This window comes from Cupriavidus sp. GW823-FHT07A04 (genome assembly GCF_058794615.1).
In genome coordinates, this window is sequence record NZ_JBXAHA010000013.1 from 167,919 (window position 1) to 224,491 (window position 56,573).

The 56,573-nt window shown below is 66.7% G+C and carries 47 protein-coding genes and 1 pseudogene (2 of these 48 cut by a window edge); 26 read left to right on the forward strand and 22 right to left on the reverse strand.

The window, feature by feature from the left end; all coding sequences use genetic code 11:
* From AC1Q7Q_RS23175 to AC1Q7Q_RS23205, 7 genes are all read left to right on the forward strand, one after another.
* Positions 1-1,283 carry the 3' portion of a hypothetical protein gene (locus tag AC1Q7Q_RS23175; RefSeq protein WP_492371808.1) on the forward strand. Its footprint begins 229 nt before the window's first position, so the window shows 1,283 of its 1,512 coding nt (coding positions 230-1,512); its start codon lies beyond the left edge, outside the window; its stop codon occupies positions 1,281-1,283.
* Positions 1,280-2,488 (forward strand): glycosyltransferase, encoded by a 1,209-nt coding sequence (locus AC1Q7Q_RS23180; protein WP_416050806.1) that lies wholly within the window; start codon positions 1,280-1,282, stop codon positions 2,486-2,488. Before AC1Q7Q_RS23175 ends, AC1Q7Q_RS23180 begins: the two co-directional genes overlap by 4 nt.
* A gap of 141 nt (positions 2,489-2,629) precedes the next feature.
* A complete protein-coding gene (locus AC1Q7Q_RS23185) occupies positions 2,630-4,372 on the forward strand; it encodes an FAD-dependent oxidoreductase (RefSeq protein ID WP_492371807.1) in 1,743 nt (580 codons plus the stop codon).
* A gap of 176 nt (positions 4,373-4,548) precedes the next feature.
* Positions 4,549-5,706 carry a polysaccharide biosynthesis/export family protein gene (locus tag AC1Q7Q_RS23190; RefSeq protein ID WP_492371806.1) on the forward strand — a complete coding sequence of 386 codons (1,158 nt, stop codon included), beginning with the start codon at positions 4,549-4,551 and terminating at the stop codon, positions 5,704-5,706.
* A gap of 56 nt (positions 5,707-5,762) precedes the next feature.
* Positions 5,763-6,548: a Crp/Fnr family transcriptional regulator gene (locus tag AC1Q7Q_RS23195; protein ID WP_492371848.1), complete on the forward strand. Its 786-nt coding sequence runs from the start codon at positions 5,763-5,765 to the stop codon at positions 6,546-6,548.
* 65 nt (positions 6,549-6,613) lie between these two features.
* Entirely contained in the window at positions 6,614-9,097 is a 2,484-nt protein-coding gene (locus tag AC1Q7Q_RS23200; RefSeq protein WP_492371805.1) for a polysaccharide biosynthesis tyrosine autokinase, read from the forward strand.
* Between the two features lie 129 nt (positions 9,098-9,226).
* A complete protein-coding gene (locus AC1Q7Q_RS23205) occupies positions 9,227-10,168 on the forward strand; it encodes a LysR substrate-binding domain-containing protein (protein WP_492371804.1) in 942 nt (313 codons plus the stop codon).
* 15 nt (positions 10,169-10,183) lie between these two features.
* On the opposite strand, the gene AC1Q7Q_RS23210 is transcribed toward AC1Q7Q_RS23205, so the two are convergent.
* Positions 10,184-11,044 carry a transglutaminase-like domain-containing protein gene (locus AC1Q7Q_RS23210; protein WP_492371803.1) on the reverse strand — a complete coding sequence of 287 codons (861 nt, stop codon included), beginning with the start codon at positions 11,042-11,044 and terminating at the stop codon, positions 10,184-10,186.
* Between the two features lie 212 nt (positions 11,045-11,256).
* Positions 11,257-11,982, reverse strand: coding sequence for a response regulator (locus tag AC1Q7Q_RS23215; protein ID WP_492371802.1), 726 nt, complete (start codon positions 11,980-11,982; stop codon positions 11,257-11,259).
* Positions 11,983-12,662: 680 nt separating this feature from the next.
* Between AC1Q7Q_RS23215 and AC1Q7Q_RS23220 the strand changes: the two genes are divergently transcribed.
* Together AC1Q7Q_RS23220 and AC1Q7Q_RS23225 are read left to right on the forward strand one after the other, a co-directional pair.
* On the forward strand, positions 12,663-13,301 hold the full coding sequence (locus AC1Q7Q_RS23220; protein ID WP_492371801.1) for a response regulator: 639 nt from the start codon (positions 12,663-12,665) through the stop codon (positions 13,299-13,301).
* A gap of 104 nt (positions 13,302-13,405) precedes the next feature.
* The gene (locus AC1Q7Q_RS23225; protein WP_492371800.1) at positions 13,406-14,101 is read left to right on the forward strand and encodes an Hpt domain-containing protein; all 696 of its coding nucleotides are present in this window, start codon (positions 13,406-13,408) and stop codon (positions 14,099-14,101) included.
* A gap of 45 nt (positions 14,102-14,146) precedes the next feature.
* On the opposite strand, the gene AC1Q7Q_RS23230 is transcribed toward AC1Q7Q_RS23225, so the two are convergent.
* Positions 14,147-17,530, reverse strand: coding sequence for an ATP-binding protein (locus AC1Q7Q_RS23230; RefSeq protein WP_492371799.1), 3,384 nt, complete (start codon positions 17,528-17,530; stop codon positions 14,147-14,149).
* Positions 17,531-17,952: 422 nt separating this feature from the next.
* On the opposite strand from AC1Q7Q_RS23230, the gene AC1Q7Q_RS23235 reads away from it, so the two are divergent.
* The 4 genes and pseudogenes from AC1Q7Q_RS23235 (at position 17,953) to AC1Q7Q_RS23250 (ending at position 21,121) form a co-directional block, all read left to right on the forward strand.
* Positions 17,953-18,684, forward strand: a complete 732-nt coding sequence (locus tag AC1Q7Q_RS23235) for a glutathione peroxidase (RefSeq protein ID WP_043356588.1) — start codon at positions 17,953-17,955, stop codon at positions 18,682-18,684.
* A 225-nt stretch (positions 18,685-18,909) separates the two neighbouring features.
* Positions 18,910-20,301, forward strand: coding sequence for a dihydrolipoyl dehydrogenase (locus tag AC1Q7Q_RS23240; RefSeq protein ID WP_492371847.1), 1,392 nt, complete (start codon positions 18,910-18,912; stop codon positions 20,299-20,301).
* A gap of 11 nt (positions 20,302-20,312) precedes the next feature.
* Positions 20,313-20,396: pseudogene (locus tag AC1Q7Q_RS23245) on the forward strand (mechanosensitive ion channel family protein); the annotation flags it as partial.
* A 428-nt stretch (positions 20,397-20,824) separates the two neighbouring features.
* Complete coding sequence (locus AC1Q7Q_RS23250) at positions 20,825-21,121, forward strand: YciI family protein (RefSeq protein WP_416053306.1); 297 nt, start codon at positions 20,825-20,827, stop codon at positions 21,119-21,121.
* Positions 21,122-21,190: 69 nt separating this feature from the next.
* On the opposite strand, the gene AC1Q7Q_RS23255 is transcribed toward AC1Q7Q_RS23250, so the two are convergent.
* The 5 genes from AC1Q7Q_RS23255 to arsN2 form a co-directional block, all read right to left on the reverse strand.
* Positions 21,191-21,724 (reverse strand): hypothetical protein, encoded by a 534-nt coding sequence (locus tag AC1Q7Q_RS23255; RefSeq protein ID WP_492371798.1) that lies wholly within the window; start codon positions 21,722-21,724, stop codon positions 21,191-21,193.
* 161 nt (positions 21,725-21,885) lie between these two features.
* Positions 21,886-22,683: a fumarylacetoacetate hydrolase family protein gene (locus tag AC1Q7Q_RS23260; protein WP_492371797.1), complete on the reverse strand. Its 798-nt coding sequence runs from the start codon at positions 22,681-22,683 to the stop codon at positions 21,886-21,888.
* 77 nt (positions 22,684-22,760) lie between these two features.
* The gene (locus tag AC1Q7Q_RS23265) at positions 22,761-23,204 is read right to left on the reverse strand and encodes a BLUF domain-containing protein (RefSeq protein WP_492371796.1); all 444 of its coding nucleotides are present in this window, start codon (positions 23,202-23,204) and stop codon (positions 22,761-22,763) included.
* 45 nt (positions 23,205-23,249) lie between these two features.
* Positions 23,250-23,975 carry a GTP cyclohydrolase I gene (gene folE / locus AC1Q7Q_RS23270; RefSeq protein ID WP_492371795.1) on the reverse strand — a complete coding sequence of 242 codons (726 nt, stop codon included), beginning with the start codon at positions 23,973-23,975 and terminating at the stop codon, positions 23,250-23,252.
* A gap of 262 nt (positions 23,976-24,237) precedes the next feature.
* Positions 24,238-24,666, reverse strand: coding sequence for an arsenic resistance N-acetyltransferase ArsN2 (arsN2, locus tag AC1Q7Q_RS23275; RefSeq protein WP_492371794.1), 429 nt, complete (start codon positions 24,664-24,666; stop codon positions 24,238-24,240).
* Positions 24,667-24,985: 319 nt separating this feature from the next.
* On the opposite strand from arsN2, the gene AC1Q7Q_RS23280 reads away from it, so the two are divergent.
* Both AC1Q7Q_RS23280 and AC1Q7Q_RS23285 read left to right on the forward strand, forming a co-directional pair.
* A complete protein-coding gene (locus tag AC1Q7Q_RS23280) occupies positions 24,986-26,797 on the forward strand; it encodes a hybrid sensor histidine kinase/response regulator (RefSeq protein WP_492371793.1) in 1,812 nt (603 codons plus the stop codon).
* A gap of 347 nt (positions 26,798-27,144) precedes the next feature.
* Complete coding sequence (locus AC1Q7Q_RS23285; protein WP_150985017.1) at positions 27,145-27,453, forward strand: nicotinamide mononucleotide transporter; 309 nt, start codon at positions 27,145-27,147, stop codon at positions 27,451-27,453.
* Between the two features lie 79 nt (positions 27,454-27,532).
* On the opposite strand, the gene AC1Q7Q_RS23290 is transcribed toward AC1Q7Q_RS23285, so the two are convergent.
* The gene (locus AC1Q7Q_RS23290) at positions 27,533-28,327 is read right to left on the reverse strand and encodes an IclR family transcriptional regulator (RefSeq protein WP_492371792.1); all 795 of its coding nucleotides are present in this window, start codon (positions 28,325-28,327) and stop codon (positions 27,533-27,535) included.
* Positions 28,328-28,510: 183 nt separating this feature from the next.
* On the opposite strand from AC1Q7Q_RS23290, the gene AC1Q7Q_RS23295 reads away from it, so the two are divergent.
* From AC1Q7Q_RS23295 to AC1Q7Q_RS23310, 4 genes are read left to right on the forward strand one after another with little or no spacing between them, the layout of a single operon-like run.
* Positions 28,511-29,275 carry an ABC transporter substrate-binding protein gene (locus AC1Q7Q_RS23295; RefSeq protein WP_492371791.1) on the forward strand — a complete coding sequence of 255 codons (765 nt, stop codon included), beginning with the start codon at positions 28,511-28,513 and terminating at the stop codon, positions 29,273-29,275.
* A gap of 6 nt (positions 29,276-29,281) precedes the next feature.
* A complete protein-coding gene (ehuD, locus tag AC1Q7Q_RS23300) occupies positions 29,282-29,950 on the forward strand; it encodes an ectoine/hydroxyectoine ABC transporter permease subunit EhuD (RefSeq protein WP_253929039.1) in 669 nt (222 codons plus the stop codon).
* On the forward strand, positions 29,947-30,705 hold the full coding sequence (locus AC1Q7Q_RS23305) for an amino acid ABC transporter ATP-binding protein (protein ID WP_492371790.1): 759 nt from the start codon (positions 29,947-29,949) through the stop codon (positions 30,703-30,705). Before ehuD ends, AC1Q7Q_RS23305 begins: the two co-directional genes overlap by 4 nt.
* Positions 30,702-32,024 (forward strand): NAD(P)/FAD-dependent oxidoreductase, encoded by a 1,323-nt coding sequence (locus AC1Q7Q_RS23310; protein WP_492371789.1) that lies wholly within the window; start codon positions 30,702-30,704, stop codon positions 32,022-32,024. The genes AC1Q7Q_RS23305 and AC1Q7Q_RS23310 overlap by 4 nt, the downstream gene beginning before the upstream one ends.
* Here AC1Q7Q_RS23310 and AC1Q7Q_RS23315 read toward each other — a convergent pair.
* Genes AC1Q7Q_RS23315 through AC1Q7Q_RS23325 form a run of 3 tightly spaced genes read right to left on the reverse strand, consistent with a single transcriptional unit; the run spans position 32,021 to position 36,407 of the window.
* Entirely contained in the window at positions 32,021-33,280 is a 1,260-nt protein-coding gene (locus AC1Q7Q_RS23315; protein WP_492371788.1) for an arsenic transporter, read from the reverse strand. The two genes, AC1Q7Q_RS23310 and AC1Q7Q_RS23315, sit on opposite strands and share 4 nt — an antisense overlap.
* Positions 33,281-33,308: 28 nt before the next feature.
* Complete coding sequence (locus AC1Q7Q_RS23320; protein ID WP_492371787.1) at positions 33,309-35,441, reverse strand: penicillin-binding protein 1A; 2,133 nt, start codon at positions 35,439-35,441, stop codon at positions 33,309-33,311.
* A gap of 9 nt (positions 35,442-35,450) precedes the next feature.
* Positions 35,451-36,407 carry an alpha/beta hydrolase gene (locus AC1Q7Q_RS23325; RefSeq protein WP_492371786.1) on the reverse strand — a complete coding sequence of 319 codons (957 nt, stop codon included), beginning with the start codon at positions 36,405-36,407 and terminating at the stop codon, positions 35,451-35,453.
* Between the two features lie 220 nt (positions 36,408-36,627).
* Here AC1Q7Q_RS23325 and AC1Q7Q_RS23330 point away from each other — a divergent pair, with 220 nt between their 5' ends.
* Positions 36,628-36,891, forward strand: coding sequence for a hypothetical protein (locus tag AC1Q7Q_RS23330; RefSeq protein ID WP_492371785.1), 264 nt, complete (start codon positions 36,628-36,630; stop codon positions 36,889-36,891).
* Between the two features lie 29 nt (positions 36,892-36,920).
* Here the strand turns inward: AC1Q7Q_RS23330 and AC1Q7Q_RS23335 are convergent, their stop codons facing one another.
* On the reverse strand, positions 36,921-37,328 hold the full coding sequence (locus AC1Q7Q_RS23335; protein WP_150985022.1) for a VOC family protein: 408 nt from the start codon (positions 37,326-37,328) through the stop codon (positions 36,921-36,923).
* Between the two features lie 216 nt (positions 37,329-37,544).
* On the opposite strand from AC1Q7Q_RS23335, the gene AC1Q7Q_RS23340 reads away from it, so the two are divergent.
* Positions 37,545-39,479, forward strand: coding sequence for a sigma-54-dependent Fis family transcriptional regulator (locus tag AC1Q7Q_RS23340; protein ID WP_492371784.1), 1,935 nt, complete (start codon positions 37,545-37,547; stop codon positions 39,477-39,479).
* A 50-nt stretch (positions 39,480-39,529) separates the two neighbouring features.
* Here AC1Q7Q_RS23340 and AC1Q7Q_RS23345 read toward each other — a convergent pair whose 3' ends face one another.
* The 4 genes from AC1Q7Q_RS23345 to AC1Q7Q_RS23360 all read right to left on the reverse strand — a co-directional run bounded on the left by AC1Q7Q_RS23345 (position 39,530) and on the right by AC1Q7Q_RS23360 (position 43,796).
* Positions 39,530-39,922, reverse strand: coding sequence for a DUF779 domain-containing protein (locus AC1Q7Q_RS23345; RefSeq protein WP_150985023.1), 393 nt, complete (start codon positions 39,920-39,922; stop codon positions 39,530-39,532).
* Between the two features lie 44 nt (positions 39,923-39,966).
* Positions 39,967-40,995, reverse strand: a complete 1,029-nt coding sequence (gene adhP, locus AC1Q7Q_RS23350) for an alcohol dehydrogenase AdhP (protein ID WP_174424598.1) — start codon at positions 40,993-40,995, stop codon at positions 39,967-39,969.
* A gap of 114 nt (positions 40,996-41,109) precedes the next feature.
* Positions 41,110-42,630 carry an aldehyde dehydrogenase gene (gene adh, locus AC1Q7Q_RS23355; protein WP_492371783.1) on the reverse strand — a complete coding sequence of 507 codons (1,521 nt, stop codon included), beginning with the start codon at positions 42,628-42,630 and terminating at the stop codon, positions 41,110-41,112.
* Positions 42,631-42,848: 218 nt separating this feature from the next.
* On the reverse strand, positions 42,849-43,796 hold the full coding sequence (locus AC1Q7Q_RS23360) for a LysR family transcriptional regulator (RefSeq protein ID WP_492371782.1): 948 nt from the start codon (positions 43,794-43,796) through the stop codon (positions 42,849-42,851).
* Positions 43,797-43,912: 116 nt separating this feature from the next.
* Between AC1Q7Q_RS23360 and AC1Q7Q_RS23365 the strand changes: the two genes are divergently transcribed.
* A complete protein-coding gene (locus AC1Q7Q_RS23365; protein ID WP_492371781.1) occupies positions 43,913-47,473 on the forward strand; it encodes an indolepyruvate ferredoxin oxidoreductase family protein in 3,561 nt (1,186 codons plus the stop codon).
* Between the two features lie 88 nt (positions 47,474-47,561).
* On the opposite strand, the gene AC1Q7Q_RS23370 is transcribed toward AC1Q7Q_RS23365, so the two are convergent.
* Together AC1Q7Q_RS23370 and AC1Q7Q_RS23375 are read right to left on the reverse strand one after the other, a co-directional pair.
* Positions 47,562-47,879: a YnfA family protein gene (locus tag AC1Q7Q_RS23370; protein ID WP_492371780.1), complete on the reverse strand. Its 318-nt coding sequence runs from the start codon at positions 47,877-47,879 to the stop codon at positions 47,562-47,564.
* The gene (locus AC1Q7Q_RS23375) at positions 47,876-48,871 is read right to left on the reverse strand and encodes a 5'-nucleotidase (RefSeq protein ID WP_492371779.1); all 996 of its coding nucleotides are present in this window, start codon (positions 48,869-48,871) and stop codon (positions 47,876-47,878) included. The genes AC1Q7Q_RS23370 and AC1Q7Q_RS23375 overlap by 4 nt, the downstream gene beginning before the upstream one ends.
* Before the next feature lie 208 nt (positions 48,872-49,079).
* On the opposite strand from AC1Q7Q_RS23375, the gene AC1Q7Q_RS23380 reads away from it, so the two are divergent.
* Together AC1Q7Q_RS23380 and AC1Q7Q_RS23385 are read left to right on the forward strand one after the other, a co-directional pair.
* A complete protein-coding gene (locus tag AC1Q7Q_RS23380; protein ID WP_492371778.1) occupies positions 49,080-49,625 on the forward strand; it encodes a hypothetical protein in 546 nt (181 codons plus the stop codon).
* Complete coding sequence (locus tag AC1Q7Q_RS23385; RefSeq protein WP_183036963.1) at positions 49,622-50,119, forward strand: flagellin family protein; 498 nt, start codon at positions 49,622-49,624, stop codon at positions 50,117-50,119. Before AC1Q7Q_RS23380 ends, AC1Q7Q_RS23385 begins: the two co-directional genes overlap by 4 nt.
* A 9-nt stretch (positions 50,120-50,128) precedes the next feature.
* Here AC1Q7Q_RS23385 and AC1Q7Q_RS23390 read toward each other — a convergent pair whose 3' ends face one another.
* On the reverse strand, positions 50,129-51,064 hold the full coding sequence (locus AC1Q7Q_RS23390; protein WP_492371777.1) for a LysR family transcriptional regulator: 936 nt from the start codon (positions 51,062-51,064) through the stop codon (positions 50,129-50,131).
* 117 nt (positions 51,065-51,181) lie between these two features.
* On the opposite strand from AC1Q7Q_RS23390, the gene AC1Q7Q_RS23395 reads away from it, so the two are divergent.
* Entirely contained in the window at positions 51,182-52,702 is a 1,521-nt protein-coding gene (locus AC1Q7Q_RS23395; protein WP_492371776.1) for a CoA-acylating methylmalonate-semialdehyde dehydrogenase, read from the forward strand.
* Positions 52,703-53,068: 366 nt separating this feature from the next.
* Positions 53,069-55,744: an alpha-ketoglutarate dehydrogenase gene (gene mdeB / locus AC1Q7Q_RS23400; protein WP_492371775.1), complete on the forward strand. Its 2,676-nt coding sequence runs from the start codon at positions 53,069-53,071 to the stop codon at positions 55,742-55,744.
* Positions 55,745-55,842: 98 nt separating this feature from the next.
* On the opposite strand, the gene AC1Q7Q_RS23405 is transcribed toward mdeB, so the two are convergent.
* Both AC1Q7Q_RS23405 and AC1Q7Q_RS23410 read right to left on the reverse strand, forming a co-directional pair.
* Complete coding sequence (locus AC1Q7Q_RS23405) at positions 55,843-56,127, reverse strand: hypothetical protein (RefSeq protein WP_309404538.1); 285 nt, start codon at positions 56,125-56,127, stop codon at positions 55,843-55,845.
* A gap of 110 nt (positions 56,128-56,237) precedes the next feature.
* Positions 56,238-56,573: the 3' portion of a hypothetical protein gene (locus AC1Q7Q_RS23410; protein ID WP_492371852.1), read on the reverse strand. It continues 135 nt past the right edge of the window; only the last 336 of its 471 coding nucleotides appear in the window; the start codon falls outside the window, past its right edge — the gene reads right to left on this strand; it ends in the stop codon at positions 56,238-56,240.

Consider the following 56,573-nt stretch of genomic DNA (forward strand, 5'->3'; position numbering starts at 1 on the left):
TCCCGCAATTGATCCAGGGCAACGATGTTGGCAATTACCTGCGCGTGCTGTTGCCGTTCATGCTGTTCCTGATCGGCTACCTGGCCGCGCGCCATCCGTGGCCGCAAGAGCGCCTGACGCAGATCGAGTCGGCGATGTTCGCCGCCATGGTGACGTCGCTGCTGTTCAGCTTTGCCTATGGCATGGCGGTGGGGGGCGGGCTGGAGACGGTGCGCTTTCGCATTGTCTCGGTGGTCTTCCTGGCGACGCAGGGCGTGCTGCTGCACGAGTTCGTCATTGCCAGGCGCGTGACCAGGTTCACCGTGCTGCTGTTCATCGGCACCGTGACCATCGAGATGCTCAGCGTCACGCGCAGCTTGCTGGTCGGCACGGCGTTGCTGTTCTGCTTTGCCACGTGGCTGAGCGCGGCGTCGCTGCGCCATCTGCTCAAGGCGGTGCTGCGCGCGGTCGTCATCACGACGGTGCTGGTAGGCGGCACCGCGTTGATTGGCTCGGCGCTGTTTCCGAGCGTCGCCGCGCACTGGACCCAGCGGATTGCGGCGGGCAAGGCAACCGCTTCCGGCATCGACCCGACGACCGCCACCCGGCTCGCCGAGCTCAAGGACCAGTATGACCAGGTCATCTCGAACACGACGTCGCTCGTGGTCGGCAAAGGCTACGGGCATTTCTATCGTTATTCGCCCGCTTACCTGAAGGCACTCTCCGGGCAGATGAGCGAGAAAGAGTTCTATGCCATCAACGAGTGGACGGCGGGGCATAACTTCTGGGTCTACCAGTTGTTCGCTGGCGGCTTGCTGTTTGGCATCGCGTTTCCCGCCATCGTGCTGTTCTCGCTCTATCGCGGCAGCATGGCCTATCGCCACTGGCGGCGCGTGGCGCCGAACGCGCCCAACCTGGCCGTGATGGGCCGCGCCTTGCTGGTGCTGGCGGCGCTGCCGGCCACGTCGATCGGCGGCAATCCGCTGGGCCCGCGCTTTTCCGGCGTGGTGTACGGCGTGGCGCTGGGCCTGCTGGTGGCCACGCATGCGCAGCTGGCCCGCTCGACGGCCGCGAAGCTCGCCGCGCAGGGCGCGGCGGCCGAACGCGCGCGGCAGGCACGACAGGCAAAACAGGGAAGGCCCAGGCGAGCCCCGCTGGCGGGGGCGCCCGCGCTCAGGCCCGGGACCTATCCACCGATGCTGACAACGATAGCCCACGCGCCGGCTGCCAACGCGGCCGGCGACGACCAGCCCGAGCGTGCGCCCAAGCGTCTGCGATTTGCCCCGCAAGGAGTCGACCGATGAACATCCTTCACCTGCTTTCATCGATCGATCCCAGGCTGGGCGGACCTGTGGAATGCGTGCGCCAGGGCAGCGCCCAGCTTGTCGCGCAGGGCCATCGCGTGGAGGTGCTGTCGCTCGATCCGCCGGATGCGCCCTACCTGGCCGACTTCCCCTTGCCTTTGCACGTGCTGGGGCCCGCGCGCGGCTACTACCACTACTCGCCGCGGCTGGTGCCCTGGCTGCGCGAGCATGCGCAGGAGTTCGACGCGGTCATCATCAACGGCCTGTGGCAATACCATGGCTTTGGCGCATGGCGCGCGTTGCGCAAGCTGCAGGTGCCGTACTACGTCTACCCGCACGGCATGCTCGATCCCTGGTTCAAGCGCGCCTACCCGCGCAAGCACCTGAAGAAGTGGCTCTACTGGCCGTGGGCCGAGTACCGCGTATTGCGCGATGCGCGAGCCGTGTTGTTTACCGCCGAGGAAGAGCGGCGCCTGGCCAGCCAGTCCTTCTGGCTGTACCGCGCCAGGGAATCGGTCGTGAGCCTTGGCACGCAGTCGCCGCCCCCGGAGCACGACGCCGACGGCGTGGCGTTGCGCGAGCGCTTCCTGGCGGCATACCCCGAGCTGCGCGGCAAGCGCATCGTCTTGTTTCTTGGCCGCGTGCACGAGAAGAAAGGCTGCGACCTGCTGATCGATGCCTTTGCCCGCGTGGCGGCGCTGGACCCGCAGGCGCACCTCGTGATCGCGGGCCCCGATAGCGCGGGATGGGTGCCGCGGCTGCAGTCGCAGGCCGCAGCGCGTGGCATCGGCGCACGCGTGAGCTGGCCCGGCATGCTGCGCGCAGAGATGAAGTGGGGCGCGTTCTACGCCAGCGATGTGTTCGCACTGCCCTCGCACCAGGAGAATTTCGGCATCGCGGTGGCCGAGGCGCTGGGTTGCGCCGTGCCCGCGCTGATCTCCGACAAGGTCAACATCTGGCGCGAGATCGAGCGCGACGGCGCGGGCCTTGCCGCGCCCGACACCGTCGAGGGATGCGAGGCGCTGCTGCGGCGCTGGCTCTCCATGGACGACGCCCAGCGCGTGCAGATGCGCGCCTGCGCCAAGGCAACGTTCAACCGGCGCTTCACCGTGGAGAGCATGGCTCGCGACCTGCTGCGCGTGCTGCAGTCGGGTGAGCCGGCGCAGGCCGAGATGGAGCCCGAATGGCTGGGCCGCGATGCCTGATGCGGGATGCGTCCGGCAACGCACGCGCTTGGCCGCGGTTAGCGCAATGTTGGCGCACGCGAGCGAGGGCGTCGTACGAAGATGGAAGCGGGAAGGGTAGCGGCAATCCGTCTTGAAACCGGCCAACAGGGGGAGCAGTAGATGTTTATCGACACCAGAAAGCTCGAAGAGGACGCCGTGGTGCACACTACCGTCTGCATCATCGGCGCCGGGGTGGCCGGCATCACGCTGGCGCTGGAGATGCAGCGGCTTGGCATCGATGCCTGCTTGCTGGAGAGTGGCGGCTACAAGGCCGACGACGACACGCGCGACCTCTATCGCGGCGAGAACATCGGGCTGCCCTATACCTTCGCCGATGGCAGCCGTAGCCGCTTTCTCGGCGGCAGCAGCAATTGCTGGGGCGGCTGGTGCCGCCCGCTGGACCCGTGGGACCTGGAAAAGCGCAGCTGGGTGGCGCACAGCGGCTGGCCGTTCGGGCTCGATGAGCTCACCCCATATTACGAGCGCACCCATGCGCTGCTCAAGCTCGGGCCCAACAACTTCGATCCCGCTTACTGGGAGGCAGCCATCCGCCGTCCCGACGTGCGGCGCCTGCCGCTGATCGGCGAGCATATCCGCGACACGATCTCGCAGTTCAGCCCGCCGGCCCGCTTTGGCAAGCTGTACCGCGAGCCGCTGGAACAGTCGCATCGCGTCAAGGTGTATCTCTACGCCAACGTGGTCGACATCGGCACCAATGCCGATGCCACGTCGGTGACGCAGGTCTCGGTCGCCACGCTCAGCGGGCGGCGCATCAAGGTGGCGGCGCGCTTGTTCGTGCTGGCCACGGGCGGCATCGAAAACGCGCGCCTGTTGCTGGCATCGAACAAGGTGCAGCCTGCCGGCCTGGGCAATGGCGCGGACCTGGTGGGCCGCTATTTCATGGACCATCCGCGGCTGATGTCCGGCAGTGTCCGCTTCAACAAGGGATGGGCGCGCAACAAGCTCTACGACATCAAGTACCACTACCAGAACGCGGCGGTGAGTGCCAACGGCACCTATGTCTCCTCGCAATTCGCGCTCAAGCCCGCCGTGCTGGAGCGCGAAGGCCTGCTCAATGCGCGGGTGTGGTTTTTCTCGATGTTCTATGGCGAAGGCAGCAAAGGCGCGGAGGCGCTGTTCCGCACCAAGCAGGCACTGCTGAAGAAGGACCAGCCAGGCCACAGCCTCACCCGGGACCTGCTGACCATGGCCGCGCATCCGATCGACACCGTGGGCTTCGGGCTGACCCGGCTGATGCAGCCGCGCTCGCTGATCACCGACGTCAAGATGCAGGCTATCGTGGAGGCCGATCCCGATCCGGACAGCCGGGTGACGCTGTCCGAACACCGCGACCGGCTCGGCGTGCCGCGAGTGCGGGTGCACTGGCGCGTGGGCAGCCTGGTGCAGCGTACCTTTGACCGCACCTTTGCGCTGCTGGCGCAGGAGCTGCAAAGCAGCGGCGTGGCGCAAGTCACGCTGGATCCACCCGTGGAGGGCCAGCCCTGGCCGGCCGCGCTCGAAGGTACCTGGCACCACATGGGCACCACACGCATGCATGATTCGCCAGCAATGGGAGTAGTGGACCGTAATAGCCGCGTCCACGGCATCTCGAATCTCTACGTGGCCGGCAGTTCGGTGTTCCCGACCGTCGGCGCGAATTTTCCCACCATCACCATTGCTGCGCTGGCATTGCGCCTGGGCGGGCACATCGCACGGGAGCTTGGCATGCCGTGCGCGACCTACACGAGCGACGGCATGCCGCAGCGCAGGGCGCCTGCACGCGAGCCTGAGCAAGCGATGACGCTGGCGGGCGCGGGCATGGCGGCTGCGGCGCAGGGCCTGGAGCCTTTGCGGGAGGAGTGACTTCGGGGGCTAGGCTTGGGCGCGGGCGTGCCTGCGCGACTGTGGCCTAACGTACATAGAGACCAGGTATTGGCGCGAATCTTGCGGCTATCCGGGGGGCGGAACCCCAGATGGATCGTTGCAGGCGCAGCGCCCTCGAACGACTTGAATGCGGTTCACGACAAGGAGACGCTGCCATGGCAACCAGGATCTTTCCCGCTCTTGCATTCGTTGCCGTTCTTGGCGGATGCGCTTGGGCGCCGGGCCCGGCACTGGACTCGAGTCGCCTGCATGACGACATCGGCGCCAAGACTGGTACGGAAGCTTACCCGGTGCAACTGATCAACTCGGCGGTGATCTCCCGCCAGATTGACGCGGTTGCTACGACCAACAGCCAGGTGACACCCGCCACGGGCGCGAACCTTGCCCAGAGCATCGCGAAGTATGAATACCGCATCGGCCCGCAGGACCTGCTGGGCGTCACGGTGCTGTACAACCCGCAACTGAGCTCCAGCGCGGCGAACATGCAACCTATTCCGATCGCGCCCGGCGCCGACGGCGCGCAACAGCAGGCGCCGCTGGAGCAGAACGGGTTTCGCGTCGGCGCCAATGGCGAGGTCTACTATCCGCCCGTGGGCATGCTGCGGGTTGGTGGAAAGACCGTGGAGCAGGTGCGCAGCATGATCTCCACGGCGTTGTCCAAGGAGATCCGGGACCCGCGGGTCGACGTGCGCGTGGTGTCGTACCGCAACAGCCGGATCGACGTCACGGGGCTGGTGAAGAACCCGGGATCGTTGCAGGTCACCGATGTGCCGCTCTCGATGATCAACGCCATTGCGCGCACGGGCGGCACGTTGCCCGATGCCGACGTGCAGAAGGTCAGGCTGACGCGCGGCGACAAGGTCTACGAGCTGGACCTCGATACGCTGACCGAGCGGCGCAATGGTGTGGGTGATTTCCTCTTGCAGGGCGGCGACATCATCAATGTGCCCGACCGGCTCTCCAGCCGGATCTTCGTGATGGGCGAAGTGGTCAAGCCGACCTCGCTGCTGATGAACAAGGGCCGGCTCACGCTGGCCGACGCGCTCGCCGGCGTCAACAGCATCGACATCCGCGCTGCCGACCCGCGCCAGGTCTTCGTGATCCGCGGCGCGCGCGAGAACCCGACCCAGCCAGCCGTGTACCGGCTTGACATGACACAGGTGGATGCTTTGCTGCTGTCGACGCAGTTCCGCATGGAGCCGCTCGACGTGGTGTATGTGGGCACGTCGGATGCCGTGCGCTTTAACCGGGTGCTCGAGCAGATTACGCCGACCATCCAGACCCTGTTCTTCACCAAGCAACTGGGCAAATAAACCAGGGCTGGGGGGCAGGCAGTTGGGTAGTTGGGGTCTTGCAGGGGGAACACATGATGCACAGCCAGCGATTCGCTCCGGACGTCAATCACCTCCTGCGCGGCTTGCCGCGCGACGACTGGGAGGCCATCTCCAACCACCTCGAACTGGTGCGCCTGCGCCCCGGGCAACTGTTGACCGATTGCGGGCAGCATACCAACCATGTGTATTTCCCGACCACGGCGGTCGTCTCCATGCTGTCCTTCCTGGAGGACGCCACTACCGTCGAGATCGCCACGGTCGGCAACGAAGGCATGGTCGGCATCCCGGTGGTGACGGGGGGCAATGCCATGCCCTACCGGCTGGAGGTGCACACGCCCGGGTTCGGCTACCGGCTGGCGGCGAACAAGCTGCGGCAAGAACTGCTGCGCTCGCCGGCAATCCTGCGGCTGACCCTGCTGTACGTGCAGGCATTGCTCACGCAGATCGCGCAGACCGCGGTGTGCAACCGCTATCACTCGCTTAACCAGCAGGTTTGCCGCTGGCTGCTGCTCGCCGTCGACCGCCTTTGCTCGAACGAGATCGCCATCACCCAGCAGGTCATTGCCACCAAGCTGGGCGTGCGCCGGGAGGGCGTGACCGAGGCCGCCAGGAAACTGGCGGATCTCGGGCTGATCCACTACAGCCGCGGCCACATCACGGTGATCGACCGGGTCCGGCTGGAGCTGCACGTCTGCGAGTGCTACGGCCTCGTCAGGCGCGAATACGGGCGCTTGCTGTCCACCGGGGATGACGGGCCGGCCTTGACGGAACGGGTGGGACACGCCCGCGCGCTGGCTGTCTGTGCGCATCACGCGCACTGAGCGCAGCAAGGGCTGCGGGGCATGTAGGGCATGAAGGGCATGGAGTGCATGCGGGGGAGCTGAGCGTGATTACCTTTACCGAAGTGGGCTTGTCCGCGGCATCGCGGCAGCCGGGTTCCCGCGCGCGCTGGGGCGCGGCCCGGGCACTGCTTGACCATGCCGGCTGGATCCTTGCCGCCATGCTGCTTGGCGCGCTGTGCGGCGCGCTGTATGCGTGGTCGCTGCCTGCCATGTACGAGGCGGACGTACTGGTGCGCCCGGAGTCTGCCAGGCGCCTTGCGCTGAATGCGCAGGGCACGGCCAGCGCGGGGCAGCCCGCCGACGAACTGCGGCCGGATGCGATGACCAGCCGCGCGGTGCTGACGCCGGTGGTGCGGGAAACCCGGCTCGATATCACCGCGGCTGCGCGTACTGTGCCCGTGGCCGGCGCGCTATGGGCGCGGTTTGCCGGTGGCGCGCAGTTCGGGCAGCCTTCCAGGCCGCTGTCGACGCCGCTAGCCGCGCCGCTGGAGAGCCTGTCCGCCTACGCCTGGGGGGGTGAGCGGATCGACCTGATCGCCCTCAACGTGCCCGACGCGCTGCTCAACCAGCCATTGACGCTGGTGGCGCTGGGCGACCAGCGCTTTCGCCTGCTGAGCGAGGACGGCGCGTTGCTGCTGACGGGCAAGGTCGGCGACATCGCGCGGGGCAATGGTGTTTCGCTCAAGCTGGCGCAGCTCACCGCGCGCGCGGGAACCGAGTTCGTGGTGATGCGCCGCGACGCCATCACGGCTGTCGAGCTGCTGGCGCGCGGACTCAAGCTGGAGCCGCAGCGCGGCACGGCCACGGCAACCGGGCCGAATGGTGGAGCGGCGGGCGGCGCGGCTGGCGCGGCCGCTGGTGCAGCCGCCGACGCGGTGCGCATCGTCTGGCGCGACGCCGACCCGGAGCATGCCGCGGCCGTGGTCAATGCCGTGGCCCGCTCGATTGTCGATACGCAGGTTGGCCATCGGCGCGAGCAGGACAACCAGCAGCTGGATTTCGTCTCCAGCGAGCTGCCGCGCGTGAAGGCCGAGCTGGAGGCGGCCGAGGCGGCCTTGGCCCGGTACCGCGCGCGCGCCGGGTCATTGCAGCCTTCCCAGGAGTCGCAGTCCTACCTCAGCGGCAGCATCGAGTACCAGCGGCAGATCTCCGGGCTGCGGCTCGAGCGCGCGCGCCTGCTGCGCAATTACATGCCGCAGAGCCAGGAAGTGCGGGCGATCGACGAGCAGATCGAGCAGCTGCGCGGCGACAGGCGCAGCATGGATAGCCGGCGCCAAGGGCTGTCCGAGGCGGAGCGGGAGTCGGGGGCGCTCAGCCGCGACGTGAAGGTGGCCGAGGACATGTACATGTCCTTGCGCCGGCAGGCACAGTTGCTGTCTCTGGCGCAGTCCGACCAGAGCAGCGACGTGCGGCTCGTGGATCTTGCGGTGGCACCTGCGTTGCCGGCCGGCCCGAATCGGGCGCTGGTGACGGGCCTGGCGGCGCTGCTGGGCCTGTTGGCCGGCTCCGGGCTGGCGGCACGCAAGAGCCGTGCGTTCCGGGGCATGGAGAGCGCTGCCGCGATCGAGGGGAGCCTGGCGTTGCCGATGGTGGGCGAGGTCGTGTTCAGCCCCGAGCAGCTCGAGCTGGAGCGCAAGAGCCTGGCGCAGCCGCGCCCCTTGCGCGCACCGGTCTTGTCCGCGTGCGAGCCGGGCCAGACGGTGCGGCTCGCACGCGGCACGGACGACGCGGCGCGGGCGAGCCTGCGGCACTGCGTGTCCACCGCTTCGGTGCACCCCGGCGCGGCGCATGAAGACACGGTGCTGCACGACCGGTACCTGCTCGCGCGGCAGTATCCGCATGCCCCGGCCGTTGAGGGGCTGCGCACCTTGCGCGCGTCGCTGCACTTCGCCATGGACGGCGCTGCCAACCACATCGTGGCCATCACCAGTGCCTCCGTGGGCGCGGGCAAGACCTTTGGCGCGGTCAACCTGGCCGTGCTGGCGGCGGAGGCCGGCATGCGCGTGCTGGTGGTCGACGCCGACCTGCGCCGTGCCCGCGTGGCCGGGCAGTTCGGCCTGGAGGGCACGCTGGGGCTGGCCGACCTGCTGGGCGGGGCCCTCACGCTGCATGATGCGATCCAGCCCACCGCTGTCGGCGGGCTGTGGCTGCTCTCGGCCGGCACGCGGCCGGCGAATCCATCCGAGCTGCTGATGCTGCCCGCCCTGCGGGAGGTGCTGCTCACCTGCGCCGCGGGCTTTGACCTGGTCCTCGTGGATACGCCCCCCATCCTCGCGGTGGCCGACGCCGCGCTGGTCAGCCGCGTTGCCGGCGCCACGCTGCTGTTCGTGCGCGCCGACATCACGCCGCAGGAGAAGGTGGCAGAGGCGCTCAGGTACCTGGACCGGGCCCACGCCAACGTGATCGGCGGCGTGCTCAATGGCTTGCAGGTGCGCCGTAGCAACCGGGAGCGCTGCGCCGAGACCAGCGACTACCTGCGCGCGAGCGCGCCGGAGGATGGCACGGTGCCGGCCTGGCGCATCGGCTGACCCGCCGTCTTCGACGTTTGCCTGCGTAGGGGCCATGGGCGCCGGGGGCGCGGCCGCGTGCTTGTGTGTTTGTGGGGGCACGCGGCATGCCCGCCATCTTCTCCACCCTTTATCGACCAGAACGGCCTCATGAGAAGCACGAACGGCAGGCACCTGCCCGCGCTGTCCCACCTGGTGGCGCTAGAAGCTACCGTCAGGCTAGCCAGCGTGACCGGCGCGGCCGACGAGCTATGCCTGACGCAGAGCGCGGTCAGCAAGCAGTTGACCGAGCTCGAAGAATACCTCGGCGTGCCCATGCTGACCCGCCGCAAGGGCGCGGTCTCGCCCACCCAGGCAGGCGAGCAATATCTGCGCGCGGTCCGCAAGGTGATTGCCGAACTGGAGGAAGCCACGCTGGAGGTGCTGACAAGCAGGGGCAGCGGTGGCCGGCTCGATCTGCGCGTGCCGGTTTCGCTAGGCAATATCTGGTTGCTGCCGAGGCTGGCGGGGTTTGCCAAGGCCCATCCGCAGATCCAGGTCAACGTCACCGCCAAGGCAGGCACGGTGGATCTGCGTGCGTCCGGTCTGGACGGCGCGATCCAGGTTTGCACGGGCCTGCCCGAAGGGCATGTCGGCGTCAAGGTGATGCCACTGGCCTTGTTTCCGGTGTGCGTGCCCGAACTGCTGGCGCAGGCGGAGTCCGCCCAGGCTGCGCTGGAGCACCTGCCGCTGCTGCACCAGGCGGAGGCGCTGGAGGCGTGGGCGGGCTACTTCGACGTGATCGGCATGGCGGAGCGCAGGGCCCTGCGCGGGCCGCGCTATGCTTCACTGGCCATGGGGCTGCAAGCGGCGCTCAGCGGCATGGGGATCGCCCTGCTGCCCGATTACGTGGTGAGGGAGGACCTGAAGGCGGGGCGGTTGGTGCGGTTGCTGGACGCCACTTATGTCTCTCCCAAATCCTATTACTTTGTTTGCCTTGAGGACAAGTGGCATAGCCCGTTGGTCGGGGTCTTCGTGTCCTGGCTGCTGGCGGAGGTGGCGGCGGATACGCCACCCCGGATGCCCCCGCAGGTGCCAGCCGGGAATGAATAGGCCGGCCGCCACGCCTTACCAGGTGCAGATGCCCCAGTCGGTATACAGCGGCATTTCCAGGCCCAGCGCCGTATCTGTCACCGCATGGATCTGCACGAAGGGCCGCTCGGACTCCACTTTGCCGAAGATCGCCGCGAACGGGATCTCACCCGCGTCCCGTCCCGTGCCGATGCGCAGCAGGCCCGTGGGAATGGAGGTGCCGGAGGGGTCGACGAGATACCACCTGCCCGACAGGAAGACTTCCACGAAGGCATGGAAATCCGGCGGCCCGAGCGCGGGATCCGCGCCGTAGTCCAGGCTGCTGGAGATGCGTGCGGGAATGCTCAGCGCCCGGCAGATGGCAATCATCAGGTGCGCGAAATCCCGGCACACGCCGATGCGCTCGACGATCGTATCCACGGCCGACGTGCGCTCATTGGTGGACGTCGAGAGGAAACGCACATGGTTGCGCGCCCATTCCCGGATTGCCACGATGCGCGAGTAGCCCCATGGCACCTTGCCGAACTCCCGCAGGGCAAACTCCATCAGGCGGTCGGATTCGCAGTAGCGGCTAGGCGCCAGGTAGGGCAGCACCTCGAAGGGCAGTTGCGCGATCGGCACTTCGTGCAAGGTCGAAGGATCGTCGAGGCGATGGTCGATATCGACCACGGCTTCATAGTGGATCGCCAGATGCCCCTTGGGGGCGCGCAGCCGGATCAGCCGGTTGCATAGCATGGCATCGGTGTACTGGTCCATGCGCAGCACGGGCGGCACCGTCAGACGCTCGGAAACAATGCTCTGGCGGGCGGTACGGGCGGCTTCGATGTTGAACAGGAAGTCAGCCTCGGCATCCAGGACTTCATACGACAGGTCCACCGAGTATCGAAGACGGTTCATTTGATGCCCCCTTGCCCGCGCGGCATGACAGGCGCTTGCTGATGAATAGTTCGTGACAGGGCTCGACGGATCGCCACGGCAGCCGTCAAGCGGGGATACGTGCCCGTCCATGGTCGCCGCCCCCCATGGGAAAGTCCAGTGAATCCGTTGAAAGCGCTTTGCAGGTGTCCCTTGTTCCCCCCAGCGCCTGGGCGCCCGCGCTCCTCTATCCTCTATCGCGGGCCGCTGTTCTTTGGCTGTGGCACCAGCTTGCCTGCGGCCCGCTTGCGGGGCCGGCCGAGCAGGCCGACGGAGATGGCGTAGCTGAAGAGATCCAGGTCGCCGCGCAGCCCGAGCTTGCGCATGGCGGACACCTTCTGGGTGCTGATGGTCTTGACGCTGCGCCCGAGACTCACGCCGATCTCGCTGACGGACATGCCCGACAGGTAGAGCCGGATCACATCGGTCTCGCGCGGGCTGAGGGCGCTGAACCGGGAGCGCACGTCCACGTCCGGCCCGGTGCTGTCCAGCAGTTGCCGGATCGTCGGCGACAGGTAGCGCACGCCGTCGAGCACCTGCGACAGGCCAACCGCGATATGCGAGGCATCGTCGAGCTTGCTGACCACCGACAAGCGCTCGAACCGGACCAGCCTGCCGATCTGCACGGGGTTGTCCAGCATGGTGACCACCAGGATCGACAGGGCGGGATAGCGCCGCCGCACGAACTCGATCATGTGCAGGCCGTCGCCATGGGCGCCGCCTGGCATCGCGTAGTCCGTCAGCAGGATGTCACACGGTTTCCGGCTGAGCGCCGCGAGGATTTCGGTGGAGTTCCTCGCGATGCCGGCGATCTCTATGCCATCGAACTGCGCCAGCAAGCCTCTCAAGCCCAGCAGCATGACGGGATGGTCGTCGGCGATGACGATGTGGGATTTGGCGTACGAGCGGTTAGCCGGCATGGGCACGGATCCACGACGACAATCGGCGGCAGCGCACGCATCGCGGGGACCGCTCCGTTGGCCCCGGCAACTGGCGTGGGCAAAGAGGGGTGACGTCGCTCATGGCAGAGTTCCTTGCGCTCCTGATTTGTGACTGCTGACTGTATCGCTGGGAACGCGATGCCGGTTTGAGAAATTTCCTCATTTCGCCGCAAGCGCGGGGGCGAGCCGGGAACTGCGCGGAAATGGTGTCCAAAGCAGAAAATTCTGGGGTTTGATTCAGCGCTGTCGTTGCCTGGGGAGACATTTCCTGCGGCACCGCTGCGCCGAGGCCCCGTGCTGGCGGAGTTGCCAGGCAGTCTGCGGGGCTTCATTAGCGCCTTTCTCCCCAGGTTTTTCTCCCGATTGCCTAGGAAACTTCCCAACGGAAAGCGCAGGGACGTCGCCATCCCTTGTATGGCCTCTCGTAAAAAGTGACTTTTTAGCACTTTTCCTGGTATTCCCAAGTGCCGAAACGACGTGCCCGCGCACGATGCAGGGGTGAGTTTCCTCTGCTTTGCGAAATTTCCGACGGCTCATTCGGAAGTTTCACGCCAGTTTTGGGGCAACTTCACCACATAATCCGCGCTTCACCTTTTAGTTGCCGGCTGTCGCCCGACGCAGGTGAGTTCGTTTTTTTGGCAGTCTTGGGGAGAGCGCGAGTGGCAATTATCCTGATCGTCGACGATCATCCCGCACTGCGCCTGGTGATCAAGACCCAGTTGTCGCAAGTGCTCGGGGTCAGCCATATTCTGGAAGCCGACAACGGCCAGACTGCCATTGAAGTCGCACGGCAGTTCGAGCCCGATCTTGCCGTGCTGGACCTGGATATTCCCCGTATCAGCGGGCTGGACGTGATCCCGCGCCTGAAGCGGATTTATCCGCCGATCCGGATCCTGGTGATTTCGGGTCAGGACCAGGCCGTCTTCGCGCCGCGGGTGCGGCGGGCGGGCGCCCAGGGCTTCGTCAGCAAGATGCAGGACATGAAGGAAATCGTGCGCTGCTTCGAATGGGTGATGGCCGGCTACACGGTGTTTCCCGAAATGCGTTATGAGCGCGAGCTGCCGCAGCTCAACCAGCGGCCGGATGAAGAGCGGCTCGCCTTGCTCTCGGACAAAGAGATTGTCATCCTGCAGATGCTGGTCAGGGGCTTGTCCAACAAGGCGATCGGAGACCTCTTATTTATCAGCAACAAAACGGTGAGCAGCCATAAGACCCGCATCATGGGCAAGCTGCGGGCTACCTCGCTGGTGGACTTGGTCGACTTAGCACGGCGCTGCCGCCTGACGCCTTCGCAATGACGCCAGCCAGTGGCCGCTCATTGGCAGCGGGGTAACAATATGCAGTTGTTCACAGAGGCAAATACATGATCCGTGCGCTATTACTCAGTACTACCGAGAGTGGCGTGCAAGCGTTGCAAATCAGCGGGCTGGCGGCCGTGCTTGCGGGCCTGGGCTTTTCCGTCGAGCACGTGGGCCTGGCCAGCCCGGATCCGGGGCGCGTCCAAAGCGAGCCGCCCAGGCTGGCACTGGTCTGGCTGGCCGATGACCATGCCGGCGAGCTCGCCCGCAGCGACTTCGGCCTGTCCTCGGACAGTCTGTTGTTTTCGGTGGTTCAGGCCGGCGCGGACGCGAGCGTGGTTGATGCGGCCCGTGGCGCCGCCTTCGATGCCACGCTCAGCGCGCCGGTCAACGTCAGCTCGCTGGCGCACGCGCTGGCCGAGCACGGGTTTGTCGCGGTGTCGCCCGGCGAATGCGCGGCCGTCGGCACGCTGCTCGATACGCTCGCGGGTGGTGATGCGGATATCGTCAGGGACCTGGTGGACAGCCTGGTCGAGACCAATCGCATTGACCTCGAGATGATGCGCACGGCGCTGGCGGACGGCGCCTGGCAGCGGTTTGGCAGCGGGGCTCACCGCATCAAGGGCTCGGCCAGGATCCTGGAGTGCGGGGCCCTGGTCACGCTTTGCGGCCGGCTCGAATCCGCCGCCCAGTTCGGCGACCTCGCCACCGCGCAAGCCTTGCTGCCGATTCTTGCCCCAACGCTGGCGCACCTTGACGCGTCGCTGGCGGCGCTGCGCCCGCCCCCCCGCGCGGCCTGAGCGCTATCTCTACTCTAAGCGCGATCACAACCGCTGCCCCGGCAACTAGCCCGGTTGAGCGTTGCCCTTGGCTGTGCGCGCGCCGCTGCGCAGATGCCCGCGCAACGCGCGTTCCAGCGTGGCCAGTCCCACCGGCTTGACGATCACTTCGCTCATTCCCGAAGCCAGCGCAAGCTGGTGATCCTCGCTCTGCGCGCTCGCGGTGCAGCCGATGATGGGGATGCGGCCCAGCGCATCCTTGCGCGCGCGTATCGCCCGGGCCAGGCTGAAGCCATCCATCACCGGCATCATGCAGTCGCAGATGATCAGGTCCGCAGGGCACCGCTGCAGGTCCTGCAAGGCAATGGCGCCGTTCTCCGACGTCGCCACGCTAAGGCCAAGCCGCTCCAGCTGGCGCGCCATCAACAACCGGTTGGGCGCGTGGTCGTCCACGATGAGCACACGAGTGCCTGGTGCAAACAGCGCGATGCCCGCGTTGCCGGCAGGCGGCGCGTCTGCCGGGGGCGGCGAAGCCGAAACCTCCAGGTTGAGGCGCACCAGCACCTGCGTGCCGCGTCCCGGCTCGCTCTCCAGGGTAATCTCGCCCCCCATCTTGCGTACCAGGTTTTGTGCGATGGACAGGCCGAGGCCGGTGCCGCCGGTGTTCGCGCGCTCGGTTGACTCCACCTGGGAAAAGGGCCGGAACAGCTTGCCGATCGCCTGCGCGGGAATGCCGATGCCGGTGTCCGTGATGCTGAGGCACAGCGCTTGCGAGGCTCCCGGCGCGGCAGAGCCGTCGAGCCGGATATCCACGCTGCCGCGCTCGGTGAAGCGGATGGCATTGGAGAGAAAGTTGCTGATGACCTGCTTCATGCGAAGGATATCCACGCGATGCGCCGGCGCCACGGCATCGCTCACGCAGACGTTCAAGGCCACGCCCTTCTGGGCGGCGACGGGACCGAACATCTGCGTGACTTCATGCAGGCCCTGGCGCAGGCTGGCGGCACGGAGTTGCAGCGTGAATTGGCCGGCCTCCATCTTGGAGAGGTCCAGGATATCGTCCAGCAGCGACAGCAGCGATGTGGCCGCGCCATGCGCCGTGCCGAGTTGCTCGCGATCCTCGTGCTGGGCGTGCGGGCGCGTCAGCACCAGTTCCAGCATGCCGAGGATGGCGTTCATCGGCGTGCGTATCTCATGGCTGATCGATGCCAGGAATGTCGACTTGGCACGGTTGGCCGCCTCGGCGCGGTTCTTGGCGGCAGCCAGTTCGGCCAGCATCTGCTGGCGTTCCGTCACATCGATCCAGCCGCCGACGATGCCGGCCGTGCTGCCATTGGCGCGGCGCAGCGGCACCACCCAGCTGATCACGCTGCGCGGCGTGTTGCCGATGGTCAGTTGGCGATCGGCGCTGGACGGCAGGCCGGTGCACAGCACGCGTTGATATACGGCCATCAGTTCTTCGTGGCTGATATCGAGGTTGACGACGGAGCTCACGAAGGCCGGCCCGGTCCCGGCCAGCGCCCGCCGCGTCGTGCCCAGCGCCGTTTCGTAGGCGGTGTTGCAGGTGATCATGCGGAGCTGGTTGTCGCGAAGGTAGAGAGGCTGGGGAATGCCGTCGAGCACCGCCGTCTGGAACGCGACCTGGTCCTGCAAGGCACGCTCGGCCGCGGTGCGCTGGGTCACCTGCCGGCGCAGCGAGGTCACCCACGCCAGAAACAGCAGGCTGACCAGCAGCAGCGCGGTCGCGCCAGCCATCAGCCATGGCAAGAACTGGCGCCAGGCGAAGCCCGGCGCCCTGGGTTCTGTCCAGTGTGCGCGCATGGCGCCAAGCTCGTCGCGCGAGATGCTGAGGATGGCCTTGTTGATGATGCCCAGCAATTCCGGGTGCTGGCTGCTGACACCCACGCCGACTTCCAGCGGCACGCCGCCCGCGGCCGCGGCGATCTTGAGCCGGCCGGCATAGGTTTGCTTGATCATGTGGTCGGCCATGAAGGCGCTGGAGATGGTGGCATCCGCGCGTCCCGTGGCGACCATGCGGAACGCCTCATCGTATGAGTTGGTCTCGCGCTGGCTCACCGCGTAGCAGGCCCGCACGAGATCGTTGATCCCGTTGAGCGGCGGCCCCGCGATGACTTTGTTGGCAAGGTCGGACAGGCTCTTGATGCTGTCGTTGCCGGCGCGCGTGACAACGACCCAGTTGCCGGAAAAATAGGGCGCGCTGACCGAGAGCGGGGCGTTGCCGGTGGCGGCATGGTTTAGCGGCAGGACGGGCACCACGTCCAGCGTGCCGTTCTTGAGCGCGGCGGTCACGTCTGCGGCGCGGGCCGGCCAGTAAGGGACGAAACGCAGCCCGGTGCGCTGCGCGATCACTCGCAGCACTTGCTCGGTGAGCCCGTCCAGGCGTTGCCCGGCGTCGACGAACAGGAAGGGAACCTGGTCACGCGCCGCCAGGTAGCGCACCTCCGGATGCAGGGCTGTCCAGGCGCGCTCTGCCGTGGAGAGATTGAGCTTGTCGGTGATATCGAATTCGAGCGAGCTGGGCGTCCAGAAGGCGTCGATCTCGCGCTTGCGCGCCGCGGGCATCTGCGCCAGCGCCTGGTCGATGATCCGGCCCAGCGCGGGGTCGCTCACGGCGAACGTGATGCCCTCGTGCGCCAGCGGCGCGAAGTTGCGCGCCGTTAGTTCGTCGTAGCGGTATTGCTCGACGAGGTAGCCGGCCGCGGTGGCGTTGGTGACCATGACGAAGTCCGCATCCCGGGAGAGCTGGTCGAGCGCGCCGAGCAGGTTCTCGAACGGCAGCAGCCGCGCGCCAGGGTAGGCTCGCTGCAGCGAGGCCGGCGAGACTTCGCCCGCCAGGTAGCCGATGGCCCGGTTGGTCTGGCTGCGCGCACCGTCTCGCTGCGACACGACCTCGATCAGGCGCTGGTCGTGGTACGGCGCGGTTCGCGCGCCGGTGCCCGGGTTGTCCAGCGAGGTGGTGATCAGGTCGATGGCGCCGCTGGCCAGATGGCTGCGTGCCAGTTTGTGCGAGGGGTAGCGCTGGATCTGCGCCGGCACGCCAAGCCTGGCCACTACCACGGCAAGGTAGTCGGCGGAAATCCCGCGGTAGTCCCCACTCAGGTCGACCAGGTCGAACGGCGGCAGGTAGTTGCCAACCACGCCCACCCGCAAGGCCTTGTGCGCGCGGCGCCATGCATGCAACGCCGTATCGTCGCCCTGGGGCGCCGCGGCATGGTCGATGGCATCGCTTGGGCCGCCGGGGTCCAAGCGCACCTGTGCGTTCAGGCGCAACGTGCGCAGGGGCTCGGCAGGCAAGGTAGCCAGCGCTGGCGCGCCCTGGCAAAGCGCCAGCAGCAGCACAAACAGTTGTCGGCGCCACCAGTTGGCCGGCACGCACCGGCTCGCGGTGGGCGAGCCGTCCGCCGGATGCGGGGAACTGCAGATGCACATAAGGGATTCTCGAGGAGGGAGGCGTGCCGGATCTGCGCACGCATGGGGTTGCAGCCTCCAGGCGACGCCGAGCGCCAGCTAGGAAGTGCATGCCTTGGCCCAAATGTACGGGCCGCGCTTGCGCGCAGATTTGAGAAATGTCTGAAAAGACCTGCAGAACTTTCCGAGGCTGGCGCGCTGAAAATCCGATGCGGGCAGGTCACATCCCGTGACACTGTCACATGAAAGTGATGTTTAAGGCGTGACAAGCCAGCTTAGGAGGCTTCTTATATCGAGATAGGGCCCGGCTATGCACCATCCATAGTGAAAAGCAATCGTTGTCTTTGTAACGATGAATTGTACAAATCACATGGGCGCGGACAAAATCGGGTCTTCGCTGCAACACGCGGCCATCCACCCCCAAGTCACCCAGGAGCTAACCCATGCTGCAATCCCGTGAAGGTCAACGCGTTCCCAATGTCACGTTCCGTGTTCGCGAGAACAACGAATGGAAGACCGTGACCACGGCTGACTTGTTCGAAGGCAAGACCATCGCGCTGTTCTCGCTGCCGGGCGCATTCACCCCGACCTGTTCGTCCACCCACCTGCCGCGCTACAACGAGCTGGCGCCGGTGTTCGCCAAGCACGGCGTGGACGCGATCCTGTGCGTCTCGGTCAACGACACGTTCGTGATGAACGAGTGGGCGAAAGACCAGGAGTCGGAAAACATCGTGATGATTCCCGATGGCAACGGCGAATTCACCGAAGGCATGGGCATGCTGGTCGACAAGGCTGACCTGGGCTTTGGCAAGCGCAGCTGGCGCTATTCGATGCTGGTCAAGGACGGCGTGGTCGACAAGATGTTCATCGAGCCGGAAGAGCCGGGCGACCCGTTCAAGGTGTCGGACGCTGACACCATGCTCAACTACATCGCCCCCAACGCCAAGAGGCCCGACCAGGTCGTGGTGTTCTCCAAGGTGGGTTGCTCGTTCTGCGCCAAGGCCAAGCAGATGCTGTCGGACCACGGCTTCGAGTACATCGACGTGCCGCTGGAACACAAGATCCGCGGCAAGGTGCTGGGCGCCTTGTCGGGCGACATGACCGCGCCGCAGATCTTCATCAACGGCAAGCTGATCGGCGGCGCCGACGCGCTTGAGACCTACCTGGTTCGCTAAGCCTTAGCCAGCCACGCAACACGCAACACGCAATACGCAAAACACTTGAACGCCGCAGGGCACGGCCGCCGGCAAGGCCGGCAGCCGTGCCCCAGTCGGCGGACCCGATGGCAACGCCACCCGGTGCCATCCGGTCCGTTGATTGACACAGCCTTTACCAGGAACGCCGACATGACCACCCCGCAGAACGTGCAAAACGCGCAGAACTTGCAGAACGTGAAGACCGTGCAAACCATCCAGACCGATGTCGCCGTGATCGGCGCCGGCACGGCGGGCCTGGCCGCATACCGCGCGGCCCGCGCCGCCGGCAAGCGCGCCGTCATCATCGAAGGCGGCCCCTATGGCACCACCTGCGCCCGGGTGGGCTGCATGCCCTCCAAGCTGCTGATCGCCGCGGCCGAGGCGGCGCATGAGCTGCGCCACACGGCCCCCTTCGGCGTGCATGTGGATGGCGAGATCCGCATCGACGGGCGCGAAGTCATGGCGCGCGTCAAGCGCGAGCGCGACCGCTTTGTCGGCTTCGTGGTGCGCGGCGTGGACGGCATTCCCGCCGAGGACAAGGTGAGCGGCTATGCCCGCTTCATCGACAACACCGTGCTGCAGGTTGGCGAGCACACCACCGTGCGTGCCAGCCGTGTGGTGATCGCCACCGGCTCCAGCCCGGTGATCCCGCCGCCGTTCAAGGTGTTCGGCGATCGCCTGGTGGTCAACGACGACGTCTTCGCCTGGGACGACCTGCCGCGCCGCGTCGCCGTGTTCGGCCCTGGCGTGATCGGGCTGGAACTTGGCCAGGCGCTGTCCCGCCTGGGCGTGCAGGTGCGCGTGTTCGGCTTGCGCGGCGGCGTGGGCCCGCTGACCGATCCGGCCATCAAGGCCAATGCGGTGGCTAGCTACCGCGAGGAGTTCTTCCTCGACCCGGACGCCAGGCTGGGCGAGATGCACCGCGATGGCGACGAGGCGGTGATCAGCTTTACCGATCTCTCGGGCAACACCGTGACGGAGCGCTTTGACTACGTGCTCGCCGCCACCGGCCGCCAGCCCAATGTGCACGGCCTCGGGCTTGAGCACACCGGCCTGGCACTGGATTGGCGCGGCGTGCCGGTATTCGACCCGGCCACCCTGCAATGCGGCACGGCGCCGATTTTCATCGCCGGCGACGCCAACGATGTCCTGCCGCTGCTGCACGAAGCTGCCGACGAAGGCAAGGCAGCCGGCGAGAACGCCGCGGCCTATCCCGAGGTGCGCCCGTTGTCGCGCCGCGCCCCGATCGGCGTGGTCTTCACCGACCCGCAGATCGCCATGGTGGGCCAGCGCCATGCCGACCTCGAGCCGGACAGTTTTGTCACCGGCGAGGTGAGTTTCGAGGACCAGGGCCGCAGCCGCGTCATGCTCAAGAACCGTGGACTGATGCACGTCTATGCCGACAAGGATAGCGGGCGCTTTCTCGGTGCGGAATGGACCGGCCCGCGCGCCGAGAATATCGCGCACTTGCTGGCCTGGGCTTACCAGCAAGCACTCACCATCGAGCAGATGCTGGCCATGCCGTACTACCACCCGGTGGTGGAAGAGGGCCTGCGCACCGCGCTGCGCGATGCGGCCGCGAAGCTGGCCGGCTGAGCCCGGTCATCACGATCATCACGGTCACGCTGAACGTGGCGCTGGTGATCGGCATCCTTGACTACTTTGGCATCCAGACCACCGGCTTCGTTGCGCCGGCGCCCCATTGACGACGCTGTGATTCCGTTGTAGGCAGCGCGGATGACGGACTTGCCTGCCTGGCCGGCTTGCAGTTGCCCGTTTTGTGGGCAGTCCGATGGGGTCCGCGTGCTAGAGCCATTTGCGGAGCTTGTTGACAGTGTTATCCACATAAAGTGTGGATAACACTGTCGGGCGGCAGCAGGGGAAATGTGAGGCCCGGCGGGTTTGTCAAGCCCCGGGGCCAGGTTTTTGCTGGCGGCGGTGGGCGCGACGGCGTCCGGTGCGCAGGTCCTGCCGGCTTGTGCTGCCAGCGCGGAATCGGCGAAACTCGTCGCCGGGAGTGATGGGCATGGCACTGGCTGCCGCCATGCCCATGCCGCGATACCCCATCCCGCGATACCCCATGCCCTATTCCAACCCACCATCACCCGAGGACAACACCATGCCATTCCTGATCGAAACCTGGGACAAGCCACAGCACCAGCAAGTGCGGCAAGCGGCCCGAGCGGGGCACCTGGCGTTCCTGGACGCCCAGAAGGCCCTGCTGCTGGCTTGCGGGGCCAAGCTCAACGATGACGGCAGCGATGCTGGCGGCGGCTTCTACATCGTCGACCTCGACACCCGCGACGCGGCGCAGCAATTCATCGATGCCGACCCGTTCACACAGGCCGGCCTGTTTGCCGAGGTGCGCATCACGCGCTGGCGCAAGGCCTATCTGGGTGGTGAGTGCTACCTGTAGCCAGCGGGCGCGATGCGTCGATGTCTTGATGCCCCGATGCCCCGATGCCTTGACGGACGGGGTGCGCGCTCAGCCGCCCCGTGCCACGTCGGGCGCATCCGGCTCACGCCGTTCCAGGTTGGCGTAGGCATCCGCCGCGATCACGCCGAACATGATGTGGGCGAACAGGCTTTCCCACCCGCGCGCCTCGTCGAACCAGTTGAAGTACCGGCCCATCACGTAGAAGTTCACCAGATAGACCAGCACCCCGAACACCGCGCCCGCCAGCGTGGCCATGCCGATGCTGGAATCAAAGCGGAACGAGGCAATGAGCATGGCCAGGATCGTCGCCAGCACGATCGACAGGCCAAAGTGCACGATGCCCGCGGCCAGCACGATGGTCCAGCTGAACGCGTCGGCGGAGGCCAGCGCCTGCCGGCCGAGCATGAGGGCAGCCACCATCTTTACCGTGCCCCACGCCCCCTGGTACAGCACAAAGCGTGCCGTCAGCAGCTCCAGTACGACGTACAGCGTGCCCGCGATCAGCCCTGCAATCGCAGCGGCGCGCCAGTCCGGCGCGCGGCGGGCGAAATGGTGCGGCTGCATATGCAAATGGAGTTCCATGAACGGCTCCTTCTCACCAGCGGCCTGAAGGCCAGGCCCTTGTGATAGTTTTAGCCTATCCGCTGGAAATGCCAAGGCCGCGAGTGCGCGCGAAGCGCCTCGGGCGGCAGCCTGGGTGACGAGAAAGAAACGCGAGGAATTGGGCCGCAAGGGCCCCGGTTTCAGCCCGCGGCTTGCGGCGCGAGCGTTACCACCAGTTCGCCGCCGCCATAGGTAGCCTGGATCGTATGCGCGCCGGCCGGCACGTCGAACGGGCGCGTCAGCGTGCCGGTGGTTACCACGGTGCCTTTGCGCAAGGTGACGCCGCGCTCGGCGGCATGCGCGAGCAGCGATTGCAGGGCTTCCAGCGGGTAGACCGCATCGTCGCCGGCAAGCGGTTGCGCGCAAGCCACGCCATCAAGCGCCACGCTGGCGCTTGCGCGCACGTCTTCCATGCTGTCGGTGTCGATCTTCGCGCCCAGCACCAGCGCGTGCAAGCCCACGTTATCGCCGGCAAAAGCCGGCATGCCCACCGCAATGCGGTCTTCATAGCGCGACAGCACCACCTCGACGGCAACCTGCGCGCTTTCGATCAGATCGGCCAGCGCTGCCGGCGCGAGTTCGGCCTGCAGCGGCGCGACGTCGCGCGCCAGCCGCACGGCAATCTCGAATTCGATGGTCACCACCGCACCCGCGGGGACCGGCACGGTGTCGCCCGAGGCATAACAGCGCGATGCCCCCACCTGGCCCACTAGCGGGCGCGCCAGCTTTGCGCGCCGCATGGCGTTGGCACTGCCGACACCCAGCTTCCAGCCCACCACCGGGTCCCCCAGGGCTGCGATAAAGCGGTCCTGCACGTCATAACCGCCGCCGAGCGTCGCCGGCTTGGCGTCGGCGGGCAGGTCAGCAAATTGCACGCCGCGCCGGCAGGCATCGGTCAGCAGCATCGCCGCGGGGCCGGGGTTGAAGGGTTCGCTCACGAATTCTCCTGGGTGATCGGTGATGGATGATGGGTTGTTGAATAGCGAGGGCTGGCCGGGCCGCGGCACGAAAGCGCTCAGAAGCGATGCCGCTCCGAGCTGCGCCCCACGATCGACGCACCCGCGATCAGTTCCTTGAGCAGCGCTTGCGAGGCGTGGCCGCTGGTGCGGTAGGGATCGAGCTCACCGTGGGCGGAATACTTCAGGATGGTGGCCATATTGACCTTGCCGGTATTGACCAGGCCCATTGCCCAGCCGGCAAACTCGCGCTCGAGGATTTCCTCGTAGTGCAGCAGCACCACGTCCTCGTGGCGCGTGTCCCGGCCGATTTGCTGGTACAGGCGCGAGACTTCCGTGCGGCCGCCTTCGAGCGCCTGCATGAAGATGCCATTGCCGTAGCACAGCACGCCGGTGATGCCGTGCTTTGGGTTATTCGCCACGCTGGTAGCGACGATGGCGTCTACCAGCGCGGGATCGGCCGGCTGGCATGCGCGGCTGGCGTAGAGCAGGCGTACGAGCATGTTGTCTCCACTGGGTTTGCGTGCGAGGCATTGAATCGCGCTGGCTCAGTCGCGCGTCCGGTTCAGCAGGGTCAGGAACTCGCGGCGCAGGCTGTCGTCCTTGAGGAACGAGCCGCGCATCACGCTGTTGGTCATCTTTGCATCGGTGTCGCGCACGCCGCGCCAGTGCATGCAGAAATGCTCGGCTTCCATGACGATGGCCAGCCCGTCCGGGCTCATCTTTTCCTGCAGCAGGTCGGCCACCTGGGTCACGGCTTCCTCCTGGATCTGCGGACGGCACATGATCCATTCGGCCAGGCGCGCGTACTTGGACAAGCCGATCAGGTTGGAATGCTGGTTGGGCATCACACCCACCCACAGCTTGCCAATGATTGGGCACAGATGATGCGAGCAGGCGCTGCGCACGCGCAGCGGGCCCACGATCATCAGCTCGTTGATGCGCTCCGCGTTGGGAAATTCGGTCACATTGGGCTGCTTGACGTAGCGGCCCGCGAAGATCTCCTTCAGGTACATCTTGGCCACGCGGCGCGCGGTCTCGCGGGTGTTGTGATCGTGATCGATATCGATCACCAGGCTACGCAGCACCTCTTCCATGCGCGACTGCACTTCATCGAGCAACTCGTCCAGTTCGCCGGGCTCGACATACGCGGAGATATTGTCGTTGGCGTGGAAGCGCTCGCGCGCCGCCTGCAAACGCGACCGTATGCGGGTCGACACACTACCCAAGGCCTCGTCGAGGCCGGGGTCGGGTGCTTGGTGGTCGGATTCCATATCGTGCGGTTCGTGGCTGTCGTTGAAGGATCGTTGAAAGGCTGGCGAGCAGGCGGGCATGGCGTGCCGATCCACCGCTGGCCCGGAAGGCCTCTGGTCGCCTGTGGTCTGCGCTTTGCGCTTACTTTACAACAATATCCTGCGCCGGCACCGGCTAGCCATGGGTGCATGGCGCGCAACAGCGCGGGGGATGGGAAGAGGGGGCGGCCAGATTACGACGTGGCTGGGCCGCATCGCGGGCGCAGGCCCTTGGCAGGGATGGCTACAGCGCGGCCTGCATCAAGGTGGCGGACGGCGGGCAGGCTTCGCGGGACAGCGCGGTATTGAGCAATTCCGGGGGCATGCAGGCGCGCTCCACGCGCTCAAAGCCCAGCCGGGCAAAATAGTCGACGGCGGTGGTGGTTTGCAGTACTACGGACTGCACGCCGCGCGTGCGGGCCTCGGCCAGCATCGCAGCCACCAGCAATTCGCCCAGGCCCGCCGAGCGCGCGCGCCCGGCCACGGCGACCGAGCGCAGCACGGCCACTTGCCCATAGTTCTCCACGCCGGCGCAACCGAGCAGGCCAGCGTTGTCGCGTACCACCAGGAAATTGCCGATTTGCTCGGCTACGCCGTCAACCGGCAAGCCGCAAGCCTGGAGCAGATCCTGTACTTCCTTACTGTCTTTTTCGTTTGCATAGTGCGGGCGCATGTTGCCCTCCTGCCCTTCGGGCTGTTATTAGTATCTTAAGTTCAGACTGGCTTTACGGTGCCTAGGGATAGTTCTTAAGTAGATTCGCGTACTGGACAGCCGGCATCGTCGATTCCGTCCTGAAAAGCCACACCCGGGGCCTGCGGATGCGGGTTTTCACCAGCGCGCTATCACCTTGGACGTGCGATAGCGACCGTCGCGCGCCCGCCGTGCTTGCGGCCGCGCGATTGCCCCCTGTACGGTCGGATGCGGAAATCCGCTACCATGCCTTGCAGGCAACTGGTCCTGCATTCCAAAGGCAAAGCAAAAGCGACACTCCATGGCTGCGGCACCTGCTTCCCCTTCCGCTTCGCTGCTGCGGGCACGCAGCGCGGGCATCCTGAAGACCGATGAGCTTGGCCAGCGCGCCGGCCGTTCTCCAGACTATGGGGCGGAATGCGTGGCCTTGCGGCGCCTGGCAAGGGCGCTGGTGTCGTCTGACCTGGCTCTATTGCAATCCCTGGCCAATTCGGCGCTGAAGCTCTGCGGCGCCGGCAGCGCCGGCATCAGCCTGCCTGAGGCCGCCGGCGATGGTGCGCAGACGTTGCACTGGACCGCCACGGCCGGCCTGTGCAATGACCTGGTCGGGCATGCCGTGCCTTATGACGATAGCCCGTCGGGCATTGCGCTGGAACTTGGCAGCCCGCAACTGCTGGCCTACCCGCAACGGCATTTCAACTGCCTGCCGCCGCTGTCACCCGAGGTGGTCGAGGAACTCGTCGTCCCGATCCCCGGCGATGGCGAGCCCTGGGGCACCATCTGGGTCATGACGCATGAGCACGAGCGCGTGTTTGACGAAGAAGATGCCCGTCTGCTGGAGAGCCTGGCCAGCTTTGCCGGCGCGGTGCTCAGCATGTCGCGCAGCAAGGATGCCGCGATCGCCGAAGCCGCGCAGGCCCGGGCCGCGCGGGAAGCGCTGCAATTGTCGGATACGCGCAAGGACGAATTCCTCGCCATGCTTGGGCATGAACTGCGCAACCCGATTGCTGCCATCGACAGCGCGATCAAGGTCAGCAAGCGGCTCGCGCAGGTGCAGCAGGCTGGCTCCGACATGCTGGATATCGCCGAGCGGCAGATGCGCCAGCTCAAGCGCCTCACCGACGACCTGCTCGATGCCTCGCGCATCAAGCAAGGCAAGGTGCCGATCGTGCGCACCCACGGCAATATGCAGGACATCGTGGCCGATGCCCTTTCCTCGGTGGCATCGGATATCGAATGGCACGGCAACGTGCTGACCACGGACCTGCCCGAGACGCCCGTCATGGTGAACGCGGATACGGCACGGCTGACGCAGGTGGTCACCAACCTGTTGTCCAACGCGATCAAGTACACGCCGCGCGGCGGCGCCATGAACCTGTCGGTCCGGGTAGAGCCATCGCCCCATGGCGAGGCGCCGGCAGAACACGACGCCGGCAACGCTGGCGGCGCGTCGGCGCCGGAGATCGATCCCGATCGCATGGATACCCTGGTGATCACCGTCAAGGACGATGGCATCGGCATCGATCCGGCGTTCCTGCCCAATGTGCTGGATATGTTCAGCCAGTACGCAAGCGAATCGCAAGGCGGCGGCCTTGGCGTGGGCCTGGCCATCGTCAAGCGCATGGTGGAACTGCACAATGGCACGGTGACGGTGCACAGCGATGGCAAAGGCCTGGGCACGACGGTGCAGGCGCGCCTGCCCGTGGTCTGCGCCCATGCGGGAGCGCCCAACGCCGGGCAGGCAGGCACGCTTGCGGCGATGCGCATCTTGCTGGTGGACGACAACACCGAAGCCCTGCGGGCGCTAGGCATGTTGCTGGAGATGGACGGGCACGAAGTCAAGCTTGCCGCCAGTGGCGAAGACGCGCTGGAGATCGCGCAAGGGTTCACGCCCGACGTGGCGCTGATCGATATCGGCCTGCCCGGCATCGACGGCTTCCAGCTGGCGCAACACCTGCGCGAGCTGCCCGCCTTCGCGTGCACCCGCCTGGTGGCATTGAGCGGCTATGCCTCGGAAACCGACAAGGCTCGGGGCGCGGCGGCAGGCTTTGATTCCCACCTGACCAAGCCACTGGCGCTGGAAGCCCTGGCGGAGATCCTGTCGCGGCAGTAGCCATGCCGCGGGATGCAAGGCCCCGTGCATCCCGCGGCTCTCCCTGTAGGACATCACCCCACCCGAATCAGAATCCCCCCTACGGCAGTGTCGTGCCAGCCACTCCATACTGGAGATACGCCAACGCTATTTGCCGTCGAATGCTTGCCTTCCTGCTGCTCACCCTCGCCGGCCTCGGGGTCATGGTGATCGTCATCTGCCTGACCAAGTAAGCCAAGCGCGTCATCAGCGCCAACTATCCCCGCAAACCCCTTGCTCCGCCCGAACTGTCACGCTAAGCTTCGCCCTGCATTGTATGCAAAAAATGAACGCAAAATAAATCTGAACCCAATCAGGAGACAAGCGCAATGGATCTGGCGCAACAGTACATTCCCAATCTGCTCAATGGCCTGGAGTGGTCCGGCTGCGCGCTGGCGATGAGCGGCTCTTTGCTGGTGGCCTTGCACAACAAGGCGTCGCGCTGGGGCTGGATCGCCTACCTGTGCTCCAACATCGTGTGGAGCGTGTTCGCCCTGGTGACCGGCACCTACGGCCTGTTCGTGCAGCAACTGGGCTTTACCGCGACCAGCATCTACGGCCTGTACCGCCACACGCAATTTCACCGGCAGCAAGAGAGCGGGCAAGGTGCCGGACAGCCCACGCCTGATCCGGCCTGAGGCACTGACCTCGGCTACCCCGTTGGTAACCCCGTTGGCAACCCCGCCAGCGGCATCGTCCGCGCGGCAATAGCCGCGCCTAGCCTATCGCCCGCGCCGAACTGCTCACTGCCCGTGCACACTGCAACAGCGGCGGCCCGAGCTTGCGCTCCGCTTCCTCGCGGGTCCAGCGCCCGGTGGGCGCCACCAGATGGATCGCGCCAAGCGGCCGTCCATTGCCCCCGATCACCGGCGCGGCGAGGGTCATGTCGCCAAGGAACAGTTCCTCGCTGTTGACCGCGTACCCGCGCTGCCGGGTCTCACGCAGCTTCTCCATGATGTCCTGCACTGCAGTGCAGGTGTGGACCGTATGCGCGGTCCGCGCCGAGCGCTCGATCATGGCGCGCGCTTCGTCTTCCGGCAGCGCGCTCAGGTAGGCGCGCCCCGAGCCGGTGCAGTACATCGGGATACGGCTGCCAATCGGCATATGCACCGGCACGAAGTGGGCGCTGACAAAGCGCGCGATATAGACCATGTCGAGCAGGTCCGGCTCTGTCAGGCACGAAGTCTCGGTGGTGACCTTGGTCAGCTCGGAAAGGAAAGGGTTGGCCACTTCGATCAGCGGGTTGGCGGCCAGGTAGTTGAAGCCGATTTCCATCACGCGGGGCGTCAGCTGGTAGCGCCGCGTCTGCGGATGCTTACGCAGATAGCCGAGCTGCTCCAGCGTAAAGACCATGCGCTGGGCCGAGCTCTTGTTGATGCTGGCCGCATCCGCCACGTCCGCGATCGTCATGGTGCGGCGCTGCGCGCTGAACGCGCGCAGCACGGCAAGCCCTTTCTCCAAAGACTGGTTGAACAGGAGGCTGGCGGAATCGTTGGCTTCAGGCTGCGACATGGTTGTGCTTCAAAAGGCATTTATTCAGTCTGTAGAATCGCATATCGATTCTAATAAAGCAATTACTGGTTAACGACAATTAATTTTCGAGCATCTGTAATTGAAAATTGGCATGCTCATTGCATAAGTCGGTGGGTCGCCCCATCCGGGCGCCTTTTGTTCCCTTCCGCTAGGAGTGTCCGCATGTCTCGATTCACCATGTCCCGCCGCGCCGCACTCATCCTGTGCGCCGCCAGCACCGTTTCGCTCACCTGGGCCCAGGGGGCAGCGCCGACCTACAACGTGGGCGCGACGGCCACCGGCGTGCCGTTTACCTTCCTGGACGTGAAGACCAACACCATCCAGGGCATGATGGTCGATACGGTCACGGCCGTTGGCAAGGCGGGGGGCTTCAACGTCAATGTGCAGCAGACCGTTTTCTCCGCGCTGATCCCGTCGCTCACCTCCAGCAAGATCGACATCATCTCGGCTGCCATGCTCAAGACGCCGGCGCGCCAGCAGGTGGTGGACTTCAGCGATCCGGTCTATGCCTACGGCGAAGGCCTGATCGTCAAGGGCGACGACAACAAGCCCTATGCCTCGCTGGACGAACTCAAGGGCGAGGTCGTGGGGGCCCAGGTGGGCACGGTCTTTCTCGACATGCTCAACAAGAAGGGCATCTTCAAGGAAGTGCGCAGCTACGACTCGGTGGCGGACATGACGCGCGACCTGACGCTGGGCCGCATCAAGGCTGGCCTGGGCGACCAGCCCATCATCGCCTACCAGATCCGCCAGAATGCCTTCCCGGGCGTGAAGCTGGCCGCCAGCTACAAGCCGGTCAACGTCGGCGACGTTTGCCTGGTCGTGCGCAAGGGCGACACCGAGACGCTGGCCCGCATCAACAAGGCCATCGCCAAGATCAAGGCCGATGGCACGCTGGCCGGCATCATCCAGAAATGGAACATGTGAGTTCCCATGGATGCCAACTTTTTCCAGCACGCGCGGGAGTTCCTGCCGATCCTGCTGCAGGGCGCGGTGGTCACCGTCGAGGTGACCGTCCTCGCCTTTGTGCTCAGCAGCTTGCTCGGGCTGGCGCTGGCGCTGATGAAGCTGTCGCCTGCGCGTACGCTGTCGTGGGGCGCGTCCGGCGTGATCAACGTGATCCGCGGGCTGCCCATCATCGTGCAGCTGTTCTACATCTACTTTGTGCTGCCGGATGCGGGCATTCACCTGACGGCCTTCCAGGCCGGCGTGATCGGCCTGGGCATCGCTTACTCTGCCTACCAGGCTGAGAATTTCCGCGCCGGCATCGAGGCCGTCGACCCGGGCCAGCGCGAGGCCGCGCAGGCCATGGGCATGCGCCCGGCGCTGGTGATGCGCCGGGTGATTTTGCCGCAGGCGTTGCGCATCTCGCTGCCGCCGTACGGCAACACGCTGGTGATGATGCTTAAGGACTCGTCGCTGGTGTCCACCATCACGGTGGCGGAGATGACGCGCGCGGGCCAGCTGATCGCCTCGTCCACATTCCAGAACATGACGGTGTACACGCTGGTGGCGCTGCTCTACCTGCTGATGAGCTTGCCGCTGGTGTTCGGGCTGCGCCGGCTTGAGCGTCGCCTTGGCGTGGGGAGGAAAAAGCCATGATCCGGATCGACAACCTGCAAAAGTACTTCGACGACCACCACGTGCTGCGCGGCGTGAGCCTGCATGTCGACGCGGGCGAGGTAGTCTGCCTGATCGGCCCGTCCGGCTCCGGCAAGTCCACCGTCCTGCGTTGCATCAATGGGCTGGAGTCCTACGAGGGCGGCGAGATCCGTGCCTTTGGCGAGCGAGTGGACCGCGGCGGCAAGGACATCCACCGGCTGCGCAGCCGCATGGGGATGGTGTTCCAGCGCTTCAACCTGTTCCCGCACCGCAGCGTGCTGGAAAACGTGATGGAAGGCCCGGTGTACGTGAAGGGCGAGAGCCGGGACAAGGCGCGCGGCGAAGCCATGGAACTGCTGGAAAAGGTCGGCCTGGCCGCCAAGGCGCAGGCCTATCCGCCTCAGCTCTCCGGTGGACAGCAGCAGCGCGTGGCGATTGCCCGCGCGCTGGCGATGCGGCCCGAAGCCATGCTGTTCGACGAGCCCACCTCGGCGCTCGACCCGGAGCTGGTGGGCGACGTGCTGGAAGTCATGCGCAACCTGGCGCGCGAGGGCATGACGATGATCGTGGTGACGCACGAGATGGGGTTCGCGCGGGAAGTGGCGGACCGTGTGTGCTTCCTGCACAGCGGGACCATCGTTGAGGAAGGCGCCGCCGCGCAGGTGCTGGGCGCGCCCAGCCACGCCCGCACGCAGGATTTCCTGCGGCGCGTGTTGCACAAGCCAGTGGAAGCCGCGGGGGACCTGGCGCTATGACCTCCAGCCAGTTCACGGCAAACCGGCCGGCCCCGGCCACCGCGATGCCTTTGCCGTCCTCCCTGTGGGCGGCTACGGCCCCGCCTGCGCCGCCCACGCCCGCGCTGCGCGAATCGCTCGCCACCGACGTGCTGGTCATCGGCGGCGGCTTCACCGGCCTGTCGACCGCGCTGCACCTGGCCGAGGGCGGCGCGCGCGCGTGCGTGCTGGAGGCCAACGAGCCGGGCTGGGGCGCGTCCGGGCGCAACGGCGGCCAGGTCAATCCCACGCTCAAGCATGATCCCGACGAACTGGTGCGCCTGTTCGGCGCCGCCCGGGCCGAGCCGTTGCTCGATGCGGTGTCGCGTTCGGCCGACCTGGTGTTCGACCTGATCGCGCGTCACGGCATCGATTGCCAGCCCGTGCGCAGCGGCTGGCTGCAGCTTTCCTATTCACCAGGCGCCGTACCCGCCATGCACGCGCGCGCCGAGCAATGGGCGCGCCGCGGGGCGCCGGTGGAAGTGCTGGACCGCGCGGCGGTAGCACGGCGCGTGGGCACGCAGGCCTTCGCCGGCGGCTGGCTGGATGGGCGCGCTGGCGCCATTCAGCCGCTGGCCTATACGCGCGGGCTGGTCAGCGCCGCGCAGCAGGCGGGCGCCACGGTGCATGGCGGCACCCCGGTGACGGCGCTGGTGCGCCAGGGCACGCACTGGGTGGCGACGACTTCCTTGGGCGCCACGGTGACGGCCACGCAAGTCGTGATCGCCACCAACGGCTACACCGGCCCGCTGTGGCCCGGCCTGGCGCAAACGGTACTGTCGGCCAACAGCTTCATCGTGGCCACGCAACCGCTCCGGGATGCCGAGGCGCACGGCATCCTCACGCAAGGCGAGACGGCATCCACCTCGCAGCGGCTGTTGCTGTATTTCCGCAAGGATGCGCTGGGGCGCCTGCTGATGGGGGGCCGAGGATTCTTCGCCGATCCGCGCGGGCCGCAGGACTTCGCACACCTGGAGCGCTCGCTGGAGCTGCTGTTTCCGCAACTCGGTCCGCTCTCCTACGAGTACCGCTGGGCTGGGCGTATCGCAATCACGCGCGATTTCATGCCCCACGTGCATGAGCCCGCGCCGGGCGTCGTCATGGCGCTGGGCTGCAATGGGCGGGGCATCGCGCTGTGCACCAGCCTGGGCCAGCATATCGCGGCACGGCTGGCGGGCAAGGGCGGGGATTTCCCATATCCCATCACGCCCGTGGCCGGGATACCGCTGCATGGCCTGCAGCGCTTCTACATTGCAGCGGGGGTGGCCTGGTACAGCCTGCTCGACAAGCTGGGCGCCTAAAGCAGCAGCGTGGCCAGGGCCGGCACCAACGCCAGTGGCATCACCAGCGCGCCGATGCGCAGGAACTGCAGCGCGCCGACGTGATGGCCCTCGCGCCGCAGCGCTGTCAGCCATAGCAGGGTCGCCAGCGAGCCCGTCACCGACAGGTTGGGCCCGAGGTCGATGCCGATCAGCACCGCGTCGGTGACCTGCGTGGAGGCATGGCTGGCCGCCAGCGCCGAGGATGCGAACAGCCCGGCCGGCAGGTTGTTGACCACGTTGGACACCAGCGCCACCGTGCCGCCGGTTACCCAGACACCGGCCGTGGGCGACTGTTGCGACAGCGCCTGCACGACGTGGGCGAGCTTGCCGATCAGGCCGGTCTGCTCCAGGCCCGCCACCAGCACGAACAGCCCTGCCACCAGCGGCAGCACGCCCCAGGAAATCTCGCGCAGCGCCGGCAGGCACAAGCCGGGCCGGCAGGCGCAGACCAGCAGCAGCGTCGCCACGCCGGCCAGGCAGGTCGGCCAGCCCAGGTCGGCGCCCAGCAGCGAGGCCGTCAGCAGCACCAGGCCCATGACCACGATGCCGGCGGCGGTCAGCTTGGCCTCCAGCGACAGCGGCGGCACCGGCACGTCGGTCGCGATGCGCTCGCGCAGCGCGTCGCGCTGGGTCCAGTAGAGCGCGGCGAAGGTGGCCACGATGGCCACCAGCGATGGCAGCGTGAAGCGCGCCAGCCAGCCCATCAGCGACGGCATGTGCTCGCCGAAGATGACCAGGTTGGCGGGGTTCGAGATCGGCAGCACGAAGCTGGCGGCGTTGGCGATGAACGCGCAGCTGTACAGGTAGGGCAGCGGATGCTTGACCTTGGCGGCGCGGGTGGCAGCCAGCACCGCCGGCGTGAGCACCACGGCGGTGGCATCGTTGGACATGAACACGGTGACCAGGGTGCCGAAGCCATAGACCAGCAGGAACAGCCGCCGTGCCGATCCGCCGGCCTGGCGCACCGCCACGCCCGCTACATGGTCGAACAGCCCGGTCTTGCGCGCCAGTTCCGACACCAGCATCATGCCGCCGAGAAAGAGGTAGACGTCATACCCGCGCGCCACGGCGGCCATGGCATCGGGCACGGCAAGCAGGCCGGTGACGCACAGCAGCAGGGCGCCAGCTACCGCCCAGAAGGCCTCCGGGAGCCGGAACGGCCGCGTGATGACGCCAATGGTGGTGGCGGCTGCCACCGCCCAGATCAAGGGGCCGCTGTATGGGGAGAATGGCATCGGAGCCTTGCTTGTGGCGGGTGGTGGTTCAGGTTGTGGGCTGCGACGCGCGGGGCGGCACCCCGGCCGGGGCTGGGCTCAGCGCTCTGACGGACTCGGCGCCGCCGGTGGTGCCCGCGGTGCTTGTCACGCCGGTCGCACTGGTTGCACTGGTCGCGGCGGTAGTGCCGCTAGTGCCGCTAGTGCCACCACCGCCGCTAGTGTCGGTCAGTGCCGTCGCCGCCCCCGGATCGGCGCCCGCCGGCGCGGACGGGAAGCCAAGCGCGGCAATGCCGTGGCTGCCGTCGGCGTATTCCGGGTAGACCCAGTCGTCGCCGTTGCGCACGAGGTTCTTGGGCGCAACGAATTCCGCCTCGGGCTGGCCCGCCAGGCGGCCTTCCATATAGCTGGCCCAGATCGGCAGGGCCGTGGTGGCGCCGAACTCGTGCCGGCCCAGGCTGCGGTTGTCGTCGAACCCCATCCACGCCACCGTGACGATGCCAGACGCGTAGCCGGCAAACCAGCCATCGACCGAATCGTTGGTGGTGCCGGTCTTGCCTGCCACGTCCGCGCGCCGCAGGTAGCGTTGCAGGCCTGCGCCGGTGCCGCTGGTCACCACGCTGCGCAGCAGGCTGTTCATCACATAGGCATTGCGCTCGGGAATCACGCGGTGTGGCTGGGGTTCGCTGTCGGCGGTAAACAGCACGTTGCCCGCGCCGTCGCTGATGCGCTCGATCAGGTAGGGCTCGGTGCGATAGCCTTCGCTGGCGAAGACGCCATAGGCGGCGGCCAGCCGCAGCGGCGTGGTGGTGCCGGTGCCCAGGGCCATCGGCAGGTAGCGCGGCAGGCGCTGCTCGGAGAAGCCGAACTTGCCCGCATAGTCAACCGCATAGGGAATGCCGATCGTCTGCAAGGTCCGGATGGCAGGCAGGTTGCGCGACTCCGCCAGCGCCTGGCGCACGCTCACGGCACCCAGGAAGCGGCCATCGTCGTTGCCCGGCTGCCAGCGCGACGAGGCATCCAGCGGCGCATCGTTGATCAGCGTGGTGGCCGACACGCCGCGCTCGAGCGCGGCGGAATAGATGAACGGCTTGAACGTCGAGCCCGGTTGGCGCAGCGCCTGCGTGGCATGGTTGAAGCGGCTGGTGGCAAAGTCCGCGCCGCCGATCATGGCTTCGATGGCGCCCGATTTGCTGTCCAGCGAGACCAGCGCGGCCTGCGGCGCTGCTTGCTGGCCATGGCGCTTGCCATACTGGTCCAGGCCCGCGTGCACGGCCTCGTAGGCCAGGCTTTGCCGCACCGACGATACCGTGGTGTAGACATTGAGGCCGCGGGTATAGGCGGCCTCGCCAAAGCGGTCGTAGGCGAGCTGGCGGGCCAGCTCCGCCACGTACTCGGCGTGCCCGTCAAAGCGGCCGTTATGCGAGCCGGCCACCTTCAGCGTTTCCGCGCGGGCCGCCTGGTATTGCTGGTGCGAGATCATGCCGAGCGCCTGCATGCGCCCCAGCACATATTGCTGGCGCAGCTTGGCGCGCGGGAAATTGACCACGGGATTCATGGTCGACGGCGCCTTGGGCAGGCCGGCCAGCATCGCGGTTTCCGCCAGCGACAGCGCATCCAGCGGCTTGCCGAAGTACGCCTGCGCCGCGCTGCCAAAGCCATAGGCATGCTCGCCCAGGTAGACCTGGTTCATGTACAGCTCGAGGATGCGGTCTTTCGGCAGGGAGCGATCGATCTTCCAGGCCAGCAGGATTTCATACCATTTGCGCGAGAGCGTTTTCTCGCGCGACAGATAGAAGTTGCGCGCCACCTGCATGGTGATGGTGGAGGCGCCCTGGGCGTAGCCCTCGCCGATATTGGCGAGCGCGGCGCGGAAGATCCCGGGGACGTCCACGCCGGCGTGCTGGTAGAACTGATCGTCTTCCGCCGCCAGCAGCGCGTTGGACATCTGCTTGGGCATGCGCTCCAGCGGGACGAATTCGCGGTGCTCGTTGCCGAACTCGCCAATCAGCACGTTGTCGCTGGTAAAGATCCGCAGCGGCAGGTCGGGGCGGTAGTCCCGCAGCGCATCGACGGCGGGGAGTTGACGAAGGCTCACCACGGCGGCGAACCCAACTAACAGGGTGGAGGCTGCAGCCAGCGCCAGAGTGACGCTTGCTGCCTTTACAACGACTCTTTTCATGCGCGCATTCTACCTTGGGGCGAAGATGGGGAAGCCGGGCATGCCATCCGGGGCTTGCGCCGCTGCCGGCTCCACGCCATCGGCCCGGGGCACTTCCGGCGCAACCGGCCGGGCGCCGGGCCGGCCCACCTGCTGTGCGAACTCCGCCAGCGCGCGCCAGGTCTCGGGCTGCTCGATGATGGTGAAATGGTTGGTGCCCGCCATCATCTGCTGCGCTACGTGGCCGGGCCAGGCCGCGATCAGGCGCTCCGAGCATTCGTGGGGCACCACCTCGTCGACCTCGGCCAGCAGCACCTTGGTGCTCTGCACCACCTTCTTGCAGTGGGAGATCGAGTCGAAGTGATGGCGCATCAGTTGCCGCAGCGGCACCAGCGGGAAGCGCTTGCGCACGATCTCCAGCAAGGAGTCGTAAGGCGTGATCAGCTGCAGGCTCTCGAAATCCTGCAGGTCCGCCAGCTGGATGGCTACGCCGGTGCCGAGGCTGCGGCCGACCACATGCACGCGCGTGCCGGGGAACATGCGGCGCAGGTGCAGCAGGAACTGGCTGGCGTCCGCCACGGCGGCTGCTTCGGAGGGCTGGCCGTCCGAGTGGCCCAGTCCGCGGTAGTCCATGGTGGCAAAGCCCACGCCCGGCGGCAGCCAGGCCAGGTATTGCATGGTGTCCAGTACATCCTCGCCGCGCCCTGGCAGGTAGAACAGCAGGTCGCGCGCGGTTTGTGCGTTCCGCACGGTTTCCCCGGTTTCCGCGTCCTGGACGCCTTGGGCGCCGTAGACATAGCCGCGCAGGAAACCGCCCGGCACTTCGTGCGAGTAAGCGGAAATGCCCTCGGGCAGGTCCCGCGGCGGGCGGCGGCGAGCGTCGAACAGCAGCCTGTCCTGGTTCAGCGTGAGGTAGGTCCAGTAGCAGGTGAAGCCGCCTGCGGTCAGCAGGACGGCGGCGAGGGCCTTGCGTGAATGGGGTGGCATGGGTTCGGAGGGTTTGTTCTGCCTGGCTTTACAGCACAATGCGTGGGGGCGTTTCCTGGCGTTTCCTGGCGCTTCCTGGTGTTTCCCGGCGTCTCCCGGATCATTTTACGGGGGGGCACGGCATTCGACCGGGCAACCCGTGCGCAAGTTCTTGTCCGATTCTTGTACGATACGCTTCACATCAATGGCGGCCGGTGCGGCCGCGCACGGAGCCAAGGGCATGACCGAACAAAACGACCAGAAAGACCAGCAAAACGACCTAGATAACCGCGCGGAAGAAGCCCAGGCGATGGAGCGTGTCGTCAACGCCACCCGCCAGGTGCAGGTGGCCTTTACCGCGCTGCAGGGGCAGTTTGCGCCGCAGGGCAGCGGCAAGCCGTCAAAGATGGCGCTGCAGACCTTCGATGCGTCGCTGCAGGCGCTGGAAGATGCGCAAGCAGCATTTGACGACGTGCTGAACGACCTGCTCGACGGCAAGCGTTGATTCCGGTGGGCGCCGCTTGCGGCGCTCACTCAGTGTGCTGGATAGGCCGCCACTTCGATCAGGTTCCCGTCCGGGTCCCGGCAATAGACCGAGGTCATCGGGCCGAGCGCGCCGGTGCGCGCCGCCGGTCCTGCCTCGATCGGCACATGGTGCGCAATCCAGTGCGCGATCACGCTCTCCAGCGTGTTGTGGGTGATAAAGCAGAGATCGTCGCTGCCGGTGGTCGGGTGAACGCCGGTGAACCACGCCACGGTGTCCGTATCGATCGGGCGCAGGTTGATCTTCTGCTGGCCAAAGCGCACCGAGACCCGCTTGCCGGTGCGCGATTCGAAGTCCTCGCGCTGCATGCCCAGCACGCTCTCGTACCACGCCGCGCTGGTCTCGACGTCCTTCACATTCAGGACGATATGGTCGAAGCGATCTATCACAATGCTCATCGTGCGCCTTCCGAGGGAGTGAAACGGCAGAGGCCGGGCGCGCAGCGCGCGTGCGGCAAACATGTACTTTACACCCGACTTCCGGGTGGGGCGTGCGCGTTGCGCGGCCGGCATGTGATAAGGTTTGGCGGCAAGGTCGCCATGCCGCCAGACGGGCCGGCACGAAAGACGGCCTGACCCGGCCACGCCGGGATCCAGAACAGGAGACCTGCCGCCATGAGCAGCACGCTTGCCAGCCGCGCCGCAACGCCGGACGCCGATCCGGAGCGCCGCATCCTGATTGCCCGCGCGCACGCGCGCTCCACCAGTTTCGGCCTCGAAGCCACCCATGCGGCGGACTATCAAACGCTGGGCACGCGCGCGCTGCACGAACTGGTCGACGCCAACCAGATGCTGTACAAGCACGCGCTGCCGGTCATGGAAACCCTGCACGCGCAGATCGCCAATACCGAGAGCATGGTGCTGCTGACCGACAGCGGCGGCGTGATCCTGCACAGCCTGGGTGACGGCGATTTTGCCGACCGGGCCAGGCGCGTGGCCTTGGCGCCGGGTGTCTCGTGGGCGGAGTCGAGCAAGGGCACCAACGCCATCGGCACGGCGCTGGCCGAGGCCCAGCCCGCGGTGGTCCACGCCGACGAGCATTTCCTGCGTGCCAACCGCACGCTGACTTGTTCTTGCGTGCCGATCTCCGGGCCGTTTGGCCAGGTGCTGGGGGCGCTCGACGTCAGCGGCGATCATCGCGGCTTCCACAAGCACACCATGGCGCTGGTGCGCATGTCGGCGCAGATGATCGAGAACCATCTGTTCGCCACGCATTTCACCGATGCCGCGCTGGTGCGCTTTCACGCGCGGCCGGAGTTCGTCGGCACGCTGTTCGAAGGCATGGCGGCGTTCTCGGCCGATGGGACCTTCCTGGCGGCCAATCGCAGCGGGCTATTCCAGCTCGGCATGTCGCCCGATACGCTGAACCACCAGAGTTTTGCCGCCTTGTTCGGCATGCCGCTGGGCACCGCGCTCAAGCAGGGCGTCGATGCGTCGGGCCAGTTGCTGACGCTGACCCTGCCAAGCCGTGTGCTGGTGTTCGCGCGGATGTCGCTGCTCGCGCCGCCGCGCCGCGCGCAGGCCGCGCGTGCACCCAAATCGGCAACCACCTCGGCGCTGGCCGCTCTCGATACCGGGGACGCCCGCATGGCCGCCGTGCTGCAGCGGGTCGACAAGGTGCGCGGACGCGATATTCCCATCCTGGTGCTGGGCCGCACCGGTACCGGCAAGGAGTGGCTGGCGCGCGCCATCCATCGCGATTCGCCACGCGGCGCCGCGCCATTCGTGGCCGTGAATTGCGCGTCGATCCCGGAGTCCCTGATCGAGGCAGAGCTGTTCGGTTACGAGGACGGGGCCTTCACCGGCGCGCGGCGGCGCGGCAGCCCGGGCAAGCTGGTGCAGGCGCACGGCGGCACCTTGTTCCTTGACGAGATTGGCGACATGCCGCTGGCGCAGCAGGTGCGGCTGATGCGGGTGCTGCAGGAGCGCGCGGTGACCCCGCTGGGCGGCGCCCACGCGATTCCCGTGGATTTGCGCATCATCTGCGCCACCCACCGCGACCTGCGCGCCATGATCGCGGCAGGCACCTTCCGCGAGGATCTGTACTACCGCATCAATGCGCTATCGGTGACGCTGCCGGCGCTGCGCGAGCGCACGGACTTGCCGGTGCTGGTGCAGCGCATCCTGACGCAGCAACTCGCGCAGGCGGAGCATGGCGAGCACGGTGACGCGCATCCAACCCGCGTTGCCGCGGACGTGCTGGCGCATTTTCAGCGCCATCCCTGGCCGGGCAACCTGCGCCAGATGGTCAACGTGCTGCGCACGGCGGCCATCATGGCCGAAGGCGAAGAAGAGATTCGCGTGGAGCATCTGCCGGAGGATTTTGAGCGCGAGCCAATGTTCGCGCAGGACAGGGACGCCGCGCCAGCCTTCATGCCCCCAACGCCGGTGATGCCAGTGACGTCCGCCGGTACCCCCGAGCGCTTGCGCGATCGGGAAGCCGCCATGATCCACCAGGCGCTGGCGCGCCACGGCGGCAATGTCAGCCTGGCCGCGCGCGAGCTTGGCCTGTCGCGCAATACGATTTACCGGCGATTAAAGCGTGGCTAAAGCGTGGCCAATGCGCGGCTAATGCGCAGGTTTCACGTCATGCCGGCGCTTCACGGCGCCGGCTCCCGCTCCAGCCGCGCCGCCTCTTCGTCGCTGAACAATTCGGAGCGCGTCAGGAACCGCAACCCGGTCGGCCCTTCCAGCGAAAACATCCCGCCCGATCCGGGCACCACGTCGATCACCAGCCGCGTGTGCTGCCAGTACTCGAACTGCGCACGCGTCATGTAGAACTTCGCGCCACCGATCTCGCCGAGGCAGACATCGGCCTCGCCAATGATCAGGTCGCCGTCCGGGTAGCACATCGGCGCGCTGCCGTCGCAGCAGCCGCCCGACTGGTGGAACATCAACGCACCGTGCTGCGCGCGCAGACGCTCGATCAGTGCCAGCGCGGCAGGCGTGGCGACGACGCGCTGCACGGCGTCAGGTGACTGGGGGGCGGGCATCGGGCGGCTCCTTGCCTTCAGATGGCAACTTCAGATAGCAAACCTCAAGCAGCAAAGTCCATCACGACCCGGCCTTCGATATCGCCGGCGCGCATGCGCGTGAAGATCTCGTTGATCTTCTCCAGCGGCGCGGTGGACACGGTCGCCTTGACAGCCCCATGCGCGGCGAAGTCGAGCGACTCCTGCAGGTCGCTGCGGGTGCCGACGATGGAGCCGCGGATGGTAATGCCCTTGAGCACCACGTCGAAGATCGGGGTGGGGAAGTCTCCCGGCGGCAAGCCGTTGAGCGCCACTGTGCCGCCCCGCCGGACCATGCCGATCGCCTGGCCGAATGCCTTGGGCGATACCGCCGTCACCAGCGCGCCGTGCGCGCCGCCGATTTCCTTCTGCAGGAACGCCACGGGATCGGTGGTGCGCGCATTGACCGTGACCTCGGCGCCGAGCTTGCGGGCGAGTTCGAGCTTCTTGTCGTCGATATCCACCGCCGCGACGCGCAGCCCCATGGCGCGTGCATATTGCACCGCCACATGGCCAAGCCCGCCGATGCCGGAGATCACGACCCACTGGCCGGGCCGCGTGTCGGTCACTTTCAAGCCCTTGTAGACGGTCACGCCGGCGCAAAGGATCGGCGCGATCTCCACGAAGCCCACGCTGTCCGGCAGCAGGCCCACGTAGTTAGGATCGGCTACCACGTATTCGCCATAGCCGCCGTTGACCGAGTAACCGGTGTTTTGCTGCTTCTCGCACAGGGTTTCCCAGCCTTGCAGGCAGTGCTCGCAGTAGCCGCAGGCGCTATACAGCCAGGGCACGCCGACGCGATCGCCTTCCTTCACGCGGCTCACGCCCGCGCCTACCGCCGAGACATAGCCCACGCCTTCGTGGCCGGGAATAAAGGGCAGGGTCGGCTTGACGGGCCAGTCGCCTTCGGCGGCATGCAGGTCGGTGTGGCATACGCCGGAAGCTTCAATCTTGACCTGGATCTGGCCGCGCCCGGGCTGCGGCACGGGCACTTCATCGATCGTGAGCGGGGCGCCGAACTCGCGCACCACGGCGGCTTTCATCATCGCTGTCATCTCGACTCCTGATTCTGTTGGCAAGGACGCCCGCGCCGCGCGGCGGTAAGCCGGCGGGGGGGCGGGCGCCATGCCGATCATGTCATGGGCGCGAGCGCCCATTCTTGCGCTGTATCAAAAGAAGCCGAGCGCGTTCGGGCTGTAGCTCACCAGCAGGTTCTTGGTCTGCTGGTAGTGGTCCAGCATCATGCGATGGTTCTCGCGCCCGATGCCGGATTGCTTGTAGCCGCCAAATGCCGCATGCGCCGGGTAGGCGTGATAGCAGTTGGTCCACACGCGGCCGGCCTGGATGCCGCGGCCCATGCGGTACGCGCGCGCGCCGTCTCGCGTCCATACGCCGGCGCCTAGTCCGTACAGCGTGTCATTGGCGATTTCCAGCGCTTCCTCCTCGTCCTTGAACGTGGTCACCGACACCACCGGGCCAAAGATCTCTTCCTGGAAGATGCGCATCTTGTTATGGCCGGAGAACACCGTGGGCTTGACGTAGTAGCCGCTCGCAAGGTCGCCACCCAGCGCGTTGCGCTCGCCGCCGATCAGGCATTGCGCGCCTTCCTGCTTGCCCAGGTCGATATACGACAGGATCTTCTCAAGCTGCTCCTGCGAAGCCTGCGCGCCGATCATGGTGGCCTTGTCGAGCGGGTGGCCTTGCTTGATCGCTGCCACGCGCTTGAGCGCGCGCTCCATGAAGCGCTCGTAGATCGACTCCTGGATCAGCGCGCGCGACGGGCAGGTGCAGACCTCGCCCTGGTTCAGCGCGAACATGGCGAAGCCTTCCAGCGCCTTGTCGAAGTAGGCGTCGTCGGCGGACAACACGTCCTCGAAGAAGATGTTGGGCGACTTGCCACCTAGTTCCAGCGTGACCGGGATCAGGTTCTGCGAGGCGTACTGCATGATCAGCCGGCCGGTGGTGGTCTCGCCGGTAAAGGCGATCTTGCTGATGCGCGAGCTGGAGGCGAGCGGCTTGCCTGCCTCGAGCCCGAAGCCGTTGATCACATTGAGCACACCCGGCGGCAGCAGGTCGCCGATGATTTCCATCAGCACCAGGATCGAGGCCGGCGTCTGCTCCGCGGGCTTGAGCACCACGCAGTTGCCGGCGGCCAGCGCGGGCGCGAGCTTCCACGTGGCCATCAGGAGCGGGAAATTCCACGGGATGATCTGGCCGACCACGCCCAGCGGCTCATGGAAGTGATAGGCCACGGTGTCGTGGTCGATTTCGGAAATGCCGCCTTCCTGCGCGCGGATGCAGCCGGCGAAGTAGCGGAAATGGTCCACTGCCAGCGGCAGGTCGGCCGCCGTGGTTTCGCGGATGGGCTTGCCGTTGTCGATGGTCTCGGCCACCGCCAGCGTGACCAGGTTGGCCTCGATGCGATCGGCGATGCGGTTCAGGATGTTGGCGCGCTCGGTGGTGGAGGTACGGCCCCAGGCGCCCTTGGCGCGGTGCGCGGCGTCCAGCGCGGCGTCCACGTCCTTCTGGTTGGAGCGCGGCACGCGCGTGAAGGGCTTGCCGGTGACCGGCGAGATCGCTTCAAAGTACTGGCCATCGGCCGGGGCCACCCAGGCGCCGCCGATATAGTTTTCGTACTGTTCCTTGTAGGGATACGCAACGCCCAGCTGGGCGATTTCCGCCATGTTCATGTCTGTCTCCGTCTCGTGATGTCTGTCGTGCCGCGTTGTTCGCGCACAAGCATCCATCCGCAAAAGCTGTGCCTGGCGGACACGGCGCAGCGAGAACGGCGAAACCACGTAAAACCTGGCAAGCAGGGGGCTATGCAGGCGGCCGCCAGTGTGCCGCGGTGCGCCAAGGTGTACCAATCTGGAGCAGCGTGTGGCGCCTTGGCACAGGGGATTGCCGCCTAGCTGCCGCTGGCATGGATCAGGAACTCCCGCAGCGCATCGGCTGGCTTGTCCAGCTTGCGCCCCGGTTGCCACAGCAGCCCCAGTTCCATGTCCGGCACGCCTTCGGCGATCGGCCGCGCCTCGATCTGCTTGCCTTCCAGCGACCACGGGCGGTACACCATGTCGGACAGCACGGTCACGCCAAAGCTGTGCGCCACCAGCCCGCGCAGCCCCTCCATCGAACTGGTGCGAAACGCGATCGATGGCGCCAGCCGCTTGCTGCGCCAGTAGCGCAGCGTGGAGCGCTCGCCTTCATCCACCGTCAGCAGGATGTAGGGATGCGCCGCGATGTCCTTCAGCGTCAGCCTGGGCAGCGCCAGCAGGGGATGCGACGGCGACGCCCATAGCTGGCGCCGCGAGCGGATCAGCGTGTGATGGGCAAAGCGTTGCAGCTTCTCGATATTGGACAGCAGCCCGATGCCAAGCTCGATCTCCCCGGCCAGCACCGCGCGCTCGATGCCGGGACGGTCCATGTCGTGCAGGTCGAAATCGATATCCGGGTAGTTGGTGCGAAACCGCGCCAGCAGGCCCGGCAGCAGGTAGCCCAATACCGTGTAGGACGCCGCCAGGCGCACCGTGCCGCTCAGGTTGTGCGCCTGGAAGCGCGGCTCGCGCAGGGTGTCCTGCACGGCGTCCAGGATTTGCCGGGCGCGCTGATGCAGCCGGTGACCCTCCGCCGTCAGGGCCACGCCGTGCGGCAGGCGGTCAAAGAGGCGCACGCCAAGCTGCTGCTCCAGCATCAGCACGGCATTGGTAATGGCCGATTGCGACACATGCTCGGCGGTGGCGGCCATGGAGAACTGGCCGGTCTCCGCCGCCGCGGCGAAATAACGGAACTGCCGCAGGGTGATTTCCTTGGCGATACGCTGCCCGCCGTCTTCCTTCCCATGCCGCTCTTTCGCCATATGCCACTCCGCTATGCGATTTTCGGATACCAGCTCTCTGAATTCATGATTTTACGATATCGGCCAGCCTTCCTACACTCAGTGACAGCCCACAAGAGCACACGGAGACAGCATCGATGAATGCCCCCCTATCCTCAGCCCAGCAAGATGCGCTAGCGTCGGTTTCCCTTGACGATAAATACACCCTGGAAAAAGGCCGCGTGTATCTTAGCGGCACCCAGGCGCTGGTGCGCCTGCCCATGCTGCAAAAGGCGCGCGACCTTGCCGCCGGACTGAATACGGCGGGCTTTATCTCCGGCTACCGCGGCTCCCCGCTGGGCGGCGTGGACCAGGCGCTGTGGAAGGCCAAGAAACACCTGGCCGCCAGCGACGTGGTGTTCCAGCCCGGCGTGAACGAAGACCTGGCCGCCACCGCCGTGTGGGGCACCCAGCAGGTCAACCTGTTCCCGGACGCGACCCGCGACGGTGTGTTCTCGATGTGGTACGGCAAGGGCCCGGGGGTGGACCGCTCCATCGACGTGCTCAAGCACGCCAACTCGGCCGGCTCCGCCAAGCACGGCGGCGTGCTGCTGCTGGCGGGCGACGACCACGCCGCCAAGTCGTCCTCGGTGGCGCACCAGTCCGAGCACGTGCTGCTGGCCTCCGGGATTCCGGTGCTGTACCCGTCCAATGTGCAGGAATACCTCGACTACGGCCTGCATGGCTGGGCCATGAGCCGTTACTCCGGCCTGTGGGTGTCGATGAAATGCGTGACCGACGTGGTGGAATCCACCGCCTCGGTGGAGGTCGATCCGGATCGCGTGCAGATCGTGCTGCCGGAGGACTTCGCCATGCCCGAGGGCGGTCTCAATATCCGCTGGCCAGATCCGCCGCTGGCGCAGGAAGCCCGCCTGCTCGACCATAAATGGTATGCGGCGCTGGCCTATATCCGCGCCAACAAGCTCAACCGCGTGGTGCTGGATTCGCCCAACGCGCGCTTTGGCATCATGACCGCCGGCAAGGCCTACCTCGACGTGCGCCAGGCGCTGTCTGACCTGGGCCTTGACGACGATACCTGCCGCCGTATCGGCATCCGCGTGTTCAAGGTGGGCTGCGTGTGGCCCCTGGACGCACACGACGCGCGCGAGTTCGCCACCGGCCTGGAAGAGATCCTGGTGGTGGAAGAAAAGCGCCAGATCCTCGAATACGCGCTCAAGGAAGAACTCTACAACTGGCGCGACGACGTGCGCCCCAAGGTCTACGGCAAGTTCGACGAGCGTGGCAACCACGGCGGCGAATGGTCGCTGCCGCGCGGCAACTGGCTGCTGCCCGCGCACTACGAGCTATCGCCCGCGCTGATCGCCAAGGCCATCGCCACCCGGCTGGAAAAGAGCGACCTGCCCACCGACGTGCGCGAGCGCATCGCCGCGCGCGTGGCGCTGATCGAGGCCAAGGAGCGCGAAGCCGCGCGCCCGCGCATCTCGGTGGAACGCAAGCCCTGGTTCTGCTCGGGCTGCCCGCATAACACCTCCACCCGCGTGCCCGAAGGCTCGCGCGCGCTGGCCGGCATCGGCTGCCACTATATGGCGATGTGGATGGACCGCAATACCGACACCTTCAGCCAGATGGGCGGCGAAGGCATGGCATGGACCGGGCAGATGCATTTCACCGGCGAGAAGCATGTATTCGTCAACCTGGGCGACGGCACCTATTTCCACTCGGGCCTGCTGGCGGTCCGCGCGTCCATCGCGGCCAAGGCCAATATCACCTACAAGATCCTGTTCAACGACGCCGTGGCGATGACCGGCGGCCAGCCGGTGGACGGCGTGCTGACGGTGCCGCAGATCGCTCACCAGGTGCTGGCCGAAGGCGCCAGCAAGATCGTGGTGGTCACCGACGAGCCCGAGAAATACGGCGACGGCGGCATGCTGCCCGCCAGCGTGACCGTGCACCACCGCGACAAGCTCGATGAGATCCAGGTCCAGCTGCGCGATACCGCCGGCGTCACCATCCTGATCTACGACCAGACCTGCGCCACCGAAAAGCGCCGCCGCCGCAAGCGCGGCACCATGGCCGACCCTGCCAAGCGCGCGTTCATCAACGACGCGGTCTGCGAAGGTTGTGGCGATTGCTCGGTCAAGTCCAATTGCCTGTCCGTGGAGCCGCTGGAGACGCCGCTGGGCACCAAGCGCAAGATCAACCAGTCCTCCTGCAACAAGGACTTTTCCTGCGTCAACGGCTTCTGCCCGAGCTTTGTCACGGCTGAGGGCGCACAAGTGCGCAAGCCGGCCGCGGCGGGCGGCAAGGGCGCGCTCGCCGATTTCAGCGCGCTGCCGCAGCCGGCGCTCCCCACGCTGGAGCGGCCCTACGGCGTGCTGGTAACGGGCGTCGGCGGCACCGGCGTGGTCACCATCGGCGGCCTGCTTGGCATGGCTGCCCACCTGGAGCAAAAGGGCGTGACCGTGCTCGACATGGCCGGCCTGGCGCAGAAGGGCGGCGCGGTGATCAGCCATGTGCAGATCGCCCCGACCCCGGCCGCGCTGCACGCCACCCGCATCGCCACCGGCGAGGCACGGCTGGTGATCGGCTGCGACGCGATCGTCTCCGCCTCGCCCGAGGTCTTGTCCAAGACCCGGGTCGACGTGACGGCAGCCGCCATCAACAGTGCCAATACGCCTACCGCAGACTTCATCAAGAACCCGAACTGGAAATTCCCGGGCGCCTCGGCCGAGCAGGACCTGCGCGCCAGTGTCGGCGACGCCTGTGCCTTTATCGATGCCAATGCGTGGGCCGTGAAGCTGCTGGCCGATTCGATCTACTCCAACCCGCTGCTGCTGGGCTTTGCCTGGCAAAAGGGCTGGGTCCCGTTGCGGCGCGATAGCCTCGTGCGCGCCATCGAGCTGAACGGCGTATCGGTGGAGAAGAACCTGCTGGCCTTCGACTGGGGCCGCTATCTGGCGCATCACGGCGAGGCTGCGCTCGCAGCGCAATTGCAGACCACGCCGCGTGCCCAGGTAGTGGCCATGCCGGAGACGCTCGACAGCGTCATCCGCCAGCGCGAAGCCCTGCTCACGGCCTACCAGAACCCGGCGTACGCGGCCCGGTACCGCGCCGCAGTCGAAAGCGTGCGCGCTGCGGAGAAGCGCGTGGGCGCCAACCCGCGCTTGCCGCTCGCCGAAGCCGTGGCGCGCAACCTCGCCAAGCTGATGGCCTACAAGGACGAGTACGAAGTCGCCCGCCTGTACGCCGACCCCGCCTTCCTGGACAAGCTGCGCGCGCAGTTCGAAGGCGAACCTGGCCGCGACTACCAGCTCAGTTTCCACCTGGCTCCCCCGCTGCTGGCAAAGCGGGACTCGCATGGCCACCTGGTCAAGCGCCGCTTCGGCCCGGCCATGCTGACCGCCTTCCGTCTGCTGGCACGCGCCAAGGGCTTGCGCGGCACCGCCTTCGACGTGTTCGGCAAGACCGCCGAGCGACGCGCGGAACGCAAGCTGATCGAGGACTACATCGCGATGGCGGCGGAGTTCGGCGCGACGCTGAATGCGGACCGGCTGGATACGGCGGTGGCGCTGGCGAGCTTGCCCGACGACATCCGCGGCTTCGGGCATGTCAAGCAAGCCAATATGGAGAAGGTGGCGGCGCGGCGGGTGGCGTTGCTGGCGCAGTATCGCGGGGCGGCGGCGCGGGTCGCGGCCTGAGCGGCGCGGGCGCAATGGCTGGCTGGGCGCGGATCGGGAGGGCGGGCGCTAGCCGTAGCGCAAGCGCTCCATCACGCTCCGCGCCGCTTCAACGCGGCTGAAAAACAATCATCGCCATCCCGGCAATCGCCACCGCCACCCCCGCCAGATCCCAGTGGCTAGGCTTCACCCCATCCACCAGCCAGAGCCACAGAATAGCCACCGCAATATAAATGCCGCCATAGGCCGCATAAACCCGCCCGGAAGCATCCGGGTGCAGCGACAGCAGCCAGGCGAACAGCGCCAGCGACAGCGCGCCTGGCACCAGCAGCCACACGCTGGCCCCCTGGCGCAGCCACAGGTAGGGGAAATAGCAGCCCAGGATTTCCGCGCAGGCCGTGACGAGGTAAAGGGCGAAGGTCTTCATGCGCCGCAGATGGGTGCGTTGCCGGCCTGGCCGGCGGCATCGGTGTCGTCGTTCCTGGCGCGCTTGCGCGCGGGCCTGCGTTTGCCGCCCCCCAGCTCGCCACCTTTGTATGGCACCCGCCCCGACGGCACCACCGCCGACGCCAGTTCCACATGCCCTTCCTGGTCGTCGAAGAACATATGCGCGCCGAACGCCTGCAGCACTTGATCCTTAGGCAAGCCGCCGAGGAAAAAGGCTTCATCGATGCTGACGTTCCACGCGCGCAGGGTATGTACCACCCGTGTGTGCGCCGGGCTGTTGCGCGCCGTCACGATGGCGATGCGCACCGGGCATTTCCCGGGCGGGAAGTGCGACTGGATCTCCGCCAGCCGGAGCAGCAGCTTGGCAAACGGCCCTTCGGCCATGGCCTTGTGGCGGTGTTTTTGCTCATGCCGGACGAAGGCTTCCAGCCCTTTTTGCTTGAAGATCTGCTCGGACTCCGGCGAGAACAGCACGGCATCGCCGTCGAAGGCAATGCGGATCTGGCCGGCGGGGGCGTGATAGTCGGCGGGCGCGGCGTACAGCTGGGCCGCGGCCACGCCGCCGTCGATGGCGGCCTGCACGTCGGTGGCCTCGCGTGAGAGGAACAGGTCCACCTTGAAGGCTTGCAGGTAGCGCGAGATCGATTCGCCGCCGGTGAATGCCGCGCGGGTGATGTCGAGCCGGTGGGTCTCGATGGCATTGAACGCGCGCAGCCCGGTGTCCGGCGAATTGCGCGAGATCACCACGACCTCGACCAGCCTTCGGTCCGGGATCAGGTGATTGAGTCCGAGCAGCGCCTGCACCAGCGGAAAGGCCGTGCCCGGCAGCAGGGGTTCGTCCTCATGCTGGCGCTGGTAGGCGGAGTAGGACGCCACCCCCTCGGATTGATAGATGCCGTTCTCGTGCTCGAGGTCGAACAACGCCCGGGACGAGATGCCGATGACGAGTTTGTCTGTGAGATCGTAGGCCATGCCGCAGTATAAAGGCAGACGATTCGGTGCTGGCGACGCGCCGGGTGGATGCGCCGCTCACCGGATGCATCCAGCGCACGCTGTCGTTCTTACAATCTTTGACATTTCTGCGCTTTGCGACGCAAGTGCGCGCGCGTATGCTGGCCCGCATTTGCGAATGCGCCGGGCATGCCGGGCATAGCCTTCCCCGATTTTCCATCCCCCAACGATGACTCCTGATTCCCTCCGCGCGCGGCCCGGGACCGGCCTGCGCGGCCCGGCCGCGCTTGCCGCCGCGATTGCCCTTTGCTTATCCGCCACGGGCTGCAGTTCCTTGCTGAGCGAGGGCACGGCGGCCGGTGCGGGCATTGCCGGCGCCAGCATTGCCGGTGCGCTGACCGACAACGCGGCGGTGGCGACCGGCATTGGCCTGGGTGTGCAAGCGGGCGCCAGGGCCGCCTTGCAGTACAGCCAACGCAAAATCCACGCGGCGGCGCAAGACCGCATCGCCATGGCCGCCGGCCCGCTGGCGGTGGATGCGGTGGCGGACTGGAGGACCGATCACGCCGTGCCGCTCGAGCCTGCGGAGCATGGCCGGGTCACGGTCAGCCGGGAGATCGGCGGCAAGTCCCTGCAGTGCAAGGAGATCGTGTTCTCGGTGGACGACGAAGCGAAATCCAGCGCGTTCTATATCGCGGCGATCTGCCGGGACGGCCAGACGTGGAAGTGGGCGTCGGCGGAGCCGGCCACCGAGCGGTGGGGGGCGCTGCAATGAGCGGCCCGCACCGGTTGCGGGTCATCGTGCCCGTGCTTGCGGCCGCCCTGGCCACCGGCTGCTCGTCGGTCGGCGACCTGACCGGCGCGGTGGCCGGCGTGGCGACCGGCGCGGTCACCGGCAACCCGGCCCTGGCCGCCGGCGTGGCCATCGGCGTCAGCGCCGCCACGGATGCCGGCGCCAAATACGTCTTGCGCAACTGGCAGCAGGCGGAGCAGGACAGCATCGCCGCCACCATCGGCGCCATGCCGGTCGATGCGCAGCAGCGCTGGGAAATCCGCCACCCCTTGCCCTATGCCAACGAGCATGGCTGGGTGCGGGTGGTGCGCGTCATCCGCACGCCGCTGGCGGAATGCCGGGAGGCGCTGTTCTCGGTGGACGACGACGCCAGGCAACAGCGCGCCTGGTTCCTGACCACCGCCTGCCGGCAGCCCACCGGCTGGAAATGGGCGGCGGCGGAGCCGGCGGTGCCGCGCTGGGGCAACCTGCAGTAAGGCAGGGCTTCAGCCCATCGTGAAGCCATCCTTCAGCGTCTCGCGCAGGTAGTCCACAAACACGCGCACGGCGCGCGGCAGGTAGGGGCTGTAAGGGCGGATGGCGAACAGGTGGTCGCCAAAGGCCCCCGCCGGGCGCCAGTTGGGCAGGACCTTGACCAGCCTGCCGGCGGCCACGTCCGCCTGGGCGGTGAAGTCCGGCAGCAGGGCGATGCCCAGACCGCCCAGCGCCGCCTCGCGCAGGGCCTCGCTGTTGTTGGCGGCAAAGCTGCCGTGGATGGCCACGCTGCGCCGGGGGGCGGCGCCGCGCAGCGGCTCGAAGCTCCAGGTGGGCGATTCGCCCCGCCGGAAGTAATGCAGACAGGCGTGCGCGGCCAGTTCCTCCGGGGATTCGGGCGAGCCATGGCGCTTCAGGTAGCTGCGCGTTGCCACCAGCACCGTGTTCGTGCGGCATAGCGTCCAGGCGATATGCGTATCCGGCGCTACCGAGGCATGCCGGATTGCCAGGTCGAAGCCTTCCTGCGCCAGCGCGGTGAACTTGTCGGAAAACTCCATCTCGATCCGCACCTCCGGATAGGCCTTCAGAAAGGCTGGGATGCGCGGGACGATCTGCTGCCGGCCCAGCGCCACTGGCGCCGTGACCCGCAGCAAGCCGCGCGGCTCGCCGGCAAGATCGCGCACGCCTGCAAAGCTGCGCTCGATGTCCGCGAAGGCGTTGCGCGTGGTGTCCGCGAGTTGCTGGCCCGCTTCGGTGAGCCGGACGCTGCGGGTAGTCCGCTGCACCAGCGGCACCCCGGCGCTGCGCTCCAGCTCCGCGATGCGCTGGCTCATGGCCCCCTTGCTCAGGCCCAGGCGCACGGCCGCGGCCGTGTAGCTGCCAAGCTCACCCAGCACGACCAGCGAGTAAAGGTGCGCCCAGTTGGGTTCTTTATTTTCGTCTTCCATCGCGGCATTGTTTACTTTGCTAAACAATGAGTCAAGCCGCGCGGCATTGATGGGGGAAGGGACCGTGACTACACTCGTCGCATTGGCTAATCCCTCTCTTTCCTTGAAGGCAGCAACGTGAAGACTCCCATCGCATACACCGAAGGCGGCCAGCTCGGCCACTACATCAACGGCAGCCGGGTTGCCAGCGCCAGCGGACGCGCGCAGGATGTCTTCAATCCCGCCACCGGCGCCGCCGCGCGCACCGTGGCGCTGGGCTCGGTCGACGAAGCCGGCACCGCGGTTGCCGCTGCGGCCGCGGCCTTTCCGGCCTGGGCGGACACGCCCCCGATCCGCCGCGCGCGGGTCATGCAACGCTTCTTGCAACTGATGAACCAGAATCGCGACACGCTCGCGGCGATGATCACGGCGGAGCACGGCAAGGTCTTTTCCGACGCGCAGGGCGAAGTCTCCCGGGGCATCGACATCATCGAGTTTGCCTGCGGCATCCCCCAACTGCTCAAGGGCGACTACACGGACCAGGTCAGCACCGGCATGGACAACTGGACGCTGCGCCAGCCGCTGGGCGTGGTGGTTGGCATCACGCCGTTCAACTTCCCCTGCATGGTCCCGTGCTGGATGTTCCCGATCGCGCTGGCGGCCGGCAACACCTTTGTGCTCAAGCCCAGCGAGCGCGATCCCAGCGCCAGCCTGTTCATGGCGGATCTGCTGACCGAAGCCGGCTTGCCGGCCGGCGTGTTCAACGTGGTGCAGGGCGACAAGGTCGTGGTCGACGCACTGATCGAACATCCTGACGTCAAGGCAGTGAGCTTTGTCGGCTCTACCCCGATCGCCCAGTACATCAGTGAGCGCTCGGCGCATTTCGGCAAGCGCGTGCAGGCGCTCGGCGGCGCCAAGAACCACCTGGTGGTCATGCCCGACGCGGACATCGAACAAGCCGTGGACGCCTTGATCGGCGCCGGCTACGGCTCGGCCGGCGAGCGCTGCATGGCGATCTCGATCGCCGTGCTGGTGGGCGATGTCGCGGACAAGATCCTCCCGCTACTGGCCGAGCGCGTGAAGGCACTGGTGATCGGCAATGGCATGAACGCCGAGGCCGAGATGGGTCCCATCGTCACGCGCCAGGCCCTGGAGCGGATCGAAGGCTACGTCGGCATCGGCGTGGAGGAAGGCGCCACGCTGGTGGTGGACGGACGCGATTGCCGCGTGCCCGGCCATGAAGCGGGCTTCTTCACGGGCGGCACCTTGTTTGACAACGTGACCCCCGCCATGCGCATCTACAAGGAAGAAATCTTCGGCCCGGTGCTGGGCTGCGTGCGCGTGAAGGATTTTGCCCAGGCCGTGCAACTGGTCAACGACCATGAGTTCGGCAACGGCGTGGCCTGCTACACCAGCGACGGCGGCGTGGCGCGTGAGTTTGCGCGGCGCATCCAGGTCGGCATGGTCGGCATCAACGTGCCCATCCCGGTGCCGATGGCCTGGCACGGCTTTGGCGGATGGAAGCGCAGCCTGTTTGGCGACACCCACGCGTATGGCGAGGAAGGCGTGCGCTTCTACACCAAGCAGAAGTCGGTCATGCAGCGCTGGCCCGACAGCATCGGCAAGGGCGCCGAGTTCGCCATGCCGACGGCGAAGTAATTTTCGGGCAACTGCACCGGATGCATCAGGTCCGGTCAGTCCCACTGATTGCAGTTTGAGGGTGCTGAGTACCCGCCTCATCAGGCGCGCTTTGCGTTGAGCCACGCTGGAAGCACCCGGCATGATCATCGTCCCCGCCGGGTTTTGCCGCGCCCGGGCAATCGATAGGCGCGCCGGCGATACGCCAAGCCCATCTGCCACCACTTGCAGCCGGCGTGCCCGTCCCCGCGGCACGTTGCGCTGCCAGCGGCCCAGCCGCAGCACGCTACGCTGCCGGCGGCCGGTGTCGCCTGCCAATTCGGCAGCTTCTGCCGCGGTCTCCTCCCTACAATCCAATAAAGAAGAACAAAGCCCACGGAGACCGCGATGCATGCCCTGCCAAAGACAGCCGCCATCCAGATTGCCCCTGGCGAAGGGCACGACCCCGACGTTGAGGAAACCAGCGAATGGCTCGACGCCCTGGCCGGCGTCTTTCGCACCGGCGGCGCGCCACGTGCGCGCTTCCTGCTGGAGCGCCTTGCCGAGCATGCCAGCCATCTCGGCCTTGGCGAACGGGCGCATCCCTACTCGGCCTACCAGAACAGCATCGGCGTAGGCGAGCAGCCGCGCTATCCCGGCGACCTTGCCATGGAGCAGCGGCTGACCTCGATCATCCGCTGGAACGCGCTGGCCATGGTGGTGCGCGCCAACAAGGCCTACGGCGAACTTGGCGGCCACCTTGCCAGCTATGCCTCCGCCGCCGAGATCTTCGAGGTGGGTTTCAATCACTTCTTCCGCGCCGACGATGGGGACCACAAGGGCGACCTGGTCTACTTCCAGCCGCATTCCGCGCCGGGCGTCTATGCACGCGCCTTCCTGGAGGGGCGGCTGTCCGAGTCCCAACTGGCGAGCTACCGGCAGGAAACCGGCGGCGGTGGCCTCTCCTCCTATCCGCATCCCTGGCTGATGCCGGATTTCTGGCAATTCCCGACCGGCTCCATGGGCATCGGCCCGATCAGCGCCATCTACCAGGCCCGCTTCCTGCGCTATCTCGGGCATCGCGGCATTGCCGATACCGCTGCGCGGCGCGTGTGGGGCGTGTTCGGGGATGGCGAGATGGACGAGCCGGAGTCGCTTGCCGCGCTCTCGCTGGCGGCGCGCGAGAAGCTCGACAACCTCACCTTCGTCATCAACTGCAACCTGCAGCGGCTCGATGGCCCGGTGCGCGGCAACGGCCAGGTGATCCACGAGCTGGAGGCGCTGTTTGGCGGCGCCGGCTGGCACGTCGTCAAGGTGGTCTGGGGTTCCGAGTGGGATGCGCTGTTTGCGCGCGACACCAATCACGCGCTGCTGCGGCGCTTTGCTGCGATGGTGGACGGCGAGTACCAGAACCTCGGGGCCAAGGATGGCGACTACAACCTGGCCCACTTCTTCAACACCGACCCCGAGCTCAAGGCCCTGGTCGCCAGCATGAGCAGCGCGGATATCGATGCGCTGCGCCGGGGCGGCCATGACTTTCGCAAGCTGTACGCCGCGTTCCAGGATGCGCAGGCGCACAAGGGCAAGCCCACCGTGATCCTCGCCAAGACCAAGAAGGGCTACGGCATGGGCGAAGCGGGCGAATCCCGCATGACCGCGCACCAGCAGAAGAAGCTTGATATTGACGCGCTGCGTGCCTTCCGCGACCGCTTTGCGCTGCCGCTGGACGACGATGCCGTGGCGGAACTGCGCTTCTACAAGCCGGCTGACGACAGCCCGGAGATGACCTACCTCCATGCGCGCCGGCAGGCGCTGGGCGGCTACCTGCCAGCCCGCGCGCGCACCGCGCCCGCGCTGCGCATGCCCGACCTGATGCAGTACGGTCGCTTCGCCATGGAGCCGGACGAGCGCGCCGTCTCCACCACCACGGGCGTGGTGCGCCTGTTCACCAACCTGATCAAGGACAAGGACATCGGCCCGCGCGTGGTGCCCATCGTGGCCGACGAGGCGCGCACCTTCGGCATGGCCAACCTGTTCCGGCAGATCGGCATCTACTCGCCGGTGGGCCAGCTCTACGAGCCGGAAGATGCCGGCTCGATGCTGTACTACAAGGAAAGCCAGCAAGGGCAACTGCTGGAAGAAGGCATCACCGAAGCGGGCGCGCTGGCGTCGTGGACGGCCGCGGCAACGTCATACAGCGTGAGCGGCGTCGCCATGCTGCCGTTCTATATCTATTACTCGATGTTCGGCTTCCAGCGCGTCGGTGACCTGATCTGGGCGGCGGCGGACCAGCGCGCGCGCGGCTTCCTGATCGGCGCCACAGCCGGGCGCACCACGCTTGCCGGCGAAGGCCTGCAGCACCAGGATGGCACCAGCCAGCTGATCGCCGCCACGGTGCCGAACTGCCGCGCCTACGATCCGGCCTTCGCCAGCGAAGCCGCGGTCATCATCCACCACGGCGCGCGCAGCATGCTGGAAGCGCAGCGCGACGAGTTCTACTACCTGACCGTCAACAACGAGAACTACGTGCAGGCGCCGCTGCGCGAGGACGCGCACGACGACGTGATCAAGGGCATGTACCTTTTCGGCACGCGCGGCCCCGAAGGCGCTGCCACCAGCGTGAGGCTGCTCGGCTCGGGCGCCATCCTGCGCGAAGTCATCGCCGCCGCGGACCTGCTGGCAAGCGACTGGGATATCAAGTCAGAGATCTGGAGCGTGACCAGCTTCTCCGAGCTCGCCAGGGACGCCCGCGAATGCGAGCGCGCCAGCCTGTTCGCCAGCGGCGGCGAAACGCAAAGCCATTTGCAGCGCTCGCTGCCGGGCGCTACCCCGGTCATTGCCGCCACCGACTACGTGCGGGCCTATGCGCAGCTCATCGCCTCGTACCTGCGCGCGCCGTTCACCGCGCTTGGCACGGACGGCTTCGGTCGCAGCGACACGCGCGCCGCGCTGCGCCGCTTCTTCGAGATCGACCGCTACCACGTGGCGATTGCCGCGCTGCGGTCGATTTCTCCGGCGCTGCATGCCAAGGGGCTGGAGCGCTATGGCGTGAGGACGGAGGTGGATGCGCCCTGGGCGCGTTAAGGCAGCGCCTGGGCGATAGCCGCCAGCAAGTCTGTGGCGAAGATGCGCGTGGTCGGGGCATGGAGCAGGTTGCGGTCTTCTTGCCGGTGGCCCCTGCTTCAGCCTGCCTCGTCCCTATGGCCCGCCGCCAGCTCGCTCATGACCTGCGCTTCCCGTGCAATCCCGGCTGCCAGCGACAGCACGTCGCTCTGGAACTCCGGATTCAATGCGCCAAAGGTGTCGCTACAAGCGGCATAGTCACTGAGCATGAACAGCAGGCTGTGGAGTTGCGCGGCCTTTTCGGCGGCAGCGCTCAAGGGGCTTTGGCAGGGGAAATGCGTGGTGAGGAAGAGGGCGGAGCCGGTTTGTTCGGCGGTGATACGGAAGCGGGTGTGCTTAGCCACGGGGCGTTCTCCTCTGCGTGATGGTCTCGGGCCCTCTTGCTCCGGCTCTCACCCCGGGTCGCTGTGGTTGCAGCGACATGCCTAGTATAGCGTGGGTGGCGCATCCTCTTTCAAGTGGCCGGCCTCTCCCTGTGCCTGGAAGCGCCCCGGCTACTTGCGTACTTGATGCGATAGGTGTAGCCGAGGATGTCGTTGTAGCACCGGGTCTCATTGCCCAGCGCGTCGGTGATGTAGGTCAGGCGGATGTTCTCGTCCCACGCCAACTGGTCGCCATCCAACCCATGGAGCGTGAAGGCGCAGCCGTGTGCCTTGTTCAGCCGCGCCCGCTCGTTGATCCGGTAGCCCTTGCCGTCATGGGGGTTGTCGAAGTAGACGGCCGACGACGACTTGCTGAGCCGCCGCCCCAGCGCATCGTACCGGTAGCGCACTTGCAGCTCCGGATTGTA

Bases quoted from the DNA above. Each gene is read 5' to 3' on its own strand.
- AC1Q7Q_RS23205 (WP_492371804.1), top strand. From the start codon at position 9,227: ATGAGAAGCACGAACGGCAGGCACCTGCCCGCGCTGTCCCACCTGGTG.
- AC1Q7Q_RS23390 (WP_492371777.1), bottom strand. From the start codon at position 51,064: ATGGAAGACGAAAATAAAGAACCCAACTGGGCGCACCTTTACTCGCTG.
- AC1Q7Q_RS23235 (WP_043356588.1), top strand. From the start codon at position 17,953: ATGCTGCAATCCCGTGAAGGTCAACGCGTTCCCAATGTCACGTTCCGT.
- AC1Q7Q_RS23285 (WP_150985017.1), top strand. From the start codon at position 27,145: ATGGATCTGGCGCAACAGTACATTCCCAATCTGCTCAATGGCCTGGAG.
- AC1Q7Q_RS23385 (WP_183036963.1), top strand. From the start codon at position 49,622: ATGAGCGGCCCGCACCGGTTGCGGGTCATCGTGCCCGTGCTTGCGGCC.
- AC1Q7Q_RS23230 (WP_492371799.1), bottom strand. From the start codon at position 17,530: ATGTGCATCTGCAGTTCCCCGCATCCGGCGGACGGCTCGCCCACCGCG.
- AC1Q7Q_RS23360 (WP_492371782.1), bottom strand. From the start codon at position 43,796: ATGGCGAAAGAGCGGCATGGGAAGGAAGACGGCGGGCAGCGTATCGCC.
- folE (WP_492371795.1), bottom strand. From the start codon at position 23,975: ATGGAATCCGACCACCAAGCACCCGACCCCGGCCTCGACGAGGCCTTG.
- AC1Q7Q_RS23255 (WP_492371798.1), bottom strand. From the start codon at position 21,724: ATGGAACTCCATTTGCATATGCAGCCGCACCATTTCGCCCGCCGCGCG.
- AC1Q7Q_RS23180 (WP_416050806.1), top strand. From the start codon at position 1,280: ATGAACATCCTTCACCTGCTTTCATCGATCGATCCCAGGCTGGGCGGA.
- AC1Q7Q_RS23305 (WP_492371790.1), top strand. From the start codon at position 29,947: ATGATCCGGATCGACAACCTGCAAAAGTACTTCGACGACCACCACGTG.
- AC1Q7Q_RS23315 (WP_492371788.1), bottom strand. From the start codon at position 33,280: ATGCCATTCTCCCCATACAGCGGCCCCTTGATCTGGGCGGTGGCAGCC.
- AC1Q7Q_RS23345 (WP_150985023.1), bottom strand. From the start codon at position 39,922: ATGCCCGCCCCCCAGTCACCTGACGCCGTGCAGCGCGTCGTCGCCACG.
- AC1Q7Q_RS23310 (WP_492371789.1), top strand. From the start codon at position 30,702: ATGACCTCCAGCCAGTTCACGGCAAACCGGCCGGCCCCGGCCACCGCG.
- AC1Q7Q_RS23320 (WP_492371787.1), bottom strand. From the start codon at position 35,441: ATGAAAAGAGTCGTTGTAAAGGCAGCAAGCGTCACTCTGGCGCTGGCT.
- AC1Q7Q_RS23210 (WP_492371803.1), bottom strand. From the start codon at position 11,044: ATGAACCGTCTTCGATACTCGGTGGACCTGTCGTATGAAGTCCTGGAT.
- adh (WP_492371783.1), bottom strand. From the start codon at position 42,630: ATGAACATGGCGGAAATCGCCCAGCTGGGCGTTGCGTATCCCTACAAG.
- adhP (WP_174424598.1), bottom strand. From the start codon at position 40,995: ATGACAGCGATGATGAAAGCCGCCGTGGTGCGCGAGTTCGGCGCCCCG.
- ehuD (WP_253929039.1), top strand. From the start codon at position 29,282: ATGGATGCCAACTTTTTCCAGCACGCGCGGGAGTTCCTGCCGATCCTG.
- AC1Q7Q_RS23195 (WP_492371848.1), top strand. From the start codon at position 5,763: ATGCACAGCCAGCGATTCGCTCCGGACGTCAATCACCTCCTGCGCGGC.
- AC1Q7Q_RS23215 (WP_492371802.1), bottom strand. From the start codon at position 11,982: ATGCCGGCTAACCGCTCGTACGCCAAATCCCACATCGTCATCGCCGAC.
- AC1Q7Q_RS23295 (WP_492371791.1), top strand. From the start codon at position 28,511: ATGTCTCGATTCACCATGTCCCGCCGCGCCGCACTCATCCTGTGCGCC.
- AC1Q7Q_RS23330 (WP_492371785.1), top strand. From the start codon at position 36,628: ATGACCGAACAAAACGACCAGAAAGACCAGCAAAACGACCTAGATAAC.
- AC1Q7Q_RS23325 (WP_492371786.1), bottom strand. From the start codon at position 36,407: ATGCCACCCCATTCACGCAAGGCCCTCGCCGCCGTCCTGCTGACCGCA.
- AC1Q7Q_RS23185 (WP_492371807.1), top strand. From the start codon at position 2,630: ATGTTTATCGACACCAGAAAGCTCGAAGAGGACGCCGTGGTGCACACT.
- AC1Q7Q_RS23190 (WP_492371806.1), top strand. From the start codon at position 4,549: ATGGCAACCAGGATCTTTCCCGCTCTTGCATTCGTTGCCGTTCTTGGC.
- AC1Q7Q_RS23375 (WP_492371779.1), bottom strand. From the start codon at position 48,871: ATGGCCTACGATCTCACAGACAAACTCGTCATCGGCATCTCGTCCCGG.
- arsN2 (WP_492371794.1), bottom strand. From the start codon at position 24,666: ATGCGCCCGCACTATGCAAACGAAAAAGACAGTAAGGAAGTACAGGAT.
- AC1Q7Q_RS23265 (WP_492371796.1), bottom strand. From the start codon at position 23,204: ATGCTCGTACGCCTGCTCTACGCCAGCCGCGCATGCCAGCCGGCCGAT.
- mdeB (WP_492371775.1), top strand. From the start codon at position 53,069: ATGCATGCCCTGCCAAAGACAGCCGCCATCCAGATTGCCCCTGGCGAA.
- AC1Q7Q_RS23340 (WP_492371784.1), top strand. From the start codon at position 37,545: ATGAGCAGCACGCTTGCCAGCCGCGCCGCAACGCCGGACGCCGATCCG.
- AC1Q7Q_RS23335 (WP_150985022.1), bottom strand. From the start codon at position 37,328: ATGAGCATTGTGATAGATCGCTTCGACCATATCGTCCTGAATGTGAAG.
- AC1Q7Q_RS23370 (WP_492371780.1), bottom strand. From the start codon at position 47,879: ATGAAGACCTTCGCCCTTTACCTCGTCACGGCCTGCGCGGAAATCCTG.
- AC1Q7Q_RS23280 (WP_492371793.1), top strand. From the start codon at position 24,986: ATGGCTGCGGCACCTGCTTCCCCTTCCGCTTCGCTGCTGCGGGCACGC.
- AC1Q7Q_RS23365 (WP_492371781.1), top strand. From the start codon at position 43,913: ATGAATGCCCCCCTATCCTCAGCCCAGCAAGATGCGCTAGCGTCGGTT.
- AC1Q7Q_RS23290 (WP_492371792.1), bottom strand. From the start codon at position 28,327: ATGTCGCAGCCTGAAGCCAACGATTCCGCCAGCCTCCTGTTCAACCAG.
- AC1Q7Q_RS23250 (WP_416053306.1), top strand. From the start codon at position 20,825: ATGCCATTCCTGATCGAAACCTGGGACAAGCCACAGCACCAGCAAGTG.
- AC1Q7Q_RS23380 (WP_492371778.1), top strand. From the start codon at position 49,080: ATGACTCCTGATTCCCTCCGCGCGCGGCCCGGGACCGGCCTGCGCGGC.